This is a genomic window from Agarivorans sp. QJM3NY_33, assembly GCF_050870865.2.
Taxonomy (GTDB): Bacteria; Pseudomonadota; Gammaproteobacteria; order Enterobacterales; family Celerinatantimonadaceae; genus Agarivorans.
On sequence record NZ_CP194039.2, the window covers coordinates 1,414,179 to 1,471,849 of the forward strand.

Annotated in this window: 48 protein-coding genes (2 of these 48 cut by a window edge); 25 read left to right on the top strand and 23 right to left on the bottom strand. The window is 44.3% G+C overall.

Going from position 1 to position 57,671, the window contains the following annotated elements; translation table 11 throughout:
• The 6 genes from ACRRSY_RS06405 to ACRRSY_RS06430 all read left to right on the top strand — a co-directional run.
• On the top strand, nucleotides 1–1,825 hold the 3' portion of the coding sequence (locus tag ACRRSY_RS06405; protein ID WP_432464609.1) for an alpha-amylase family glycosyl hydrolase. 1,523 nt of this gene lie to the left of the window's left edge; only the last 1,825 of its 3,348 coding nucleotides appear in the window; its start codon lies off the left edge, out of view; it ends in the stop codon at nucleotides 1,823–1,825.
• A gap of 540 nt (nucleotides 1,826–2,365) precedes the next feature.
• Entirely contained in the window at nucleotides 2,366–3,028 is a 663-nt protein-coding gene (locus ACRRSY_RS06410) for a hypothetical protein (RefSeq protein WP_432464610.1), read from the top strand.
• The gene (locus tag ACRRSY_RS06415) at nucleotides 3,000–3,737 is read left to right on the top strand and encodes a DUF3307 domain-containing protein (RefSeq protein ID WP_432464611.1); all 738 of its coding nucleotides are present in this window, start codon (nucleotides 3,000–3,002) and stop codon (nucleotides 3,735–3,737) included. The genes ACRRSY_RS06410 and ACRRSY_RS06415 overlap by 29 nt, the downstream gene beginning before the upstream one ends.
• Nucleotides 3,738–3,899: 162 nt before the next feature.
• Nucleotides 3,900–4,766, top strand: coding sequence for a polysaccharide lyase family 7 protein (locus tag ACRRSY_RS06420; protein WP_432464612.1), 867 nt, complete (start codon nucleotides 3,900–3,902; stop codon nucleotides 4,764–4,766).
• An 84-nt stretch (nucleotides 4,767–4,850) separates the two neighbouring features.
• On the top strand, nucleotides 4,851–6,800 hold the full coding sequence (locus tag ACRRSY_RS06425) for a RecQ family ATP-dependent DNA helicase (protein ID WP_432464613.1): 1,950 nt from the start codon (nucleotides 4,851–4,853) through the stop codon (nucleotides 6,798–6,800).
• A gap of 116 nt (nucleotides 6,801–6,916) precedes the next feature.
• Nucleotides 6,917–7,297 carry an STAS/SEC14 domain-containing protein gene (locus tag ACRRSY_RS06430; protein ID WP_432454006.1) on the top strand — a complete coding sequence of 127 codons (381 nt, stop codon included), beginning with the start codon at nucleotides 6,917–6,919 and terminating at the stop codon, nucleotides 7,295–7,297.
• A gap of 77 nt (nucleotides 7,298–7,374) precedes the next feature.
• Here ACRRSY_RS06430 and ACRRSY_RS06435 read toward each other — a convergent pair whose 3' ends face one another.
• The 4 genes from ACRRSY_RS06435 to ACRRSY_RS06450 form a co-directional block, all read right to left on the bottom strand.
• Nucleotides 7,375–9,372, bottom strand: coding sequence for a BCCT family transporter (locus ACRRSY_RS06435; RefSeq protein ID WP_432454005.1), 1,998 nt, complete (start codon nucleotides 9,370–9,372; stop codon nucleotides 7,375–7,377).
• 219 nt (nucleotides 9,373–9,591) lie between these two features.
• Complete coding sequence (locus tag ACRRSY_RS06440; protein ID WP_432454004.1) at nucleotides 9,592–9,894, bottom strand: AzlD domain-containing protein; 303 nt, start codon at nucleotides 9,892–9,894, stop codon at nucleotides 9,592–9,594.
• Nucleotides 9,891–10,619, bottom strand: coding sequence for an AzlC family ABC transporter permease (locus tag ACRRSY_RS06445; protein ID WP_432461099.1), 729 nt, complete (start codon nucleotides 10,617–10,619; stop codon nucleotides 9,891–9,893). The genes ACRRSY_RS06440 and ACRRSY_RS06445 overlap by 4 nt, the downstream gene beginning before the upstream one ends.
• A gap of 6 nt (nucleotides 10,620–10,625) precedes the next feature.
• The gene (locus tag ACRRSY_RS06450; protein ID WP_432464614.1) at nucleotides 10,626–11,450 is read right to left on the bottom strand and encodes an AraC family transcriptional regulator; all 825 of its coding nucleotides are present in this window, start codon (nucleotides 11,448–11,450) and stop codon (nucleotides 10,626–10,628) included.
• Nucleotides 11,451–11,914: 464 nt separating this feature from the next.
• On the opposite strand from ACRRSY_RS06450, the gene ACRRSY_RS06455 reads away from it, so the two are divergent.
• The 5 genes from ACRRSY_RS06455 (at nucleotide 11,915) to ACRRSY_RS06475 (ending at nucleotide 16,458) form a co-directional block, all read left to right on the top strand.
• On the top strand, nucleotides 11,915–12,298 hold the full coding sequence (locus ACRRSY_RS06455; protein WP_432464615.1) for a VOC family protein: 384 nt from the start codon (nucleotides 11,915–11,917) through the stop codon (nucleotides 12,296–12,298).
• Between the two features lie 70 nt (nucleotides 12,299–12,368).
• Complete coding sequence (locus tag ACRRSY_RS06460) at nucleotides 12,369–13,049, top strand: helix-turn-helix transcriptional regulator (protein ID WP_432464616.1); 681 nt, start codon at nucleotides 12,369–12,371, stop codon at nucleotides 13,047–13,049.
• Between the two features lie 89 nt (nucleotides 13,050–13,138).
• The gene (locus ACRRSY_RS06465) at nucleotides 13,139–13,906 is read left to right on the top strand and encodes a hydratase (RefSeq protein ID WP_432454000.1); all 768 of its coding nucleotides are present in this window, start codon (nucleotides 13,139–13,141) and stop codon (nucleotides 13,904–13,906) included.
• Between the two features lie 239 nt (nucleotides 13,907–14,145).
• Nucleotides 14,146–15,318 (top strand): glycerophosphodiester phosphodiesterase family protein, encoded by a 1,173-nt coding sequence (locus ACRRSY_RS06470; protein WP_432464618.1) that lies wholly within the window; start codon nucleotides 14,146–14,148, stop codon nucleotides 15,316–15,318.
• 174 nt (nucleotides 15,319–15,492) lie between these two features.
• The gene (locus ACRRSY_RS06475; protein ID WP_432464619.1) at nucleotides 15,493–16,458 is read left to right on the top strand and encodes a sensor domain-containing diguanylate cyclase; all 966 of its coding nucleotides are present in this window, start codon (nucleotides 15,493–15,495) and stop codon (nucleotides 16,456–16,458) included.
• Between the two features lie 119 nt (nucleotides 16,459–16,577).
• On the opposite strand, the gene cowN is transcribed toward ACRRSY_RS06475, so the two are convergent.
• Complete coding sequence (gene cowN, locus ACRRSY_RS06480; protein WP_432453997.1) at nucleotides 16,578–16,868, bottom strand: N(2)-fixation sustaining protein CowN; 291 nt, start codon at nucleotides 16,866–16,868, stop codon at nucleotides 16,578–16,580.
• Between the two features lie 297 nt (nucleotides 16,869–17,165).
• Between cowN and ACRRSY_RS06485 the strand changes: the two genes are divergently transcribed.
• Nucleotides 17,166–17,417 (top strand): DUF2999 family protein, encoded by a 252-nt coding sequence (locus ACRRSY_RS06485; RefSeq protein ID WP_432464620.1) that lies wholly within the window; start codon nucleotides 17,166–17,168, stop codon nucleotides 17,415–17,417.
• Between the two features lie 183 nt (nucleotides 17,418–17,600).
• On the opposite strand, the gene putP is transcribed toward ACRRSY_RS06485, so the two are convergent.
• The 4 genes from putP to ACRRSY_RS06505 form a co-directional block, all read right to left on the bottom strand.
• A complete protein-coding gene (putP, locus tag ACRRSY_RS06490; RefSeq protein ID WP_432453995.1) occupies nucleotides 17,601–19,097 on the bottom strand; it encodes a sodium/proline symporter PutP in 1,497 nt (498 codons plus the stop codon).
• A 186-nt stretch (nucleotides 19,098–19,283) separates the two neighbouring features.
• On the bottom strand, nucleotides 19,284–19,991 hold the full coding sequence (locus ACRRSY_RS06495) for a hypothetical protein (protein WP_432464621.1): 708 nt from the start codon (nucleotides 19,989–19,991) through the stop codon (nucleotides 19,284–19,286).
• Nucleotides 19,992–20,026: 35 nt separating this feature from the next.
• Entirely contained in the window at nucleotides 20,027–23,158 is a 3,132-nt protein-coding gene (gene putA, locus ACRRSY_RS06500; RefSeq protein WP_432464622.1) for a bifunctional proline dehydrogenase/L-glutamate gamma-semialdehyde dehydrogenase PutA, read from the bottom strand.
• Between the two features lie 268 nt (nucleotides 23,159–23,426).
• Nucleotides 23,427–24,194, bottom strand: coding sequence for a helix-turn-helix domain-containing protein (locus ACRRSY_RS06505; RefSeq protein ID WP_432453992.1), 768 nt, complete (start codon nucleotides 24,192–24,194; stop codon nucleotides 23,427–23,429).
• A gap of 339 nt (nucleotides 24,195–24,533) precedes the next feature.
• On the opposite strand from ACRRSY_RS06505, the gene ACRRSY_RS06510 reads away from it, so the two are divergent.
• Nucleotides 24,534–25,151, top strand: coding sequence for a hypothetical protein (locus ACRRSY_RS06510; RefSeq protein WP_432464623.1), 618 nt, complete (start codon nucleotides 24,534–24,536; stop codon nucleotides 25,149–25,151).
• A 119-nt stretch (nucleotides 25,152–25,270) separates the two neighbouring features.
• On the opposite strand, the gene ACRRSY_RS06515 is transcribed toward ACRRSY_RS06510, so the two are convergent.
• Nucleotides 25,271–25,900, bottom strand: coding sequence for a LysE family translocator (locus ACRRSY_RS06515; RefSeq protein ID WP_432464624.1), 630 nt, complete (start codon nucleotides 25,898–25,900; stop codon nucleotides 25,271–25,273).
• Nucleotides 25,901–26,183: 283 nt separating this feature from the next.
• Nucleotides 26,184–27,197 (bottom strand): sugar ABC transporter substrate-binding protein, encoded by a 1,014-nt coding sequence (locus ACRRSY_RS06520; protein ID WP_432464625.1) that lies wholly within the window; start codon nucleotides 27,195–27,197, stop codon nucleotides 26,184–26,186.
• A gap of 385 nt (nucleotides 27,198–27,582) precedes the next feature.
• On the opposite strand from ACRRSY_RS06520, the gene ACRRSY_RS06525 reads away from it, so the two are divergent.
• Complete coding sequence (locus ACRRSY_RS06525) at nucleotides 27,583–29,913, top strand: methyl-accepting chemotaxis protein (protein ID WP_432453988.1); 2,331 nt, start codon at nucleotides 27,583–27,585, stop codon at nucleotides 29,911–29,913.
• 558 nt (nucleotides 29,914–30,471) lie between these two features.
• Nucleotides 30,472–31,359, top strand: coding sequence for an IS982 family transposase (locus ACRRSY_RS06530; protein WP_432464626.1), 888 nt, complete (start codon nucleotides 30,472–30,474; stop codon nucleotides 31,357–31,359).
• Nucleotides 31,360–31,521: 162 nt separating this feature from the next.
• Here the strand turns inward: ACRRSY_RS06530 and ACRRSY_RS06535 are convergent, their stop codons facing one another.
• The 3 genes from ACRRSY_RS06535 to ACRRSY_RS06545 all read right to left on the bottom strand — a co-directional run bounded on the left by ACRRSY_RS06535 (nucleotide 31,522) and on the right by ACRRSY_RS06545 (nucleotide 34,845).
• Nucleotides 31,522–32,520, bottom strand: coding sequence for a LacI family DNA-binding transcriptional regulator (locus ACRRSY_RS06535; protein ID WP_432453987.1), 999 nt, complete (start codon nucleotides 32,518–32,520; stop codon nucleotides 31,522–31,524).
• A gap of 71 nt (nucleotides 32,521–32,591) precedes the next feature.
• The gene (locus tag ACRRSY_RS06540; protein WP_432464627.1) at nucleotides 32,592–34,322 is read right to left on the bottom strand and encodes a dihydroxy-acid dehydratase domain-containing protein; all 1,731 of its coding nucleotides are present in this window, start codon (nucleotides 34,320–34,322) and stop codon (nucleotides 32,592–32,594) included.
• Nucleotides 34,315–34,845 carry a gluconokinase gene (locus ACRRSY_RS06545; protein ID WP_432464628.1) on the bottom strand — a complete coding sequence of 177 codons (531 nt, stop codon included), beginning with the start codon at nucleotides 34,843–34,845 and terminating at the stop codon, nucleotides 34,315–34,317. Before ACRRSY_RS06545 ends, ACRRSY_RS06540 begins: the two co-directional genes overlap by 8 nt.
• Before the next feature lie 106 nt (nucleotides 34,846–34,951).
• On the opposite strand from ACRRSY_RS06545, the gene ACRRSY_RS06550 reads away from it, so the two are divergent.
• From ACRRSY_RS06550 to ACRRSY_RS06575, 6 genes are all read left to right on the top strand, one after another.
• The gene (locus tag ACRRSY_RS06550) at nucleotides 34,952–35,998 is read left to right on the top strand and encodes a zinc-binding dehydrogenase (protein ID WP_432464629.1); all 1,047 of its coding nucleotides are present in this window, start codon (nucleotides 34,952–34,954) and stop codon (nucleotides 35,996–35,998) included.
• Nucleotides 35,982–36,746 carry a gluconate 5-dehydrogenase gene (gene idnO, locus ACRRSY_RS06555; protein WP_432453983.1) on the top strand — a complete coding sequence of 255 codons (765 nt, stop codon included), beginning with the start codon at nucleotides 35,982–35,984 and terminating at the stop codon, nucleotides 36,744–36,746. Before ACRRSY_RS06550 ends, idnO begins: the two co-directional genes overlap by 17 nt.
• 41 nt (nucleotides 36,747–36,787) lie before the next feature.
• Nucleotides 36,788–37,795 (top strand): TRAP transporter substrate-binding protein, encoded by a 1,008-nt coding sequence (locus ACRRSY_RS06560; protein WP_432453982.1) that lies wholly within the window; start codon nucleotides 36,788–36,790, stop codon nucleotides 37,793–37,795.
• A 66-nt stretch (nucleotides 37,796–37,861) separates the two neighbouring features.
• A complete protein-coding gene (locus tag ACRRSY_RS06565) occupies nucleotides 37,862–38,401 on the top strand; it encodes a TRAP transporter small permease subunit (protein WP_432453981.1) in 540 nt (179 codons plus the stop codon).
• The gene (locus tag ACRRSY_RS06570; protein WP_432453980.1) at nucleotides 38,394–39,713 is read left to right on the top strand and encodes a TRAP transporter large permease; all 1,320 of its coding nucleotides are present in this window, start codon (nucleotides 38,394–38,396) and stop codon (nucleotides 39,711–39,713) included. The genes ACRRSY_RS06565 and ACRRSY_RS06570 overlap by 8 nt, the downstream gene beginning before the upstream one ends.
• Nucleotides 39,714–39,720: 7 nt before the next feature.
• Complete coding sequence (locus ACRRSY_RS06575; RefSeq protein ID WP_432464630.1) at nucleotides 39,721–40,353, top strand: bifunctional 4-hydroxy-2-oxoglutarate aldolase/2-dehydro-3-deoxy-phosphogluconate aldolase; 633 nt, start codon at nucleotides 39,721–39,723, stop codon at nucleotides 40,351–40,353.
• Nucleotides 40,354–40,450: 97 nt separating this feature from the next.
• On the opposite strand, the gene ACRRSY_RS06580 is transcribed toward ACRRSY_RS06575, so the two are convergent.
• The 5 genes from ACRRSY_RS06580 to betB all read right to left on the bottom strand — a co-directional run bounded on the left by ACRRSY_RS06580 (nucleotide 40,451) and on the right by betB (nucleotide 46,506).
• Nucleotides 40,451–40,939 carry a GNAT family N-acetyltransferase gene (locus ACRRSY_RS06580; RefSeq protein ID WP_432453978.1) on the bottom strand — a complete coding sequence of 163 codons (489 nt, stop codon included), beginning with the start codon at nucleotides 40,937–40,939 and terminating at the stop codon, nucleotides 40,451–40,453.
• A 23-nt stretch (nucleotides 40,940–40,962) separates the two neighbouring features.
• Complete coding sequence (locus ACRRSY_RS06585; protein ID WP_432453977.1) at nucleotides 40,963–41,274, bottom strand: antibiotic biosynthesis monooxygenase family protein; 312 nt, start codon at nucleotides 41,272–41,274, stop codon at nucleotides 40,963–40,965.
• A 597-nt stretch (nucleotides 41,275–41,871) separates the two neighbouring features.
• A complete protein-coding gene (locus ACRRSY_RS06590) occupies nucleotides 41,872–43,089 on the bottom strand; it encodes a BCCT family transporter (protein WP_432464710.1) in 1,218 nt (405 codons plus the stop codon).
• A 255-nt stretch (nucleotides 43,090–43,344) separates the two neighbouring features.
• Entirely contained in the window at nucleotides 43,345–45,030 is a 1,686-nt protein-coding gene (gene betA / locus ACRRSY_RS06595; protein ID WP_432453976.1) for a choline dehydrogenase, read from the bottom strand.
• A 9-nt stretch (nucleotides 45,031–45,039) separates the two neighbouring features.
• Nucleotides 45,040–46,506, bottom strand: a complete 1,467-nt coding sequence (gene betB / locus ACRRSY_RS06600) for a betaine-aldehyde dehydrogenase (protein WP_432456197.1) — start codon at nucleotides 46,504–46,506, stop codon at nucleotides 45,040–45,042.
• Between the two features lie 642 nt (nucleotides 46,507–47,148).
• Here betB and ACRRSY_RS06605 point away from each other — a divergent pair.
• Both ACRRSY_RS06605 and ACRRSY_RS06610 read left to right on the top strand, forming a co-directional pair.
• A complete protein-coding gene (locus ACRRSY_RS06605) occupies nucleotides 47,149–48,927 on the top strand; it encodes a choline/carnitine O-acyltransferase (RefSeq protein ID WP_432464631.1) in 1,779 nt (592 codons plus the stop codon).
• A 547-nt stretch (nucleotides 48,928–49,474) separates the two neighbouring features.
• The gene (locus tag ACRRSY_RS06610; protein WP_432464632.1) at nucleotides 49,475–50,092 is read left to right on the top strand and encodes a hypothetical protein; all 618 of its coding nucleotides are present in this window, start codon (nucleotides 49,475–49,477) and stop codon (nucleotides 50,090–50,092) included.
• A gap of 266 nt (nucleotides 50,093–50,358) precedes the next feature.
• On the opposite strand, the gene ACRRSY_RS06615 is transcribed toward ACRRSY_RS06610, so the two are convergent.
• Both ACRRSY_RS06615 and ACRRSY_RS06620 read right to left on the bottom strand, forming a co-directional pair.
• Nucleotides 50,359–51,399 (bottom strand): IS91 family transposase, encoded by a 1,041-nt coding sequence (locus ACRRSY_RS06615; RefSeq protein ID WP_432451860.1) that lies wholly within the window; start codon nucleotides 51,397–51,399, stop codon nucleotides 50,359–50,361.
• A 2-nt stretch (nucleotides 51,400–51,401) separates the two neighbouring features.
• The gene (locus ACRRSY_RS06620) at nucleotides 51,402–52,283 is read right to left on the bottom strand and encodes a site-specific integrase (protein ID WP_432464633.1); all 882 of its coding nucleotides are present in this window, start codon (nucleotides 52,281–52,283) and stop codon (nucleotides 51,402–51,404) included.
• 203 nt (nucleotides 52,284–52,486) lie between these two features.
• Between ACRRSY_RS06620 and ACRRSY_RS06625 the strand changes: the two genes are divergently transcribed.
• Nucleotides 52,487–52,984 carry a GNAT family N-acetyltransferase gene (locus ACRRSY_RS06625; protein WP_432464634.1) on the top strand — a complete coding sequence of 166 codons (498 nt, stop codon included), beginning with the start codon at nucleotides 52,487–52,489 and terminating at the stop codon, nucleotides 52,982–52,984.
• Between the two features lie 673 nt (nucleotides 52,985–53,657).
• Nucleotides 53,658–54,515, top strand: a complete 858-nt coding sequence (locus ACRRSY_RS06630; protein ID WP_439033349.1) for an MATE family efflux transporter — start codon at nucleotides 53,658–53,660, stop codon at nucleotides 54,513–54,515.
• An 862-nt stretch (nucleotides 54,516–55,377) separates the two neighbouring features.
• Here ACRRSY_RS06630 and ACRRSY_RS06635 read toward each other — a convergent pair.
• Both ACRRSY_RS06635 and ACRRSY_RS06640 read right to left on the bottom strand, forming a co-directional pair.
• Nucleotides 55,378–55,887, bottom strand: a complete 510-nt coding sequence (locus tag ACRRSY_RS06635) for a DUF6882 domain-containing protein (protein ID WP_432458951.1) — start codon at nucleotides 55,885–55,887, stop codon at nucleotides 55,378–55,380.
• Between the two features lie 1,480 nt (nucleotides 55,888–57,367).
• A protein-coding gene (locus ACRRSY_RS06640; RefSeq protein ID WP_432464711.1) for a flotillin family protein crosses the window boundary here: on the bottom strand, nucleotides 57,368–57,671 show its 3' end. Its footprint extends 1,400 nt past the window's final position; only the last 304 of its 1,704 coding nucleotides appear in the window; the start codon falls outside the window, past its right edge; its stop codon occupies nucleotides 57,368–57,370.

Below are 57,671 nucleotides of genomic sequence, written 5' to 3' on the forward strand. Positions count from 1 at the left end.
TGAAAACGGGATCGCCTTTACCAATGGCGATAGCGTGACGCTGGGAAGTGACCTGGCCATCGATCAAAGCATACAAGTTTGCCTATATGCGGCCAATAGCGCGGGCAGTGCCAATCAGTGTTTTAGTTTAACCAAAATCGCTCAGCCCCAGGCTGCTGATTTTACCTGGGATAATGCCAGTGTTTACTTCGTCATTACCGATCGCTTTAAAGACGGTAATCCGGGAAATAATAACGCCTATGGCCGCCCAAGTACGGATGCGACCGGAAGCAACATTGGGACTTTCCATGGTGGTGATATTGCGGGCTTAAGTCAGAAATTAGATGAAGGTTACTTCACCGATTTAGGTATTAACGCGATTTGGCTGACTGCGCCATATGAACAAGCACATGGTTTTGTTGGAGGCGGTAGCGCCGGCGACTTTGCGCATTATGCTTATCATGGTTATTACGTGCAGGATTACACCAATCTTGATGCCAACATGGGAACCGCCGCTGAGTTTAAAGCCTTTGTTGATAAAGCGCATAGCCAAGGTATTCGAGTGGTGATGGATGTGGTGATGAACCACGCCGGATATAACACTTTGAAAGACATGGAAGCGTTTAATTACGGTTCTACCAGTACCAACTCAAGTTGGACTCCAGGCGCCGGTGGCAACTGGTTTGGTTACCATGATTTTATTAACTACAATGGCGATGAAAACCTTTGGTTGAATTGGTGGGGGAAAGATTGGATCCGAGTGGGTCTACCCGGCTACGATGCCTGTGGCAACGACGATTTAAGCAAATGTTTGGCTTACCTACCTGACTTCAAAACCGAGTCCACTCAGGCGGTCGGGATCCCCACCTTCCTTGCTAACAAGGCAAGCTTTGGACAGGGTTATTTAAGTGACTATCATGCCGTGGGCACCAAGCGAGTTCGTGATTGGATCACCGAATGGTTGGTGCAGTATGTGCGTGATTACGGGATTGACGGTTTCCGAGTCGATACCGCAAAACATGTCACCTACGATAATTGGGCGTACTTAAATCAACAGGCTAACCAAGCCTTAAATGAATGGCGTCAAAATAATCCGGATGCGCCAGCAGCCGACTGGACTGACGCGTTCTGGTCAACAGCTGAAGTTTGGGGGCATGGGCTTGGCCAGTCTGATATTCATACCGCGGCTAACTTTGACTCGGTGATTAACTTTAGCTTTAAAGGCTTAATTGAGGGCATGGTTAACGATACCGAGAACATGCTTAGCCAGTTTGCCAACTATGCCAGCCAGGTGAACAGCTCAAGTGACTGGAATGTGCTGAGCTATATCTCTAGTCACGATACTGGTTCGGTATTCTACAATGGTGATGACCAACGGCAAAAACGAGCCGGAACTGCCTTAATGCTGCTTCCGGGTGGAATACAAGTCTTTTATGGCGATGAATTAGGCCGGGCCAACGGCAATGGAGGCTCAGATGCCGATCAAGGTAGTCGTTCCAGTGTTGATTGGAGCAAAGCCGGCAACAGCGTTCATCAACATTGGCAAAAACTGGGGCAATTCCGTCGTGACAATCCTGCGGTAGGGGCTGGCCAGCATTTCAGTATTGTTGGGCAATCCAACGGTAAAGCCTTTGCCCGGCGTTGGACGGATCCGCAATCTGGTAGTGTTAATACGGTCGTTGTGGTGCTCGATGGCTCCGGTATCGTGAACGTCAATGTTGACAGTTACTTCGACGACGGCATCACCGTGCGAAATGCCTATGATGGCACCATTGCCACGGTGAGTCATGGCAGCGTTAGTTTCGACGCGGGAAGTGAAGGTTTAATTTTACTCGAAGCTTTATAATCCAATATCCTTAGCTAAGTCCTTTGCCGCTCAATCAATTGAGCGGCCTTTTTGTATTTGTCCGGGCGCAATGGGCTTGCCCGATATTGCTTTTAAACCGATAACTATCTGTTTCTGTATTGACTCAGCAAGGCCTTGCTTAACACACTATCGCGGACAACAACGCCTTGTTCTAGTGAAATATTGTTACTCAGCTAAAAATGACTTGAGGCGCAGCAACGGCGCAAACTTGCTTCAGCCTGCCAGCTTTGAGGTTTGTGTTAGAACTCTCAAACTACTAATATTTCTGTTAAATAGCGGTGAAAAGGGATGATAGGGAGCAAAAATGAATAGTCGACCGTTTTCCTGTTGTCATTGTGCTGAAGTGGCCAGTTTAGATTTTGATTTTTCGATGGCTTTTCAGGCCATCGTGAATGTGAATACCCAGAGCATTTAAAATCGTTTACATTGTAAAAAGTAACTAAATAAGGTTACTTTTTGCAATGTAGTCTATTTAGGTTACTATTCGTTGAGGGATGACCCTCCAACTAAAGGATGTTTATGGCCGATGTTGCAGTGTTAAGTGGAGATATTGTGGGCTCCAGCGACTTACCAGCGGACATTTTTGCTGAACTGATTGGGTGCTTAAACCAAAGTTTAAGTTTACTTTGCGAGCGTTACGATGCGCGTTATGAAATGTTCCGTGGGGATGCTTTTCAACTGGTGGTGAATCAGCCTGGTTGCGCTATCGACTGCGCTTTAACCATCCGCTTAGCCTTAAAATCGTTTGGCTCGAAACGGCAAGGTTTTGATGCTCGCATTGGCATAGGGATTGGCCAAATCGACCCTTTAGATGAATATGTGTCGCGTTCTAGTGGCCAAGCCTTTGTGTTATCGGGGCGCGGTTTAGATAGCTTAAAGCGCCAGTATTTAGCCATTTTTGCCGACAATCCGCAGTTTTTACGTGGGATTGACTTACTCACCAAGTTTGTTGATTTGCAGATCCAAGAGCTTACAGTCAAACAAGCCCACGCCTTAGCCACCTATTGGCAGCTCAGCGAGCCAAGCCATGCGGCCTTAGCCAAGTGTTTGAATAGCTCCCGAGTTAATGCCACCAAGTTATTGAATCAATCACAGTATTTGCTTCTCGACGAATACCGCCAACTATTTAGGCAACTTACGGAAGAATTTTTTAATGGAACCCTTACTATTGATGCTCACTAGTGTGGGCTGCGCTTATGTTGTATTTGAATTTTATCTCAGTCCTCGACGTTGGCCCGAGCAGATCCAACAGACGAAGTTACGCGCTGCAGCCTTGTATATACGCGCTTTATTTATCACGCTGTTATTTGCGGGCATTACCAGCTTATTTATCGGCGTTTCGATACAGTTAGCACTGGCTTGTATCACCTTGTTCTTTGCAAGCCTTATTATTCCTTTAGTTGGCGCTTACTTACCTTTGAGTGCCGCCTATTTATTCGGACAACAAATTATTCATTTGGCCGTACTAATGGTGTTATTGGTTGATTTAACCAACCATTGGGAAGGCTTTACCCAAAAGTTGCTGCAACTGGTCGATGCGGGTGGTCTGCTGGTGGTGCTGGCTTACCTGCTGGTTCTTAAACCCAGTTCATGGCTATTGGCATTGTTATTAAAACGTTGGACCCCCAGTGTTCCGTCGAGTCAACCGACCCTTGATTCGGCGGGTCAGACAATTGGTATGGTCGAGCGCAGCTTAGTGCTCACTTGCGTACTGATAAACCAGTTTGCCGCCATCGGCTTTATTGTGGCGGCGAAATCGATTTTTCGCTTCGGTGATTTAACCGGGAAAAGTGATCGCAAACTCACGGAATACGTGATGCTGGGAACTTTGTTAAGTGTTGCGATTAGCGTATTTGTTGGTTTGGCGGTAAAGGCTTTGATCGAAAAATAGCGCTGTATGACCAGTTTTTTTGTTGCGCGCAGGCCGAGGGCATCGAGTATAGTTTAAAGTGCTTTTCTTGAATTGTATGATAAATCGAGCGTTGTCAACTCATGGTCTACGCTTTTTCGTTAGACTAAGCAAAGTCTTAATTCCGGTTTGGTGAAAACTTAATTGAAAATAGTCTCCGTGTTTAATATCACTCTGTTACTTATGTTTTGGGTTTCGAATGCTCAGGCGGTTACTGATCTACAGCGTTGGATGCTAAGTATTCCGGTTGATGAGACGCACAATGGCCGAGCCGATAATATTAAAGAGCGCGAGTTGGTCGCGGGCTTTGCGTATTCACCTTATTTTGAAGTGACAGCCGACCGCTTGGTATTTCGCTCGCCCGTTCAGGGGCCAAAAACTTCATCGAATACCAGCTATACACGTTCGGAGTTACGCGAAATGCTGCGCGCGGGCGATAAGCAGATCAAAAGCCAAGGGGTGACGCGCAATAATTGGGTTTTTTCTTCAGCCCCGGAGCAAGATCAACGTTTAGCGGGCGCGGTTGACGGGGTGATGGAAGCCGAGCTTGCGGTTAATCATGTCACGACTACGGGTGATAAACGTCAGGTGGGGCGAGTGGTGATCGGGCAAATCCATGCCAACCACGATGAACCAATTCGGCTCTATTATCGTAAACTGCCACAACATCAAAAAGGTTCTATTTATTTTGCACATGACCGCATTGGTCGAAAAAATCAGTGGATTGAAATGATTGGCAGCAAGTCTAGCTCAGCCCCCGAACCGGAAAACGGGATTGCGCTGAATGAGCGTTTTACTTACCGCATTGCGGTGAGCGGCAACTTGCTGACGGTTACGCTGAAAAAAGCGGGCGATGAGGATATCGTGCAACAGCTCGACATGTCGCACAGTGGTTATGATCAAGGCGGTCAATATATGTACTTTAAGGCAGGGGTATACAATCAAAATAAGTCGGGTGAGCCAGACGACTACGTACAAGCAACGTTTTATCGTATAGATGTTTCTCATTAAAGGCTTAAGGCGCATACAGCTTAAGAGATAGTCGGTATACTAATGGTCTTTTCGTTCCCTTGTTAACCCCGCATAAGGTTTTTCATGAGCGCTTCCCTAGAGCAGCAACTTCAGGCCAGTTTTGGCTTCGATTCCTTTCGCCCTGGCCAACAACAGGCGGTTCGTCAGTTGCTGGCGGGCCAATCGACTCTGGCCATTTTTCCAACGGGCTCGGGCAAGTCTTTGTGTTATCAGTTTAGTGCCTTGCAGCTCCCGCATTTAACTTTGGTAGTTTCACCTTTATTGGCCTTAATTAAAGATCAATTAGAGTTTTTACATGCCAAGGGTATTGCGGCGGCTAGCCTTGATTCAAGCTTGAGCCCGGCGCAAAATCAGCAAGTGATGAGCGAGGTGCGCAGTGGCCAAACCAAGATCCTGATGGTTTCGGTGGAACGATTTAAAAATGAGCGCTTCCGCCAATTTATTCAAGCGGTGCCTTTATCGATGCTAGTGGTGGACGAAGCGCACTGTATCTCGGAATGGGGGCATAACTTTCGACCCGACTATTTGAAATTGCCAACTTACCGGGAACAACTGAATATTCCCTTGGTGTTGCTGTTAACAGCAACTGCCACCAAGCAAGTCAAATTAGATATGGCGCGGCGTTTTGCAATCAGTGAACAAGCCATTATACAGACTGGCTTCTATCGTAGTAATCTTGATTTAACGGTGACGGCGGTGACCTCGCAAGCAAAAGATCAGGCCTTGTTGCAGCTGATCAGTCAACAACAGGGCGCGGGTATTGTTTATGTGACGCTGCAACATACCGCCGAGCAAGTAGCCAATCACTTACGAGCCCATCAGGTCAACGCCCAAGCCTATCATGCGGGTTTTAGTAACGAGCAACGTCAGCAAACGCAAAACGATTTCATGCAAGATAAGCTGCAAGTCGTGGTGGCCACCATTGCTTTTGGCATGGGGGTTGATAAAGCCAATATCCGTTTTGTGGTGCATTATGACTTGCCCAAATCGATTGAAAATTATAGCCAGGAAATTGGTCGCGCAGGGCGCGATGGCTTGCCATCGCAGTGTGTGACACTGGCCAATCTGGACGGTTTAAGCACCGTGGAAAACTTTGTCTATGGTGATACACCGGAGCTGAACGCGATTGAATATGTTTTGGAAAACATTCGTCAAGAGGGCCAGGGTGAACAGTGGGAGTTACAGTTAAATCGTTTGTCGAGTGCTGCAAATATTCGCCAGTTACCGCTAAAGACCCTGCTGGTGCAGATGGAGATGCAGGGGCTGATCAAGCCCTTGTACGCCTACTATGCCGACTTCCGCTACAAGTTTATTCAAGACAAGGCAGCGTTGTTGGCGATGTTCAAGGGCGAGCGACAGCAATTTATTGCGGCCATTTTTGAGCATACCCAAATGAAGAAAATATGGGGTAGCTTAAACTTCGACAGCTTATATCAAAGTTATCGTGCGGAACGCTCAAGGGTGGTGGCCGCTCTAGAGTACCTACATGAGCAAGGTTTGATAGAGCTAGAAACTAAAAAGATTACCGAGGTCTATCAACTCAATTTAAGCGCGTTGGCAGAGCCGACTCTCGCCGCTAACTTGCATCATTATTTTTGTGATAAAGAAACCAAAGAAATTCAACGAATTGCCAAGTTAGTCGGTTTTTTTGAGTTAGATAGCTGTTTGAGTTACCAACTCGCGGGATACTTTGATGATCGGCAGGCACCGCAGCGTTGTGGTCACTGTAGTGTATGTCGAGGAAAGGTGGCTCGCTTGAGTCATTCACAAATTCCGATGGTGCCTAATCAAAGTCAGTTATTGAGTGACTTACAAGGCTTGCAACAACATATACACAGTAAAGCCGATGGGGCATTTAGCCAAACCTTAGCTTGTCGTTTTTTGGCGGGTATTAATGTGCCTTTATTTACTCGTTTGAAAATTAAAGCGTTGCCGGGCTTTGCGCGTTGTGAGCAACAACCCTATGCCGATATTATGACGCAAGTGCAGCGATTGTGGTCTGAGTTAATGTAGTTGAATTGTTTTAGATCAAAGGCTTGAATTAATCACCAGACAATTCACGATGAGCGCTTCAATCTCTACCATACTGTAAGGAACGCCGTAGCGGATTATTTACATGGGAGCAAGGCATGACTATTCTCAGACATGGCATTACTATCGGAATTGAACGCTTAGAAACTCGTTTATTGCTGTCGATGAAAGCTTGTGGCACCTTGACTCATCAGGACTATCAACAAGTGACTCCGTTGCTTGAGGCGGCTTTAGTTGAAGTGAAGCATGCGCCGGTTCGGGTTTTTTTTGATGCCACAGAACTTGAAGGCTGGGAGCTTAGAGCCGCTTGGGACGATTTTAGACTCGGTCTTAAATACGGCCAAGATTTTGATAAAATAGCTATTTTAAGTCAGAAGCAATGGTTGGAATGGGCATCCAAGGTGGGGCGCTGGTTTGTCAGTGGTGAAGTGCAAATTTTTGAGAATGAACAAACTGCCTTAGTGTGGTTGGAGCAATAAACGGTAGTGACAAACCATGAAAAATAAGGCCAGAGCAAAGTCTCTGGCCTTATTTTTTAGTCACTAATCATTAAGCATTAAATTTGCTCATGACTTGCTTGTTGCATCGGGCTTTCCTCTTCCTCTAATATTTCAGAGCTGGCTAAATATAAGAAATGCAAATGACGTTCGTATTGGCTGATCACATCAACAATAATTTGGTCTTCGGTATAACCAAATACATCGTATTGCTGGCCGCCTTGTAATAGAAATACTTCGGCTCGGTAATAGTCATTATGCTTTTCGTCGGCATAGCTGGGCATCACAAAGTGACGTAAGCGGATCCCATAGGCGAAGTTTTCAGCTTCTTCCTTATAAATGGTTAAGCGGATTTTCTCACTATCTTCAATTAACTTGGCGTTTAGCCCATTGGCACTGAAGTGTTCGACCAATTGCATAAATGCCGGGCGTACCACTTGGCTCACAAATCCTTGTGCTTCGGGCCTTAAGGGGTGAACTAACAGTGAGTCTAAGCGGTCTTTCCATGAAATATTTGCCTTGGAAAATTGCACCGAAGTATTATGGGTTTGTACGCTGTTTTGTAGCATGTAGTCGTGTTTTAGTGCTTTTAACAAGGCATAGCAAAAACACAGTAAGACAAACATAAACGGAAACGCCGAAGCGATGGTTAAAGTTTGCAAGGCTGCTAAGCCGCCTGCAAATAATAAGGCTGCAGCAATAAAGCCAATTAACAAGGTCCAAAAAATTCGTTGCCATAATGGGGTATTGGTTTCGCCGCCTGCAGTTAAGGTGTCAATCACCAAAGCGCCAGAGTCAGCTGAGGTGATAAAGAAAGTGGTCACTAACAATACCGCAATACCAGATAGCAGAGACGAGAAAGGAAGTTGTTCAAAAAACACAAATATTGCAGTGGCAACATCGTGATTGACTGCTAAAGCTAATTCGCTCATCGCATCGCCAGCAATCAAATGAATTGCGGTATTGCCAAACACGGTCATCCACAAGAAAGTGAATCCTGAAGGGATAAACAACACGCCAATAATAAATTCACGAATAGTTCGGCCACGAGAAACCCGTGCAATAAATATCCCAACAAAAGGTGACCAGGAAACCCACCATCCCCAATACAACATGGTCCAACCGCCAATCCAGTCTTCTTTGCGATCGTAAGCATATAAATTAAAGGTACTACTGACCAGCTCACTCATATAGGTGCCAGTGTTTTGTACGTATGATTTTAAGAGCAACTCGCTGGGACCAAGCAATAACATGGCAATGAGTAGCAACAAGGCTAAAAACATATTCAGATTGGATAAGCGCTTAATCCCGCCATCTAAGCCTAAAACCACAGACACGGTAGCCAAACCAATCACCACAACAATTAGGCCAAGCTGTACCCATTCGTTTTGTGGAACATCAAATAAGTAACTTAAACCAGCGTTGAGCTGTTGAACGCCAAATCCCAAAGAGGTGGCGACACCAAAAATTGTCCCGACCACTGCAAAGGTGTCGGTGGCATGGCCAATCGGCCCATAAATACGATCACCAATCAGTGGGTATAAAGATGAGCGGGGTAATAAAGGCAGCTTATGTCGATAGCTGAAGTAGGCTAGTGATAGCCCCACTACCGCATAAATCCCCCAGGCATGCAGTCCCCAATGGAAAAAGGTAATCCGCATCGCTTCTTTGGCGGCAGCAATGCTAGCAGGATCGCCCACTGGCGGTGACAAATAGTGCATTACTGGCTCTGCTACACCAAAAAACATCAGGCCAATGCCCATTCCGGCCGAGAATAACATCGAAAACCAAGAGATATTGCTGTAGTCGGGTTCCGAATGGTCGGGACCCAATTTAATGTCGCCTAAGCGGCTGACCATAATGAACACGACAAAAATAAGAAATATCGCAACCGATAAAACATAAATCCAGCTGACATTCGTCGCCAACCAAGATTGAATCAGGTTAAAGCTTGTCCCTGTATATTTGGGGCGTAAGGCTGAAAAAATTGCGATCGATAAGGTGATAATTAAGGATGAATAAAATACCGGAGCATTTATTTTTTTAGTTAAGCGCATTAAAAACTCTTGTTAGGCAGGTCTGCCATAAGACAGAAATATGATGACTGCTATCACACCACGAGGAAGCCAGAACGTGGGGGTAAGCTTGTGCGTAATATTGAGTTACGCGGAGTAAACAGCCGAAAAAACACGTTAATACTATTCTTCTTGGAATAATACTTCACTTACATGTGCATTATTCGGCGTATTATAACAGATGTGTCGGCCTTTTGCTGGCTAGTGAATCAAGAAGAAAATCGCCATGCTAAGGACTGCGGTAATGAGCGCATTGCGGGTAAATATTGCCAGTAAGGTGGCGAGTACCGCACAGACTAGATAGGGGTTATCGAATCCAAGGCTTAACTGTCCATCCCGAACAAAAACGATGGGGGCAAAAATAGCAGTGAGCACCGCAGGTGCAGAGTAACTTAGAAATTGTAGCGCACCTTTGCCTAAACGTAGCGGAATACGCGGTTCTAAAAATAAATAGCGACTGGCAAAAACAATCCCTGCCATAGCAATAATGCTTAACCAAATCATAGGGTCTCCTCACGCCACCGCGCGTAAGCGGTGGCCAAACTCATCGCTAAAATGGCTGAGATTAATAATCCACCCGGTATCGCAAATAATTCACAAGTGACGGAGCTCACCAAGGCAATCAAAACACACAGTAAGCCCGAGGCTTGTTTGATACTGGGCACGACTATCGCGATAAAGGTGGCGGCGATGGCAAAATCGAGTCCCCAGCTGTCGAGATTTGCGATGTTGCTGCCAGCAATAATGCCCACTGCCGAGGCGATATTCCAAGCTAAATAGAAGCTTAGGCCGCCACCGAGGGCAAACCAAGGATCAAAGGGTTTATCGACGCCTTTATTGGCAATCGCAAATAACTCATCGGTGAGTAAATAACCTAAAACAAAGCGCCACTTGAGCGGTAGTTGGCTTACCTGAGGGCGCATCGCCATGCTATAGAGCAAATGGCGCGAGGTGATGAGTAGCGTGGTGAGCAGCATACTGAGCAGGCTGGCTCCAAGTTTAAACATGCCTGTGGCCACTAGTTGTGCCGAACCGGCAAATAAAATGGCTGACATGGCTTGGCTTTGTAGGGGACTTAAACCTGATTCTAAGGCATACGAGCCTGCTAGAATTCCCCAAGGGATCACCGCAATCGTCAGTGGTAATACCGCCAAAGTACCCTTTAAAAATGCGCTGATTTTATTTGACCAGCGGGAATGTTGAATGTAGCCGATAGTTGTCACAGGGATCCTATATTAAAGCTGAACTTCTTTAGCATAGCGGCCAGGACTGACGCCTAGCGCACGCTTAAAATGGCGGTGAAAGTGGCTTTGATCATGGAACCCACAATCTAAGGCTACTTTAAGCAAGGGTTGACCTTGGCGCAGTAATTGTTTCGCTTGCCTGAGCCGAGCTTGGATCTGATAAGCGTGGGGTGGCATACCATAACGTTTCACAAATTGCTTCGCCAAGTGGCAGGGACTGAGATGTACCAGTCTGGCTAGTTCACTTAAAGATACATTTGCGGCAGGCTGCTCGTCTAAGCACTGCTTTACCAGTATTAGTGCCTTGCTGGCCGGTTTGAGTGAACATTGTGGTGGCACACTTTTGCCATGGCTCGCCATTAGTTGACTTAGGCAAGCGTAGACTAAGCTCTCACGTAATAGTCGATTGCTTGAGTAGTTTAAACTGTGGATGGTATTTCGCAGTAATTGCGCTAGTGCTGCATCTTGTACCACGGCTTGGGTAAAGTAGGGAGCAAAGTTATCACTTAGACCCTGAGCTTGGTTGACTTCGGCAAACTGTTCGGGGGTTGGATATATGGCTTGATAAGACCAGCCCCCTTCGCTTGCGGAACAGCCGTTATGGATCTCATCGGCGTTGACTAAAATGATACTATTGCTGGGCGCGATATGATCCCCGCCAGTGCGATAAAAGCGCTGTGCGCCAGTCTCTATAATGCCAACCGTAAAACCTTCATGGCTATGCCGAGAAAAGTTTTGTTTCTCATAGCGTGCCTGCAGAATTTCGATGCCACCAAGTTCATCGGCAAACTGATAATGTGCTTGTTCTTTTGACATTTCACTCACCTCCTTGTTAGCAATTTAAGATCGTCATCATAGCCTAATTGACCCCCCAAGTTTTGTACAGAATTGTTCATTTACAAAAATCCGCTAAGTATTATTGGGGGGGAGGGCGATTTTGTTTGTAATAAACCAGCTTCCAACGAGACGAAGTCGTTTCGTGAAACAAATCTGTACCGTTCAATCTTGGTTTCACCGAGCGGAAGTTAATGATTTCTAGTTAATACCTTGACACTGTATTTGAGGTTTATTTATTTGGCATTCTACGATGCCTTGTGTTGTAGGGGGAGTTTTGAGCTGCGCTTGCTGCCAATATCACACCTTAAGATAAATGGTTTCTTGCAAAGTCTAAAGCCTACTGACAGGAGGCTGTCAGTAGGGAGGGCTTATGGTTGCTTTGTCAATCACAAGGTAGAGAGGGCTCTATCTTATTGGCATTCAATTATGTTAAGGAGAATCACATGTTAGCAGTAGCACCTTTAGTTTGGGGCGAAATCGCAGTCACCGATATGGAGCGCGCCGTCGCATTTTACCAGCAACATTTAAACTTGAGTTTTCATCGTGAAGTGATGGATATGATGGAAATGGCTATTATCGAAACCGAAGTATTGGATGGTGCAAATGTGGCCCTATGTAAACATCCATTAATGATACCAAGTCTTGATGGCGCAACTGTGTACCTCCATGTCACGGATAAACTGAATCCTTTATTGGAAACCATGAGTCGCGCTGGAGTACAAATATTGTTACCACTGACACCAATTAAAGACGGGGAAAAGGGCTATATTAGCTTGTTTGTGGATAGCGAGGGGAATAAAGTCGGCCTATGGGCTAAACAGCAGTAGTCGCGGTACCTTGACAGCTCGTTTGGTTTTCTGGACGAGTTGTCATTTCGGAGGATGAGAAGGGAGGGATATGAGACGGGCAGACAGACTCTTTCAGTTGGTGCAGATTTTACGTTTACGTCGTTTGACCACTGCGCAGCAGTTAGCCGAACGTTTGGAGGTTTCTACCCGCACCATTTATCGAGATGTGCAAGATTTGTGTCTCAGTGGTATTCCCATAGAAGGTGAGGCGGGAGTCGGCTATATATTGCGGCAAGAGGTTAATGTGCCGCCATTAATGTTTAATGAACAAGAATTGGAAGCCATACAGATTGGGATGCGGATGGCGCAGACTTGGGCGGGGAAAGAGCTAGCTGCGGCGGCGAAACAAGTGATGATTAAGGTTGAGGCTGTATTGCCAGAGCGTTTACAAGCCTATCAATCATTAATGTTTGCGCCAGATTTTCACATCGATCAACAAGAATTTAGATTTTTGGATCCGCTGCGTGCTGCGACCCGTGAACGAGAGTATCTACAACTGCTCTATCAAGACGCAAAGCAGCAGCTGAGTGAACGAGAAGTGCGCCCATTAGCGATTTATTTTTGGCGAGGAAGTTGGACGCTGCTCGCTTGGTGTGAGTTTCGACAGGACTTTCGCAATTTTCGAGTCGACCGAATTACTCATCTGAATCATTGCCAACGTAGTTTTGCTTATAGTCCGGGTAAGGAGTTGAATGACTTTATTGCCTCTTTAGCACCACAAAATTGTTAGCTTTTGTTCTGTTTTTGTTAATTCACGCATGGCGGTGAGGCACATATCTGAGTATTATCCGCTTTTATGTTTTTTAATAGTGGTATTGTATGATTATTGAATTGGATGTCGTTGAAGCCGCGCAAACTTTGCTCAACAACCGGAATACATCGATCAAGGCGAAACGTTTGGCGCCGACACTTCGCCCGCAATCTATTGACGATGCGCTAGCCATTCAAGCGCAAATGACCGAATTACGTGAAGATGGCATTGGCGGCTGGAAATGTTTGTTGCCCCTCGCTGAAGATAAGTTAGTTGTTGCACCTATCTTTGCCGATCTCGTACAACGGGGGGAGTCTTGTTCACTTTACGCCGATGGCGGAGTGGCAAGAGTTGAGCCTGAAATTGCCTTTGTATTAAGCCAAGATTTACCCGCTCGTGATAAAGATTATAGTGAGGCGGAAATTGATCAGGCTATTGGTCGTTGTCATATGGCTCTCGAACTGATCCAAGGGCGTTTTGCTGATACCGAGAATGCTGCCTTCTTTGAAGTATTAGCCGATGGTTTAGTCAACCAAGGTTTATTCCTTGGTCCCGAAATTGACAAAGCGGCGGCTTTTTCTGCCAGTAATATTGAGATCAGTTTTACTCAAGGTGAACAAACTCAACAATTGGCAGGAGAGCATCCGAATCAAAATCCGGTGAGTCCTATCTATTGGTTAATTAATTACATGAGTAAACGTGGCGTAAGCTTTAATGCCGGACAAGCGATCATTACCGGCTCTTATGCGGGTATTGTTGAGCTTAATTTTGCATGTGAGACCGAAGTTGAATATCAAGATTTAGGCGCTTATAAGCTGAAATTTTTAGCGCGTTGAGCGATTGCACTGTAATAAATTTTTAGTCTAAAGGTGCTTAATTTGTATTAAGCACCTTGGTGTTTGCCTGAGCTGTCCCTTCTGAGGCTTGTTTCGTTGTTCTCTGCCGCACTCTGGTGAGCTGTAACCCTGCATAACCTTGTGAATACACAAATACAACATCAATTGTTCATCTCCTTGTCATCGGGTTAAGCTCAACTAAACGTCCTCTATTCATTTTGTTTAAAAGGACTTTCTTAATGAAATTAACTCAGTTGGCTCTTGTATTGTGTCCGGTGTTATTGCTTAGTGCTTGTAATGATGATGATATTGTTCAAGCAAAATCGGCTTCCGGCCCTACCAGTAAGGTACAGTTAGGTCCTCGTCCCGGCTATTTGGTGAATCAACTTGCAGCAGGGACCTTAAAGGATACCCTGAGCGCTTGCCTCGAGAGCAAAAGCAGTTATCAATCGAGTTACTTGTCAATTGGGCATCGCGGTGCACCGTTAATGTTTCCAGAGCATACCCGCGAAGGCTATATCGCTGCTGCGAGCATGGGAGCTGGAGTGATTGAATGTGATGTTGCGCTAACCAAGGATGGGGAGTTGGTTTGCCGTCATTCCCATGCCGATTTACATACCACCACCAATGTATTAGCCGTCCCCGAGCTGGCTGCCAAGTGTTCTCAGCCCTTTACCCCAGCGGATCCGGTCAATGGTCTTAAAGCGAATGCCGAGTGTCGTACCTCAGATTTTACCTTAGCGGAATACAAATCCTTACAAGGTAAAATGGACTCGAGTAATGCCAATGCAACATCGGTGCAAGAGTACATGCAAGCGACGCCTAATTGGCGTACCGATTTGTACGCTAATACAGGTACTTTGATGTCGCATAAAGAAAGCATTGCTTTATTTAGGCAACTCGGTGTGAAAATGACGCCCGAACTTAAAACACCAAGTGCACAAGATCTCGCAGCAGCCGGAATGACTCAACAGCAGTTTGCGCAAAAAATGATTGATGAATATACCGAAGCAGGCGTTGAGCCGAGTGAAGTCTACCCACAGTCATTTTTGATTGATGATCTGGAATATTGGTTGGCGAATAATTCTGATTATGGGCAGCAAGGGGTATTTTTGGTGAGTAAACCTGCAGATGTACCCAGCCCCAGTGAGATCGCAGCGAAGGGGATCAAGATTGTAGCCCCGATCTATACGCTGTTAGTGGAAGAACAAAATGGTGAATTGCAGGCCACCGATTATGCAAAAGAACTTAAGGCACAAGGTTTAGATTTAATTACCTGGAGTTTAGAGCGGCGCTATACAAGCTATCCTGAATTAGCGGTATTAGATGTACTTAAGCAGCAACTTGGTGTTATTGGGGTCTTTTCTGATTGGCCTGCAACCGTCACCTTTTACGACAATTGCACCCAATAAACAGCGACGAGTTTGTGGCCGTGGTATTACGAATTTACAACGGCTATTTTGGGTTCATCAGAGCGGCTGGGGTCACGGAACCTATTGCTTACAGCCGCCTGAATTATTCTTTATATATATCTGATTTATTTGACTATAGTTATCTTATTGTAAAAGATAATCAATGGGTCTGGAATGCAAGCCCCTAAAACACCTGATAACGAAGCGAGTCGTCTGAAAGCTTTATGCCAGCTGAATGTCTTAGATACTCAGCCAGAAGAGCGTTTTGACCGGATAACTCGAATGGCTAAACGACTATTTGATGTGCCAATAGCTTTGGTGAGTTTGGTTGATGAAAATCGGCAGTGGTTTAAGTCATGCTTTGGACTGGACGTCTGCGAAACTGGGCGGGACATTTCTTTTTGTGGACACGCTATTCTCGGTGAGCGAACTTTTATCATTGGCGATGCGACCCAAGACCCTCGCTTTGCCGATAATCCACTGGTGACCGATAATCCCCATATTCGTTTTTATGCAGGACATCCTTTAAGTGCAACTTCTGGTGAAAAGCTGGGCACTTTGTGCATTATCGATAGTCGTTCAAGGCACTTTACTGACGACGATCTGCAAGCCTTGGTTGATTTAGCGGCGATGGTTGAGCAGGAGTTGGCTGCGTTGTTACTTGCCAGTACCGATGAACTCACTCAAATCTCTAATCGACGTGGTTTTATGAAGTTGGCAGAATATGCCTTTGCGATGTGTAAACGCCAGCAACTGCCGTTGGTTCTCGCTTATTTAGACCTGAATCAATTTAAGCCGATTAATGATCAATATGGTCATGTTGAGGGGGATCGCGCCTTACAGCTGGTGGCCCAGCAAATGCAACTCTCTTTACGCCAATCTGATTTATTTGGCCGACTAGGCGGCGATGAGTTTGCGGTGTTGTTTACAGACAGTACGCTAGCGCAGGCCGAAGAGGTATTACAGCGTTTTGCCGATGACTTAAAGCAAACGGCTGAACATTTGGAACTGGCTTATGCCTTGGAATTTAGCTACGGCATTACTTATGTTGATTTTTCTCAAGCGCTTAGCGTTGACAGTGCATTAAAGTTGGCCGACCAACAGATGTATCGGCAAAAGCATCCAGATAAGCTTGGTTAAGCACCGCTAGCATTGATGATTTATTAGGCCATATTGGCGGCGCTAAATGGGAGAGTATCTTGAGCGCTTAATTTTATGGCTCAAGAGCTACCTCGCTATTGCTCGAAATTGTAATAAAGTTAACAACATTCTTGTTCGATTCGATACAGTAATGCTAGCGCTTGCTGATCTTGGCATTGCTCAAAATACTCATACAAGGTATTGGTTTGATTGCCAATAAAATGCAGGTTGTCGTGACCGGCTTTGGTCTGTTGTTGAAGTTTTTGTTTAAAGTAGTCATGCCATTCTGGAGCGCCTTGTTGCTGACTTAGCTTCTTTTTTAAGATAGCGATTAGCTTATCAGCATTCAGGTCACAGCTGATCCCAACAAACGACACGTAACGGTCGCAGTTGTCTACATTATCTTTCATCTTTTTGGCTCCTTTAGACTGTCTCTGGTTGATGCTAATTTAAGTTTGAACTGCAAGCTTAATACCAGTTGATTGAGTCGCGGATCTGAAGTGCTAGATGAGCGTAGTCGTAAAGAAGAGAAAGCGATGCCTTGCATTTCTGGCATGGTCCTCGTTTCACGGAAACTTATGTTTAGCCGCCACCACTTCGCATTTTTCGTTTCATGTTTCATTTCAATATTTGCGTTGTATTTTAACTAAGCTGAGCCAAATGTTAGACTGCGTTTCTATTTCATTGAGTGTTTAAAAGGTAATGTGATGAACCCGATCCTTGGGATGTTAAAAGAGCATAATATTAGCGACCAGAAAATTAGTGAGCTTTTTCAGGCGCTCACCGAAAATCCTCTGGCGGCTATGGCCACGGTCAGTCAACTCGGTTTACCGCAAGACAAGCTCCAGTTGTTGATGGGACAGGTAATGCAGAACCCTGCTTTGATTAAAGAAGCTGTTGCAGAATTAGGGTTAGATTTGTCAAAAGTTGAAGCCGCTAAGAAAAAACTTCAACAGTAAGTCAACTTAGGCCTGAAGCTTAAAGCATCGTTGAAAATATAGAATCGAAACGCTTGAATGATTTTTCATTTTGAGGCGTGAAGAGAGCAAGGTTTTTGCCTGAGAACGGCGCCTTGTTAGACAACAGATACAGGCAAAAAAAAGCCAACCACTGAGGGTTGGCTGGTTCCTTGGCAACAATGATTAATCCATGCTGTCCAGTTGGCGTTGATATTCTAGGTGAGTTTTGAGTATTGACTCGCTGGCCCCGCCAGTGAACTTACTGACTAAGATAATCGCGGCTGAGGCTAGGATGAAGCCGGGGACAATTTCATAGAGATCGAAAATTCCGCCCTCTAGCTGTTTCCAAAGCACCACGGTTACTCCACCGATAACGACACCGGCTAAGGCACCATTACGATTCATATCTTTCCAGAATAAGCTGAGTAAAATCGCCGGACCAAAGGCTGCACCAAATCCAGCCCAGGCATAAGAGACTAAGCCTAATACCGAGCTTTCTGGGTTCATGGCCAGCATCAAGGCAATTATGGAAAGACCAACAACCGCAAGACGGCCCACTTGAACCACTTCTTTTGGACTGGCGTTCGGGCGAAGCACTTGCTTGTAGAAATCTTCGGCTAAGGCTGAAGAAGAAACCAATAGCTGAGAATCGGCGGTACTCATAATGGCGGCTAAAATTGCCGCTAATAGGATCCCCGCAACCACTGGATGGAAGATAGCGTTAACCAATAGCATAAAGATTGTTTCGCCATCTTTAATGCTTCCTCCCATATGAGCATCGACATAAACAATGCCCACCATACCAATCAGTAAGGCACCGGCCATTGAAAGGGCTGTCCAGCTCACTGCAATACGACGTGCAGTGGTAATATCTTTATTACTGCGGGTGGCCTTAAATCGAGCCAGAATATGTGGCTGACCAAAGTAACCTAAGCCCCATGCAATTAATGAGATGATTGCAACAGCCGATAAAGGTTGACCCTTCGCATCATTCCATAAACTGAGTAGTTCTGGGTTTTTGGCATGTAAGGCCATATTTAAATCGCCAAACGAGCCTTCAAAAGCGGCGATAGGTACAATCACCAGGGCAGCAGACATCAACAAACCCTGCACTAAGTCCGTCCAGGAGACCGCTAAAAAGCCACCAAATAAGGTGTAAGATACCACACAGATGGTGCCGACGATCACAGCAGTGGTGTAATTTAAGCCAAATACGGTTTCAAATAGTTTTCCGCCTGCGACTAAGCCTGAGCTGGTGTAGAACAAGAAAAACAATAAGATGAATAAGGCTGAAATAGTTTGCAGTAGTTTCGATTTATCTTCGAAGCGTTGGGCAAAAAACTCAGGAATGGTCAGGGCGTTATTCACAACGATGGAGTAAGTGCGCAATCTTTTGGCGCACAACAGCCAATTGAGCCAGGTTCCCACTAAGAGACCTCCGGCTAGCCAAAACGATTCGATGCCAGCTGCATAAGCGTAACCAGGCAAACCGAGCAATAACCAGCCGCTCATGTCGGAGGCTCCAGCTGACAAGGCTGCTGGCCAGGGACCCAATGAGCGACCACCTAAAAAGTAATCCTCGGAGTTAGACGTTCGTTTGTATGCATAAATGCCAATTGATAGCATAACAATGAGATAGGCTATAAATGTGGCACTGATAGCAAAGCTATTTTCAATCATTCTATTTCCTTTTTGTGTACAAAAATGTTGTGTTTTCCCTATATCAAACCGATCAACTCAACTGCTCAATTTAGACAGCGGGCGGTGAATCAGAGCAAGCGATTGATGAGCTATATTTGCACATCAGTCGTGATGCCCCGATTCAGCGACACCCGCTGAACCAATTGATAAGGAGAGGCTTGACTATTATTCGCCGCTACCTAATTCCAGCAGCTTGGCGTTACCGCCGATGGCGGTAATATTGATGGTTCGGGTACGCTCGGTAATAAAGCGTAATAAGTAATGCGGCTCGCTCAATTGCTTCAATTCAAACATGTCGGTTTCGCATATGATTTGAGCCAGTTGTCCTTCGCGTTGAGCCAGCAACTGGGCGTAGTGCTTACAGTTCTGTTCGGTACCGCTGATGACGACAGCGGCAATCGCAGGCTGTTCTGCCATGGCCTGGTTTTGTTCCGGCGGTAACGAAATGGCCACTCGGTTTGGACAACCAGCTTTGAGCAGGTCTGAGAGTAGCAGATCTAAGTCACATTCAGCCTGAGGGTTGATACTGCATATCACAGTATTGCCGGCAACCAGAGCGGCGCTGATTTGACCAACCATGGCGACTTCGTTGGCGGTTTCGTCGCCCAGTACCAGCATGCTACCGCGACCAACACAATATAAATGATTACTCTCACCTGTGGGGCCCTGGAGCTCCTGTTCTTCGGCAATTAGTCCTAATGCCTGTTGGCATTGAAAACGAATCATCGCGGCGCTCTTATTGTGAGCGTCAGAACGTCGGCTTAATAGCTGAGCCCAGAGCTCTAATAGTGCGGCACGCTCCGCCACGCTTTGTTGCTGCCAAGCTTCGAATACCGCCTGGCTTTGCTTTAATATTTTGTTTACATCACTCATTATTATTCTCCACGCGCTAATTTCAATATTCAGTCTTAGTTACTTACCACTGCTTTTGAAAAGCGGTAAAGATAATGAGGGCCACCTGCTTTGGGGCCGGTACCAGAGAGTCCTTGTCCGCCAAAGGGTTGAACGCCCACCACCGCACCAACCTGGTCACGGTTAATGTAGCAATTACCTACCCGCGCCCGTCGCTCGATATGCTGATAGGTGGCTTCGTTACGACTATGCACCCCTAAGGTTAAACCAAAACCACTGCCATTGATTTGATCAATCACCTTATCAAGTTGATTTGCTTTGTATTTTATCACGTGAAGGATGGGGCCGAAGTGTTCTTGGCTGAGCTGTTCAATACTGTCTATCTCAAAGGCGCAGGGGGCAACAAAGCTGCCTTGTTGGCAATGCTTGTCTAGGTTTAGCTGATAAATGGGACGAGCATTTTGTTGTAACCAAGCAATATGTGCAAGTAATTTTGCCTGCGCAGCTTCGTCGATGACCGGACCCACGTCGGTTTTCAATTGTGCCGGGTTGCCCACGCAGAGTTCCGCCATTGCTCCCTGAATTAGGCCAATGACTCGCTCGGCAATGTCTTGCTGGATATACAAGACGCGCAGCGCCGAGCAACGTTGTCCTGCAGAAGCAAAAGCGGAACGAATCACGTCTCGAACCACCTGCTCTGGTAGTGCGGTGCTATCTACCAGCATTGCATTTTGCCCACCGGTTTCGGCGATGAAGGGTACAGGCATGGCATTACGTCGACTGAGCTGACGATTAATGGTTTGAGCGGTTGGAGTGGAGCCGGTAAAGGCCACGCCAGCGATCCGTGGATCGGCGCTTAAACATTCACCCAGCTCGGCACCACTACCTATGACTAACTGAATTACCCCTGAGGGGATCATCGTTTCCAGGAGTAATTCAATACAGCGAGCGGCAATCAACGAGCTCTGTTCGGCAGGTTTGGCGACGACAGTATTACCGCTCACTAAGGCGGCGCAAACCTGGCCAATGAAGATCGCCAGAGGGAAGTTCCAAGGGCTAATGCAAACAAACACGCCGCGGCCCTGATAGCGATAGTTTTGCGTCTCGCCCTTGAAGTTGTCCAGAGTAAACGGCTGGCTAAAGTTTGCGCTGGCCTGTTGTGGGTAATAGCGCAAGAAATCAACCGCTTCTCGAATTTCATCGATACTATCCAGTACCGTTTTACCAGCTTCCCGGTGACATAATGCAACTAACTCGGGCATATGTTGCTCTAATTTGTCGGCGAGGCTTAATAGGTACGCGCCGCGTTGCTCAACGGAGGTATCGCGCCATTGGGGATAAGCTTGCTCGGCAAATTCAATGGCTTCGGCGGCCTGTTGTGGCTTGGCCCATGCGACAGAACCCACCTGTTGTTGCCGTTCGTAGGGCGCCTCAATGGGGCGCGCAGTCCCACTCAGTGCCTGACCATTTATAATGCTGGATTTATGCCATTGGTATGGTTCCATGAACTGATGAACCTGTTGCTCAAAAGGTTGCCATTCACTGGCAATATCGCAGGCGACTCCTAATGAGTTGTTGCGCGCTTCACCGAATAGTTGTGGCGGCTTAACGATGCGTGGGTTGGCTAATGTTGGACGTGAACGTAACACTTGAGCCGGATGAACGGTGAGATCGGTGACCGGACAGTTGGCATCGACGAGGCGGTGAACAAAAGAACTATTGGCACCATTTTCCAGTAGTCTGCGCACCAAATAAGGGAGTAAATCTTTATGACTGCCAACCGGCGCATAAATTCTTACATCGCTATTGATGAGCTCTCGAGCGTGATGATATAGAGCATCGCCCATACCGTGTAAACGTTGAAATTCGTAATCTTTATGCTGAGCCATTGCCGCAACCGCGGCCACGGTATGCGCATTGTGGCTGGCGAATTGCGGGTAAATTAATCCGCGGAAATGTTCGCTGAGCAGTAGTCGGGCGCAGGCCAGATAACTCACATCAGAAGACTCTTTGCGAGTAAACACCGAATAACCATGATGACCATGCTGCTGGGCCAACTTAATTTCTGCGTCCCAATAAGCACCTTTCACCAGGCGCATTGGAATCAAATCACCCTGTTGTTTAGCTAAAGCGCCTAGCCAGGCAATCACGGGTAGGGCACGTTTTGAGTATGCCTGGATCACTAAGCCAAACTTTCCCCAACCTCGAACCGCAGGATCCTGATAGAGTTTAGCAAACAGCTCTAAAGATATTTCTAAACGGTCGGCTTCTTCGGCGTCGATGGTAATAGCAACATCGTGTTGTCGTGCATGGATCAATAGCTTGAGGATACTGGCAAACATTTCATCTAAAACGCGTTCACGATTAACCGCTTCGTAACGAGGATGGATCGCCGATAGCTTGATCGACATCGAAGGAGTGGCGCCTAAAGCCTGAGCACTATTGCTATTATTAGCGAGTTGGGTGACGGCTTGGTGGTAATCTTGCAGGTATCGGTTGGCATCCTGCATGGTAAGGGCGGACTCGCCCAACATATCAAACGAGTAGCCATAGCCTTGGATGCGGCTTTTTTCGGCATTTTTTAGCGCTTCATGAATACTCTGACCTAATACAAATTGATAGCCCATTATTTTCATTGCCTGGTTCATCGCTTGGCGGATCACTGGCTCAGAGAATTTATTCACTAATTTGTTGATGACTTTATTTGGTTGAGCTGACTCTGCATTGTCGAGATTGACCACCTTTCCGGTGAGCATTAAACCCCAAGTCGATGCGTTGACAAACAGAGAGTCTGAGTTTTTCAGGTGAGATTTCCAATCGGCAGCACCCATTTTATCGCGGATCAGCGCATCGGCAGTCGCGGCGTCAGGAACCCGCATCAAGGCTTCGGCTAAACACATTAATAAGATCCCTTCACGGGTATCCAGGCTGTACTCCAGCAGTAGGGCATCGATCATTTGTACCGCTTTTTTATCGGCTCTGACCCTTTCGATAAGCTGGGTGGCAAATACGGTGCTTGCCGTGAGCTCTTGGTCTGAGGGCTGAGCGAGCGGTAATAGTTGCTCTAACAATTGATCTTCGTCAACACAGTACAGTGGCGAAATGGTGGGCCATATTTGTTCAGGTGCCTGCTCAATATAGGCTGGATTAACGATTGCCTGAGCATCAAAATTTAAGTGTTTCAGCATGCGACTTCCTTGATTGCGATTCTTGCTGAGGGGTCAAGAATGTTATTGCTTTGTTATTGCTCAATCGATTGTAAGGGGCTTTTTTCGCCCTGTATTAAGAAATGCTACGCTGTTTTTTAGAAATACTCTGGTAACTAACACGAATTTAAGGATTTGCTAACATTTGTTTCATCATTTTATTTTGTGTTACAAATGTTTCACTGGCTTGAGCTGATGTCGTTTTAACGGATTTGCATTGAAGAAAAAGTGGCTAAAGCTAATTGCTGGTTCAGCGAAATTGACGTTGGTAGCGGGCCGGAGATACGCCAAAATAATTGGAAAATGCACTGGTAAAACTGCTTTGGCTAGCGAAACCACAGCTATCGGAAATCTGAGATAGTGTCAGTGTAGCATCGTCTAACAATTGTTTGGCTAACTCAAAACGTTTGCGTAGCAGATACTGGTGAGGGGTGATGCCATTTTGCTGGCGAAATAATAGATGAAATTGGCTTTCAGCTAAATAGACACAACCAGCCAACTGCGCAACCGTGATCTTCTGATGTAGATGTAATTGAATGTAGCTGTCAATCACATCCATCTGTAAGCGGACGAGCGGGCGTTGCCGAAGCTGGGTTTGGGCTAATTGGTTTTGTAAAACACAGACCAGGGTATGGGCGCAAGCTTGCCCGAGCAACTGATCTTGTGGCTGGCTAAGTATTTCGTGGCATAACGCTCCGATAAGCACCTGCGCTTGGTTACCTAGCTGAAAATAAGCTTGGCGCTCGAATAGCTGCTCAACTTTGTCTTGCATCTCATGGGTTTGTTCTAGCGGTAGGTTGACGACTAAAATTTGGTTACGCCCCAAGCCAGTAAATGCATGTTTGTTGTCGGCGGATACCAAGCAGCCTTGACCCGGCCCAACCAAGTTACCCACGCCTTCAATATCAAACTCGGTCTGTCCTTGTAACCCTATTACCACTTGATAAAAGTTGTGGCTGTGATGATGGGCTTGGCTAGGCAGTGTTAATACTTGAGATAAGCTGTTGGTTTTAACCATATATGTTTACTTTGCAAATTAAGAACTGTCATAAACCACATCATTTACATTGGTGTGAGTCGTTTGCTTGGGCGTTTAATAAACGATAGTGGATTAATTTGTAATATGTGTCAATTGACTTGCCGATTGAGCGACGCGTCAACAAGTGTAATCTTTAATTGAAGACATCGTCATGTGCTGCGCATTGTCAATTATGCTTTTTTTGACATTACGAATAGTCTCGCATAGTCAAATCAACCATTGGTAAATAATATATTGGTCATTTGTGTTGGTGTTAGGGGGGCTATATGGCAGAATGTTCATTTATTTGTTGATCTTATTTTAGTTGAAGGACTCATCATGAAATTTCGTTTCGCACTAGGTGTCGCTGTATTGGCCTCGCTGCCAGCTTTGCCAGTTCAGGCTGACTTGCTTGGTCTTACTTTTGCCAGCCATATTTCCCAAACCGATAGCGAGCCTAAAGCCTCGTCGGCTTGGCAGGGTGATATGGAGTTAAGGTTGAAGCATTTTGTTCCGTTGATTCCTAATGTCGCGATTGGTATGAATAAAAGAAAGCAAGGTGATGCTGCGGATGGTTCAAGCTATCAAGCGGAGTTATATTACAATCTTTTAGACACGGCAGGTTTTTACATCGACTTAGGTGCTGGATATGAGCGTTGGGATAGTGCAAACAGCTTATTATCGGGAACTGACAATGGTAAGCAGATGTATGGTGTCGGCCGCGTTGCCTGGCATTTTGTGGGAACCGGTTTTGGCCTTGAAAGCGATCTAAAATTGTCGCTTGTAGACGATGATTACCAAGCGAATCGTTTTAGAGCGGGTGTAAGCTATGAATTATTAGATTTGGCGGTGAGCACTATCGACCTGTCTGCGGGTTACCTATATGAAGATATTTCGACTCGTCGTTACAGCACCAAGAATAATGGTGCCTACCTAGGGCTTGCAGTTAAGTTTTAAGCGGAACTCAATGGATAAGGGTTATAGACACGAATGTTCATGTGATAACCCTAACGGCTGATTTACTTAGGCATGGTTTACTTTTGCCGTCAATTAAACTGCTCTCCTTGACGTTTTGATTATTTGCTGCTGATTAAACGAGCAGCTAAACCCAAGAAAATGAATCCCAAAAGGCCATCGGCATGCCGGCCAAATTTTAAACCATTGGCGAATAATTTTCCTAATTTACTGAATGACAGAGAAAAAACGATGTTGATTAGTAACACGACGCTGCTAAGTAAGACGCCTAGTAGCAGGATTTGTGTGGTCAAATTTTGTTGTGGATGGGTAAATTGAGGTAAGAACATGCTAAAGAAAAGCAATGCCTTTGGATTCATTAAATTATTGAATAAACCTCTTGATAGCAGTTGCTTATTATTTAAGCGCAGTATTTTGGGAGAGCTGGAATGATTGTGATCTTGTAACCAGCCTCGCAATAATTTAATACCGAGCCATGATAAATAGATCGCACCTACAACCTTAATTGCAATAACCAGCGGTGGTAGAGCCTGCATTAATTGGCCTAAACCGAATGCTACTAATCCAGTTTGAATTAAACCTGCAAAAAAAATACCGAGTGATATCATTAGCCCTGCCTTGAAGCCTGTGATTGATGAATAAGTGGAGATAAGCAGCATATCTGGGCCTGGAGATATAGCTAAAAATCCGATGCTCACTAAAAATAGTGGCAGTATAGAAACATCAATCATGGTCATCCTTACCGATTTTTTCGCAGATTATACAGAGTCCAAGGCGCGAGTGCATATGGGTTATCGGCTGCCATCGTCAGCGATGGAATTAACGCTGAATAATGGTTTTTTGGGAGGGCGTGTTGCTTCTGTTCACGGTAGATGCTTTTCCTTGGTTCAATTTACTCGTATCAGCAGAAACGTAATCCCCAAGGCGCGATTGGTTTAGTCGAGGTGTTTCGAATAAAGATATAGGCTGCAGTCGTTGAAGACCCACAGCCTGGAAGTAACAAAACGAGTTAACTTACCAACATAAAGTTAAACCTTCGGCTGATGATTTAGAAGGAATGCCATCAACTGGTTTATCGGTGATCAACTCAACGCCTGTGTTTACGAAGTCCAACCCAGCGGTATTTTGTGGCTTTTTACCACTTTGCATAAACTCAAAGACCGCTTCAACTCCCATCGATGCCATTCTGAGTGGAAATTGCATCGAAGTCGCCCCAATGACCCCAGCTTTAACATTCTCAACTCCAGCGCAACCGCCATCGACTGAAACGATCAGCGTATCTTGTTTGCCGAATGCTGAAAGCGCTTCATATGCACCAGCAGCAGCCGGTTCATTAATGGTGTACACCAGATTAATGCCAGTATCTTTGGGAAGTAGATTTTCGATGGCGGTTCGCCCACCATCTTGAGAGCCTTGCGTCACTTCGTTACCAACAATGCGCGGATCATCTTCATCCCCCATATTTTGGGGATCTTTCAAATCAATTCCAAAGCCATTGAGGAAGCCTTGATTTCGAGCGACATCAACACTGATTTTATTTTCGTTGAGATCAAGTAAAGCAATTTTGGCAGATGAGGCGCCGTCACCCATTTGCTTCTTCGCCCACTGTCCAATCAAATCTCCTGCGGTAAAATTATCGGTAGCAAAAGTGGCGTCTGCCGCACTCGCAGGATTCAATGGTGTATCTAACGCGATTACTAATACGCCAGCTGAGCGGGCCATTTCTAAAACCGGCACAATAGCGACCGGATCACTCGGGGTAATTAGGATCCCTTTTGCGCCCGAAACCACTAGATTTTCCACCGCTTGTATTTGAGTTTGATTATCACCATCAAAATTACCAGAAAATATTATGAGTTCTAAACCTAATTCATCGGCTTTGCTCTTTGCGCCTTCTTGCATTTTTACAAAAAATGGATTGGTATCGGTTTTGGTGATGAGCCCAACGATGGGCTTGTCCGCAGCAGAGACGATACCGTTAATCATCAGGCACGAAGTTACTCCGAGTAATGTAATAAACTTGTTCATATCTTTCTCCGGTCTTGTTGTTAAGCAGCAGACGCTACACCTTAGATGGACGCACTGACTTGAAATAAGAAATCATTCGAATATGAACGACTCAAGTTTGCTCAGTGATTAAATTTATTCATTTATTACTTCGCAAATAAGTATGGTTGATATCGATATGAAGACAAGTCGGGTTGATATATTTTTGAGAAGTTTAAAAATAGTAGAGAATGACCTGTTCAAAATTATAGGTTTGGACACAATTTTGACTATGGTTATCGGGGATACTTATGGTTGTCCGTTGGTATAACTAGGTTCATGTGATGGAAAGAACCTTGAATACTTAGGTTGACTCCTAAGGTATTCGGTACCGCTTTATTTATATGAACAGAGAGTACAGTCAACGATGAAAATCAGTTCAAAATTTATTCTCAGTATTGTTACTATCGCCGCTTTAGCGGTGGTGAGTACGGCGGCTGTGATCGCTTCGTTTTCGTCCTATAAAACAGAAGAAATACTGCTGGAAGCGCGTCGAGACCAAATGATTTCCTTACGCAATGTCGCATCCGAAATAGTGAAACAGTATTTTGGGTCATTGGAAAGTCAGTTGCTGAATGTTTCGCAACAACAAGCGCTGATTGATGCAACGCGTAATTTATCATCGTCTTATAAGCCGTTCTCGTTTTTTGTTGGGCGAAATGATCGTCAGGGGCAAAAAGATCAACTTGCGAGTTATTATCAGGCCAATATTGCTGGGCAATATAAAAGTCTTCATGCAGGGAAGGCGCTTGATGTAACCACCTTGATTAACCAGATGAGCGAACCGGCGATCGCCTTGCAAGCGCAATATATTGTGAACAACCCGAGTGATATTGACAATAAAGATGAAATGCTTGCTTCATCAGACAAAACTTCTTATACGACAAATCACCAGCGTTATCACCCTTATTTCAGGGCCTTTTTAAAACGTTTTGGCCTGCAAGATATTTTGCTGTTAGACACGAATGGCAGTGTAATTTATTCGGTGAAAAAGCATATTGATTTCGGAATGTCGGTGACTAATCCCATGCTCGCTCAATCTGGATTAGCTGAGGCGTTTAGCCAAGCCTCGAAACTTAAAGGGGATGGACAGAGTTATGCGTTTATTGACTATGCTGCTTACCCTGGAAGTTTAGGTTTACCTACTGGATTTATAGCTGCACCAGTGTATAACAAAACGGAAGCGGTTGGGGTCGTAGTGTTTGCACTTCCTTCCGAAAAATTAACGGCATTGATGACCTATGGTTATAGTTGGCAAGCCTCTGGCTTGGGGAAAACTGGGGAAACTTATTTGGTTGGGCTTGATAACAAACCCAGAAGTGCCAGCCGTTTATTGTTAGAAGAACCGCAAAGCTTTAACTCTTTGATGACCCAGTTAGGCGTGAATCAAACAGAATTGGACGAGATAGTCGCTGCCAAAACCAATGTTGGTTTTCAAACCGTTCAATCGGAAGCTATCCGTCGTGCTTTAAGTGGAGATTCCGGCTCGCTGGTTAATCAAAATTACCGAGGAGAAAAAGCTTTATCGGCTTACGCTCCCATCGAAGTTATGGGTAAGCGTTGGGCGATCCTTAATGAAATCGACATGAATGAAGTGACCTCGAAGCTTTCTGAAATACAGCGATTGATTTTGCTTTATGCAAGCTTGACTGCGCTGTTAGTGATTGTGTTAGGCGGTGTTGCCGGTTACATCATTACCAGGACCATTGTCCGGCCGATCCGAGAAACCAGCCATTCCTTGCTGGATATTGCCGAGGGTGACGGTGATTTAACCCAACGTTTGAACGAACAACGTAAAGATGAGCTCGGCGAGCTTGCCAGTGGCTTTAACCAATTTGTGGCTAAGATCCAGCGAGTGGTTCAAGGCATTCGAGGTTCGGTGGGCACCTTGGCTACAACCGTTGGCGATATGAATAGGATTGTGGAAGAGGGCAGTCAAGCGGCAAACGCACAACAACGCGAAATGGAAATGGTGGTGACCGCTATCAACCAAATGGCGGCTTCGGCACAGGAGGTTGCAGGTAATGCCTTAAACGCGGCAGGGGTTGCACAATCGGCAGATGTTGAGGGGCAGCATGTGCAAACGGTTGTTCAAGAAGCGATTACTTCGATTGAGAATCTTTCTGCAGAAATTGACCAATCTTCAGAAGTCATTAGTGAATTGGAGGGGAATGTTGGCAGCATTGTGACCATTCTGGACGTGATCCGTGGAATAGCAGAGCAAACCAATCTCTTGGCACTCAATGCTGCAATTGAATCAGCCCGAGCAGGAGAGCATGGGCGAGGCTTCGCGGTCGTTGCAGATGAAGTTCGTACTTTGGCTAAGAAAACTCAAGACAGTACCGAAGAAATCCAAGCCATGATCGAACGTTTACAAAAAGATACGGTTCGAGCTGTTGATGCAATGGCGTCTAGTAAAGCTAATGGTGGTAAGAGTGCTGATATTGCGCGTAATGTAGGAACATCGTTAATTAAAATTGCGGAAGCGATATCCACCATTAGTGATATGAACGCACAAATTGCTAATGCTTCAGATGAACAGAAAGTTGCGATTGAAGAAATCAACCGCGGTATCGTGACAATTTCTGATTATGGGGAGAAGACTTTAGATGGTGTTAAAGAAATTAGTAAAAGTAGTGCCGGTTTAAGTGTGCTTTCTGAGGACTTAGACGGGCAGGTGAAACAGTTCCGCGTATAGCGCTGTTGTAAGGTGTGATTACGTGGATTAGTGTGACTTAGCTGTATCGTTCATATGCGATCAGCACATCTCAATACAGCTCGCAATCTAAGCTGACAGTTGAGAGTGTGCGTATCTAACGCACTTTGCCCCGTTCTGTGTTAGCAACGGGGTAAAAGCTTTCGCCTACGGCGAAGTCATTAAGCTTCAACGAGCAAAGCTTAGCGAAGCAAAAAGAAAGCTCGCCCTGCATCTTCTTAAACCCTGCGTTGCTCATTCTCAAGGGCGTCGAAGTAAACACTACGCTCAAACAGACTTCAACTTTGCTCCTTTGTTCATTTGCGCTACTCGGCGAAGATGATGGGATTTAAAAGCGTAATCTTGGCTATCGAGAGTATGAAAGGTTTTTGTTTTTAGGACAAAATAAACTAGACCCCCATTCTAAAAACAATGTTAACACCAAGCGACTTTGTCGTAATCGCTAATTAACCTGAACTCGGGATAAAAAGAAGGGAACTAAAAGCTGGTTCTGCGATCAGATCTTTCGACCAAGAGAGAACCATCGCAAAGGAACCAGCTATGCATAAATTAGTGGACTTATTTTGTCATGTCGATGACTTTTGTAAGGCTTTTCTACCTCAGTGGCAAAAACTTCAGCTTGAAAGCGGCGAACGTAAGCGCAACCGCAAAGGTCGAATGTCCGAAAGCGAAATCATGACAATAATTATCGCTTTCCATATGTCTCATCAGCGTGATTTCAAAAACTTTTACCTTGGAATCGTACGCCGTCACTACAAGAGTGATTTTCCCACACTACTCAGTTACACACGGTTTCTTGAAGTAATGTCTTCTGTGCTCGTGCCATTGAGCTCCTTTTTTACTCATGTTAAAGGAGAGCCGACAGGCATTGAGTTTATTGACTCTACGAGTATTAAGGTCTGCCACAATTTACGCATTCCAAGGCATAAGGTTTTCAAAGGAACTGCGGCAAGAGGTAAAGGTACAATGGGCTGGTTCTATGGATTTAAGCTTCACATCATTACCAACCATCTCGGCGATATCGTTGCAGCCAAACTTACACCTGCAAATACCGATGATAGAAAGCCTGTTCGGGAACTATCCAAAGGCCTTTTCGACAAACTGTATGCTGACAAAGGCTATATCAGTAAAGCACTTACCGAAGATTTAAAAGAGGACGGAATCACCCTGATTACGACCCACCGTAAGAACATGAAACCGAAAGTACTTGCCGCTTGGGATAGAGCGATGCTGTCAAAAAGGTTCATTATCGAAACCATTAATGACCAACTGAAAAACATCTCTCAGATAGAGCATTCCCGCCATCGGAGCCTGCATGGATTTATGTTGAACTTACTTGGAGGACTAATCGCATACAGTCTGAAACCAGAAAAACCATCGCTAAACATCACGAGCACTGAAAAAACAGGGTTGATGGCGATGGTTTAAACCGATCTGAGGTTAATTACCAAGGGACTCTGCTGTTGTCGAAAGCATTTTTGAGGCACCCTACACCATCGCTTTATCGCTGGCTTGTTTCACATCATCGCGCCATTTAGAAGCGAGCACCATTAGCCCCAAAAGTCCTCGCTTTGGCTAATGGTGCTATTGTTATGCGCTTTCTCTAATCATCAGTTCATAAGGGAGTGTTTGATGCAAATTGGCTACACCTTTCTGCTCTATCAATGAAATAATCGTGGTGACAGCTAGTTCGGCCATTTCGACTCTAGGGATGCGGATGGTGGTGAGCCTAGGGTTAATTACTTCGGCGAAATCGAGGTCATTAAACCCTACAATATCAATATCTTTGCCAACTTTTATATCGTAGCGCTGACATTGCATGATGGCTCCGGCAGCCATATCGTCATTGACAAAAAATATTGCATCGGTTTCTGGCCATTGATTCAAAATTTCCGAAATGGCATTTGCGCCATTATGAAAAGAGGTTCGTTCTTTGGTATTAATGAATCGATGATAATCTAAGCCATGTTTTTCCATGACCAGTTCCCATGCTGTTTTTCTCAACATTGCCCGTCTATCTAGCCATGTTGAGCAAAACGCAATATTTTTTCGTTCTTTAGAGATCAAGTATTCGGTTAGCTCTGTGGCAGCATCTGACTGGTTGACACCAAAGTTAGCATCGAAGGTTGGCTTATCAAGGATATCCATAATTTCAACGGCTGGAATATTGCTATTCTTGATCATGGTTTGGGTGGCGAGAGAGTGCTCCGTTTCAGTAAAAATAAAACCATCAACATTTCTTGAAAGAAAATTTTCTACGACTTTTTCTTCCCCAAGTGTTGTATAAGATGAATCACCAATGAGTAAGTTATAGCCAAGGCTTTCACAACTAATCTTTGCCGCGCTAATAATCTCGGCAAAAACCGAGTTTGTGAAACTTGGAATGATTAAAACAATTGATTTGCTGGAAGATAACGCAAGCGTTTTTGCCGCTACATTTGGAATATAATTGAGAACTTTACATGCCTCAATCACCTTCGAGTGAACGTCGGCAGATACCCGATTCGGGTTATTTAATGCTCTAGAAATTGTCGACTTGTTTACGCCTAAATATTCAGCAACATCTGCGATGGTGGTTCTTTTATTCATTTATTATTATCCAAGTGTTGAACACACCCATTTATCGGATGCATTCAAATCGCATTTAATATCGTTGTAACTTAGCTCATCGCGCCATTATTAGGATGACCTAAAGCCAGCCGGAGTCCATCGAATAGATCCTTGCTGGCCCAGCCTTGAGGCTCGTATGCTATCTCATTAGTGTAAGTAAGTTCAATATCATTTAATATTCCATGGATCCCGTCCACCTCTATGATTTGGCCATCTTTAATTAAATCTATGCTGCCTCCTTTTTTGGCTTCGGGAGTGATATGAACGACGGCGGGCACCTTTCCTGAAGCGCCAGATAAACGTCCGTCAGTCACTAATGCAACTTGATAGCCTTTATCATAAATAATCCCCAGTAAAGGAATTAGCTTGTGAAGTTCAGGCATACCGTTTGCGGTTGGGCCCTGGTTTTTAACCACGACGACCACATCTTGCCATAGCTCATCGTTTTGGAACGCTTGGTGAACTGCCAGTTGGCTTTCGAACACTCGCGCAGGTGCTTTTACGATCCGTTTCGCTTCGCTAACCGCAGAAACTTTCATGATCCCTTGTCCCAAGTTACCTTGGAGTAATTTTATACCACCGCTTGGGCTGAAGGGATGCTCAAGGTCTGCAATGATAGCTCGATCGCTCACTTTTCGTTCTGCTGTGAGGATTTGTTTTGAAATGGGCTGATTGTTAAAACACAGTGCATCGGGGTGTAATAGTCCAGCGCTTAATAATTCGGCCATGATTGCCGAGACCCCACCAGCATCATGAAATTGATTGACGTCTGCTGGTCCATTTGGGTAGATTTTAGCAAGCAAGGGTACAATATCAGAGAGTTGATCAATGTCTTCCCAGCGTAAGTCTATACCCGCCGCTCTCGCAATCGCGACCAGGTGCAAAGTATGGTTGGTGGACCCTCCGGTCGCTAACCAGACAACACAAGCATTGATTAACGATTTTTCTGTAATCACTTGGTACAAGGGGAGTGCAGTATTATCCAGCAGCCCAGAAACCACTTCGTTAATCACCGAGGATTTATCCATACAAGCTTTGGATAAACCACTATCGATGGGTTGTAAACCAAGTGCTTCCAACATGACTTGATTGGTATTTGCGGTTCCGTAAAAAGTGCAGGTCCCTTCACTGTGATAACATTTACACTCCGTGTCGGTGAGTTGTTCCAAATCGATTTCCCCACGATGAAAATCTTGTCTCGCTTTCGATTTTTCAGCATTGCTGATTCCAGTGGACATAGGGCCTGCGGGTAAAAAAGCACTTGGGATATGACCCCTTGATAGGGCGCCAATTAGCATGCCAGGAACAATTTTATCGCAAGTGCCAAGTAAAACAGCTCGGTCTGCAGTGGCACAAGATAAAGGTATCGCGGTTGCCATGGCGATGACGTCTCGGCTCATCAAGGATAGTTCCATTCCTTGATAACCTTGTACTACGCCATCACATATTGCAGGTACGCCCCCAACAAATATCGCACTGTGTCCAAGCTTGGCACTGATTGATTTTATTTTTTCGGGGTAATGACGGTAGGGCGCATGTGCCGAAACCACTTCGTTATATGAGCTGATGATCCCTAAGGTATAACTTGATTTTTGACGAATAATTGTTCGTCGTTGCTTATCAAGTGCGGCAAACACATGTGCTGCATTGCTGGGTTCGATGGAGTGGGTTGACAGTTGGTTTTCTTTAAGATTTTTTAAGCGGCTAAGGTATTGAGTTCGGGAAGAAATACTGCGCTGTTCGAGATTCTCGGTGATCTTTGCTAATAGCTTATTACACATAATTAAGTTCTCTTAAATTTTTTACAGTGAGTTCTACGACTGCATTTATGTCATTTTCTAGGATTGAAACCTCAATATAATCGATGGGTTCATTGGTACTCGGTTCAATCAAGGTATCAAATTGGCTTCTGAGCATAGAGTCACCATTGAAATAGTGCTCGCCACGTTTTTTCATCCTTTCGCTAATCACTTCGAATGAACCTTTTAGGTAGACAAATAAACAACTTTCTTGGATCCCAGCCTGAAGTATTTTTCGATACTCAGGCTTTAAACATGAGCAAGCGATCACTAGGTTTTCATTTGAATCAATGCATACGGTTGCCATTGTGTTCAAGGCATCTAACCAAGGTTGCCTATCCACATCATTAAGTGGGATGTTATGTTTCATTTTTGCGATATTAGCTTCAGGATGATAATCGTCTGCATCAATATAACTATATGATAATAAACTGGATATTGACTCTGCCACGGTGCTTTTACCAGATCCGGAAACACCCATTATAAAGAGTATTTTCTTTTTCATCAATTTGTCTCACCTCACACTTTTTAAAAGTAACCCTTCCAATATAGCTGATCGATATCTAACATGGCAAGCGGTTGCCTTGTTTTGTTTTGAGATGAGGAAGCAAATGTCAATAGGTAATAATATGAAAGTTAAATCGATAAAAGTTTTTGGTAAAGGAGAGGTTGGCCTTGAAGAAACCTCATTTGCGGTTACCGCGGATGAAACGCTTGTACGAGTGACTCGAGGCGGAATATGTGGTTCCGATATTCATTACTATCAACATGGCGGGATAGGCGATTTTAGTTTGTGCCACCCGATGACTCTTGGACATGAAGTCATCGGTCGTATTCATCAAAGCGGACAGACGGTTGCTGTCAATCCAAGTAAAGCATGTGGTAAGTGTTTTTATTGTGAAAGCGGTAATTCTAACCAATGTGTGAATATGGAGTTCTTTGGTAGTGCGATGCGTAACCCCCATGTGGATGGCGGATTCTCGGAATATTTGAGCGTTAGCAAACAACAGCTTGTTCCCTATGACGACACCATTAGTGACGATGTGATGGCTTTTTCCGAGCCACTTTCGGTTGCGATCCATGCCATCAATCAGGCCGGTGGTGTGTTGGGGAAAAGGGTTTTGGTGACCGGATGTGGCCCCATTGGTTGTCTCATTATTGCAGCCTGCCAAGCTGCAGGCGCAAGTGAAATCATTGGTACTGATTTGAGCGAGCGCTGTAGAGATATTGCTCTTGAGATGGGGGCCGACAAAGTTTACTCCCCATTAGAAAGCTTGCCGACGGAATACACAGCCGATAAAGGCTATTTTGATGTGTCTTTCGAAGCTTCTGCTGCTGTGCAGGCTTTTCATGGCTGCATTGATATGACTCGCGCGAAGGGAGCATTAGTTCTGGTTGGGATGCGACCCGGCATGGTGGATTTCCCATTAACAAAATGTCTGGCTAAAGAAATCAACATTCGCGGGACTTTTCGATTTGTAAGCGAATTTGAAACTGCAGTGAGATGGCTTGAGAAAGGGAAAGTCAATCCACTTCCACTGCTTACACGAGTATTTCCATTTACCCAAATAATTGACGCCTTAAAGCTGGCTGAAGATAAAACTTCGGCAATGAAAGTTCAATTATCATTTGAGAGACGAGATGAAAAATTTATTTGATTTGAGCGGAAAAATAGCACTGATTACGGGTGCTGCACAGGGCATTGGTAATCTTTTAGCCAAAGGCTTGGCTGAACACGGTGCCACCATTGTGATTAACGATATTACTCAAGAAAGAGCAGAAAATGCAGCCAAGGAATTGGTTGATTTGGGGTTTCTTGCATATGGCATTGCATTTGATGTTACGAATAAGCAAGAAATTGTTGATTCTATTAAAAGAATCGAAATGGAAATTGGTGAAATTGGTATTTTAATCAATAACGCCGGTATTCAACGAAGACATCCTTTTCTTGAGTTTCCTGAACAGGACTGGGATGACGTGATTCAAGTTAACCAAAAGGCCGTCTTTTTGATGATGCAAGAAGTTGGCAAATATATGGTTGAGCGACAGTGTGGAAAAATAATAAATATCGGTTCCATGCAAAGTGAATTAGGCCGAGATACCATTACTCCTTATGCCGCATCTAAAGGTGCAGTGAAAATGCTGACCCGTGGTGGGTGCGTTGAATTAGCAAGACATAATATTCAAGTGAATGGTATTGCTCCAGGATATTTTATTACAGAGCTAACCAAACCCTTAGTTGAAAATAAAGAGTTTACGGATTGGCTTTGTAAAAGAACTCCGGCAGACCGTTGGGGTAAACCTGAAGAACTAATTGGTGCTGCTGTATATTTGTCGTCGGCAGCTTCTGATTTTGTTAATGGGCATCTATTGTTTGTTGATGGTGGGATGCTCGCCGCTGTGTAGTGATTAAAATAATAACCAAATTAAAACGTGAAGGTAATAAAATGAAAATAAAACAATTTGCTTTAACTATATCGTCAATTCTATTGGCGGGTTCAGCTTTGGCTGCTGATATTAGCTTGAACTTTCAAAGTTCTAATTTTACAGGAGAACAGGTGTATACGGTTCAAAAGAAATGGACGGATACTGTAGAGAAATCATCTAACGGTCGTATTCATATTGATTTGCTACCCTTAGATTCAGTATTAAAATCATCAGATATGTTAACTGGTGTTCGCAATGGCATTATTGATGGCGCAATTGCAACCGCTGCAATGTATTCTGGAGAGGACCCAGGATTTGGCTTAATTGGCGATACTATTTCAGCTTGGAATAGTGATGAAGATATTCTCAAGTTCTACTACTACGGCGGAGGTCTGGAGGTGGTAGATAAGATTTTTCAAGCTTATGGTGCGAAGTTAATTGGTGTTTCTGTGACTGGCTCTGAATCCTTGCCTTCAAAAGTTAAGTTGGAAAAGGTTGAAGACTTTAAAGGGGTTAAAATGCGAGCGCCTTCAGGACCGATCCAAAAACTCTTTGCTAGGATGGGGGCCGCTCCAGTTGGTTTACCGGGTTCTGAGATATATACCGCACTTGAAAAAGGGATCATCGATGCCGCCGATTTCTCTACCTTTGCAAACAACCAAAAGCAAGGGGTTCACGATATAGCGAAGTACCCAATCTACCCCGGTATACATTCTTCACCCACTGTACACGTTATTATGAATCTGAAAAAGTGGAATGCTTTACCAGAAGATGATCAAAGCTTCCTCGTCGAGCATTTTAAAGGTATGGCCCTCGAATCACTATTACAGGCTCACTATGAAGACCGGATTGCTTATGGTGAAGCAATTAAAGAAGGGGTGACGCCGATAGCTTGGGAACAAAAAGAAATTGATAAGGTTAGAGCTTACGCAAAAGCGATTTGGAAAGAAACTGCAGATAACTCAGAAATAGGGAAGATGTATTACGATGTTCTTATTAAATATCTTGATTCTCAAGGTATGCTATAAAACATAATATTGTAAGTTATTAATGGCAGGTGAGTCCTGCCATTAATTTTAAAATGGAAGGTTTATATGAAAAGGTCTTTTTCTGAAAAAATAGATCATCTTTGTGTTAGTGCTGGGGAATGGGTTTCAATCCTGTTTATTGTTGTTGTGGTAATTGGTTTTTTTGAAGTTGTTATGCGTTACGTATTTAACAGTCCAACGAATTGGGTTCATGAAACGACTACATTTTTAGTGAGTATCTCACTTATTTATGGAGGTGTATCTTGTTATGCAAGTAATAAACATATCTGTATGGACTTTATTCGTCAAAGATTTAGAAGAAAAACACAGTGGTGGATGGAATTACTTGTTGAACTATTAACCTTTGTTTTTATGTTGATGCTAACTTACGGATCTTTTTGTGCAACTAAAGATGCGTTCTTTTCTCCTTTCGGTAAATTTAAAATGCAGACTTCTGGGAGTGTTATCGATACTCCATTTCCTGCATTAAACAAAGGATTCTTTTTCCTTTCATGTCTGGTGATGCTACTGCTTTGTGTCACTCATATTTACCGCCATATTGTTAAACGAAATGATCGATTAAATTTGGGGAATCACAATGCTTAGTGTGGTTGGTATTGGAATGGGGACAGCGATTATTTTCGCTGCAATGATTTTTCTTTTATTCATAGGGATGCCTCTCGGATTTCTTACGGGGCTTGTTGCTCTTTCCTTTTCATATCTTTGGTTTGATACGACGGTCATTATGCAAATGGTATCGTCTCGGGTCACCGACTTTACTTCATCGTATACTTTTGTAGCTGTGCCGATGTTTGTGTTAATGGCAACCATGCTCGATAAAACTGGCATTGCCAGAGATCTATACAATGCGATGCGAGTTTTGGCGGGCAGAATAAAAGGTGGAGTGGCCCTACAGAGCATGATGGTGGCGGTATTGCTGGCATCGATGTCCGGTATTATTGGCGGAGAAACGGTGCTCTTAGGGATGCTTGCTTTACCGCAAATGTTACGTTTGGGCTATAACCAGAACTTGGCGATTGGTACTGTCGTTGCTGGCGGTGCTTTAGGCACGATGGTTCCGCCAAGTATTGTACTGATTATTTATGGCATGACCGCCAATGTGTCTATTGGTGATCTATTTTTAGCCTCAGTCCCCGCAGCGGTATTACTTTCTAGCCTTTACATGTTGTATATCTTGATCCTATGTCATATTAACCCAAGCTATGGTCCGGCGATGGATGCAAGCGAATTAGAAGGTTTAAGTCGAGAAGATAAAAAGAAAATTGCGAAGGATATTGCGATACCAGTTGCGATTGCCGGATGGATATTAGGCAGCATTTACGGGGGAATTGCGTCGGTTACTGAATCAGCCTGTGTTGGGGTCGTCGGGGTTGCGATTGCGGCTTGGTACCGTAATGAGCTTAACTTGAATATCATTTTTGACGCCTTAAAACATACTCTAAAAACTGTCGGGATGATTATCTGGGTTGGTATTGGTGCCACGATGATCATTGGGGTATATAACCTGATGGGGGGAGATAAATACATTGCAGATCTATTTATTGGTTTAGATGCGCCGCCTATTTTTACCATTCTAATCATGATGGGCGTTTTGTTGGTACTGGGTATGTTCCTCGATTGGATTGGCGTTGCTATGCTAACCATGCCCATATTTGTTCCCATCATTATCGCATTAGGTTATGACCCGGTCTGGTTTGGGGTTCTATTCTGCGTCAACATGCAAGTCTCATTCTTAAGCCCACCATTTGGTCCAGCGGCATTTTACCTCAAGAGCGTAGCCCCGGCTGGTATCGAACTCACTGATATATTCAAATCCGTCTGGCCGTTTATTTGTATGCAGATAGCCGTATTAGCGTTGCTGCTCACTTTCCCTGAAATTGTGACTGTTTTATTGTGAGGTAAGTATGTCTGATTTATTGAACAAGCTTTCGAAGCTTAAAGTTGTCCCAGTGATTGTTGTTGAGCATGCTCAGGATATATTGCCCTTAGGCAAAATACTTGTTGATAACCATTTACCCGTAGCAGAAATAACCTACCGCTCATTCGCCGCTGAGGATGCAATTAAGGCATTGCGCGAGTCACAGCCTAAGATCTTGATTGGTGCAGGCACAGTGTTGAATGAAGCGCAGGTGATATCGGCCAAAAATGCGGGAGCAGATTTTATTGTTTCACCAGGCATTAATCCTAAAACCATTGAGGCATGTATCCATCATAACATTCCGATTATTCCAGGCATTAGTCGCCCTTCAGATGTGGAATTGGCCTTGAATTATGGCATTCATCTCGTGAAGTATTTCCCGGCGGAGGCCTCTGGCGGGATCCCCATGCTTAAAGCCTTACTTGGTCCTTATTCTATGTTGAATATTATGCCGACAGGCGGGATTTCTGAAGGTAACATTAATGATTATCTTGCTATTGATGCGGTTGTTGCCTGTGGTGGCTCATGGATGGTTGATAAGCAACTCATTCAACAATCTGACTGGGATAGCGTGACTGAATTGGTGAAACGCACTGTTGCGCTGGTTAAGCAAGCGTGATGCCTAAGCCAAGCCATCATCGCTGCTGATCCGCACCATATACCTTGTGAATCTAAATTGATTCACAAGGTATATATTAATTATTAGTTGTTTGTCATCAGCGCTTAGACGGCCCTTCCAGAATTTTAGACATATTGAAGCCTGAAATACTAAAGCCTAGTGCTTGGTAGAGTTTGAGCGCACGTTTATTCTGGTAAGCAACTCTAAGCTTGATTTGTTTTATACTCTGCTGCTGAAGCTGAGCTTCTAGAAGCGCAATCGCTTGCTTAGCATAACCTCGACCTCGATAGGTTTCGTTAACATAAAAGTCATAGATGAATGTCGCCTGGTCCTCTGTATTAATGGCATGCCATAAATAGCCCACCACATTTGATTGATTGTCTATGCTGATTTCAAGACATAATAAGGCGTGTTGTTTGGTATCTAGACCATTTGGAAAGCTAAGCTGTAATGCTTTTTGTGCCATCTCGATTGCAAGGTCTAGCGGGTGGCCATAATTTTCTGCAATTTCACGGCTGTAATCATCAATGAAATACTCACAATATGCGGGATACTCGTTTTGTTTCATTGGCCTAAGAGTAAGCATCTTCTTCCTTTTTCCTTTTAGAGCTAATAGTCGCGTTCAACCTTAGCGATTCTAGTTTTAAATGATGAATACCAATGCTCTCGACCCATTTTTTGAGCTTGCTGATGTTCTATATTGGCTTTCCAATGTTTGATTGAGTCAAGATCGGACCAGTATGAAACCGTAATCCCTAGTTCTTCTCTGGCAGACTCAATGCCAATAAAGCCAGCTTGCTTGGAAGCGAGTGTAAACATTTTTTCGGCCATTTCAGCATAGCCCTGATCACCTTCCGTGCGAAGAGAGGTAAAAATAACGGCGTAATAAGGTGGTGCTGGTGTCTCGGCCATTAACGACATATGCGCTCCTGATGTTATTTAAGGCTGTTTGTCACTGTTCAATATAACTCTCTCTAATAATCGTAGCGATGTTTGCTCCACTTGGTTTGACGGCATTGCATCATGGTATTTGATTGTTAGATGCTTACAGAGCTGATGTTTTCGAGTTTAATTGATTTAACATCTTGGCAATGACTTAAGCCTGGGAGGAGGATAGCAAGAACTCATTGGCGGCTAAAGCCTTATACTCATCTAACTCATTGTCGGTTCATTCTCGCAGCTATAAATCAGCGCTAACTGCATTATTTTTCTTGTAATTAGAGCCACTCGTTAGCGCACTTTATCTCTGGTTATTGGCAGATTTATTCTGTGCAATAAGTTGATCTGATGACTCATCCGCTTGGTATTAAGGGGCTTTAACAAACGTGGTGCAATATAAAATGCTAGATAAGCTGAAAGCTGAGTGGGCGTATTTAGAGATTTGCACGCTTTAGGTTTTGTTGTGTAGTCGCTAAATCAAGCAGAGTCAGCTGGGACGCTATTCTGCTTGATTTAGCTATCGAAGTTTAGCAGCGTGGCTTTCGCTATTGCGCAAACCACGCTCTGAATTGACCTTATCTAATTAGATAGTTCAATCTTGTTATAGTCGATGGTATTCCCTTTTGGAGAACATTTTATTTTGACGACTTGGCGATAGTGGGTCAGTAAAATATAGCCAAAGCAGCCTAAGATGAGTCCTATCGCTAATGCGCCAACCCACTGGATTTGTAGAAAATCTAGTTTGAATAATAGTGTGAGCCCACTGAGTACGGCAATATTACCGATAATATAGCTTGTTTTGCCAAAGCGCTGTACGGTTAAATTTAGGTTATCGGTATACAAGCGCACCAATGAATCAAGCGAATTGATCACAAATGTTACCCCAACAAATACCATTGCTAGATTGTAAAATCCCGCTACAGGAATTGCATTGACACTATAGTAATATAGTACTGTGAACCAAATGGCGATAGGGATCGATGGGAATACCATCATCGCAATTAATACTTGATAAGTTCTAAATCCGCCGACAAAACGTGCGGTAAACTGACCAATCATAATGCTCCAAGCAAACCACCAAAATAAGTAAAATTCATGGTAGTCGTTAATCGGTAAGACAAAGTGATGTAGATTGGCAAAATAATCCCCAATTAGCGCGAAGGTTGAGAAGAATTCACCAAGACCCGAACCATCGGCAAGGAATGCGCCAGCCCACATTAAGCCGATTAAAGCTAAAAACAACCAGCTGCTCGCCAAGCTTAAAACTCTTACGTAGCGAATGTTGGTACTCGAATATACCGCCGTGGCAATCACCAATAATACGATTAGATAAAAACTGCCTACGATGGTCTCACCATCACCCAACTCGGGTAAATACCAGGGTAGATTCACCAGTAATAAGTAAGCCGTAAAGGCGCAGGTACCAATGATAACAATGTTGTTGATGAGTTTAATCAACGGGATTTCGAAAAACTTAACTCTGGGCTCTATCACACAAAAGTAGAAGCAGGTTAAGAAATAGAATGCCCAAATAAAGAAACCCCAAAAACCAAATTCTATCGCTAATGGATTACTAAAGGCGTATTCAGGGCTGGTCACTAAATCCGCGTATCCAGAAAACTCGGTGAGTGGGAACATGATAAGCCCGACATCTAATCCCGAGGTAAATAGGATGGCGATAAAGGTAAACTTACGCACCGGAGTGACCCCAATACACTGGATGTTTCCCCAACGGTAAATGATAAATGCAATGGCAACGAAGGTAAATAAAATGCCGATAGATAGCCAAGTCGTCATCATTTGGCCTCCGAAGGTATATAACTAGCAAACATAATTAATTCCTTATTTTATGTTTTAACTGCCAGGTCTCAATTTTTAATAAAGGCTTTTGCCATCAGACCTTAAGTATCGTGCGGACGATAGTTAAAACCTGATAAATTGAACTTAGCTAAGGGACCATTTGCGAAATCGCGTCGGTTGGTCCGTTACCGCATATTTGTGATAAGCGAGGCGAACCCCCACTTATTACAATAAAATGATAGCGATGGCTGATTAGCTGGCCGGCCGTTTTGCAGCCCGTAAGCGCTGATTATTTTGCCAGTCTTCTGCAACCACGACTTCAGCAGTGCTAGGCGCCAGAGTTGCTACACCTAAAACCATATCTGCGGCGCGCTCGGCCAGCATAATGGTGGGTGAATTCAAGTTGCCATTCGGGATGGTTGGAAAAATTGAAGAATCAATCACCCTAAGGCCCTCAATCCCATGAACCTTTGTTTCTGAGTTCACCACTGACATCTCATCTTCACCCATTTTGCAGGAACAAGACGGATGATAAGCACTCTCTACCGAATTTCTGACAAAACGATCAATTTCCTCATCGCTTTGTACGGTTAATCCAGGCTGAATTTCTTCACCGCGATATTCGTCTAAGCCTGGTTGATTAATGATTTCTCGGGTTAAACGAACACAGGCTCGAAAACCTTCGATGTCGTCTTGATGAGATAAATAATTAAATTGAATTTTCGGTGCCGTATGTGGGTCGCTAGAAACCACTTTCACAAAACCTCTACTCTTGGGTTTGTTATGACCGATATGCACCTGAAAACCGTGGCCGGCAAAGGCTTCTTTTCCATCGTAGCGCATCGCTGCCGGTAGAAAGTGATATTGTAGATCGGGCCACTCTAAGTTTGCTTTGGAACGAATAAAGCCACATGACTCAAAATGGTTGGTTGCACCTAAACCCGACTTATTCAGGATCCAACGGGTTCCAATTAACATTTTGTTCCAAGGGTCCAGCTTTCCATTAAGAGATATTGGTTTTAAACACTTAAATTGAAAATAGAACTCGAGGTGATCTTGCAGGTTTTCGCCCACACCGGGTAGCTGGTGAATTTGTTCTATGCCAGCTTTGGCTAAAGTACTCGCTTCACCAATGCCCGAAAGCTGTAATATATGTGGAGATCCGATGGAACCAGCAGATAACAAGACTTCTTTATCACTAAATACATCAATGACTTGTCCCTTACGCTCGTAGCGCACGCCGACCGCGGTTTTACCTTCAAATAATACTTTGTGCACCAAGGCATGGGTAATCACTGTTAGGTTATCACGCTGTATAGCGGGTCGGAGGTAGGCATTTGCGGTAGACCAACGAACACCATTTTTTACCGTCATATGCATCGGGCCAAAACCTTCTTGTTGCCCGCCATTATAGTCTGCAGTCGCCAAATAGCCGGCGTCTACCCCTGCATTTACAAATGCTTGATACAAGGGGTTCTTCATTTGATTGCCGTTATTGACCGCAAGTGGCCCCGTATCTCCTCGGTATTGATTGCCGCCAAATGACCAAGTTTCGGCTTTCTTGAAATAGGGCAAACAATGCGCATAATCCCAATTCTTTGCCCCATGTTGCTGCCATTCGTCAAAATCGCGCGCATGACCTCGCACATAGACCATGCCATTTATCGATGACGAGCCGCCCAGTACTTTTCCTCGAGGACAATGCATACGGCGCTTGTCTAAAAATGGTTCTGCTTCGGTTTCAAACTGCCAGGCATATTTTTTAGTATTCATCGGAATGGATAATGCGGTTGGCATTTGAATAAAAATGCTTTTGTCACTGCCACCGGTTTCTAACAGCAATACCCGATTGCTCGGATCTGCTGATAAACGATTGGCCAGCACACAGCCAGCACTACCCGCGCCTACAATGATGTAATCTTGTTGAGCGTTGCTCATATTTATTCCTTAAAATGGGCTTTCAAGTGGCTGCATGCCCACATAGACCGCTTTAGTTTGGGTATACGCTTTTAATGTTTCGCTGCCATTTTCTCGGCCAATACCAGACATTTTATAGCCACCCACTGGCATTTCAGCTGGTGAAGCACCATAGGCATTGATCCAGCAAATTCCAGCTTGCAACTGATGTATCACTCGATGTGCACGGTTAATATCTTGAGTAAATACGCCAGCGGCTAAACCTAGTTGGGTATGATTTGCCCGTTCAATCACTTCGTCTTCTTCGCTAAACGTTAGTATCGACATCACCGGGCCAAATATTTCTTCTTTTGACAAAGTCATATCGTCGGTGCAATCCGTGAAAATTGTTGGCGCAACAAAGAAACCATCGGGTGCATTTTCTGGTTGTAAGGCGCAACCACCAGTGAGTAGTGTCGCCCCTTCAGCTTTGCCAATTTCGATGTAATCGAGGACTTTCTGTTGATGTGCTTTTGATATCAGCGCACCAAAATTGGTGTTTGGATCCATCGGATCGCCGCAAACAATGTTTTGTTCGGTGCGCGCGATTAAACGTTCGATAAAACGAGGGTAAATATCTTGTTGCACAAACACTCGTGTGCCATTGGTACAGATTTCACCCTGAGTATAAAAATTACCTAACATGGCCGCAGAAACAGCATTGTCTAGGTCTGCATCATTAAAGATGATCAGCGGTGATTTACCGCCTAACTCCATGGTGACTTGTTTTAATGAGCTAGCAGAAGCTTGCATCACTTTTTTGCCAGTGCCTACTTCACCAGTAAAAGACACTTTGGCAATATCTTGGTGCCCTGTTAACCAAGCGCCAACTTGAGCATCGCCTTGAACCACATTAAACACACCATCGGGAAGACCTGCCTGAGTCAAAATTTCAGCTAAGCGCATTGCGCCGCGCGGGGTTTCCTCTGAGGGTTTAAAAATCATGGCATTGCCACAGGCCAGCGCAGGGGCCGCTTTCCAGCAAGCAATTTGCAGAGGATAGTTCCAAGCGCCAATTCCCGCACAAATTCCAAGAGGCTCACGGCGGGTATAATAAAAATCATCGCCAATCGGTTGCTGACTTCCTTCAATGCTTGGCGCTAAGCCTGCAAAAAACTCAATTGAATCTGCACCCGTCACGACATCAACCACCGATGCTTCTTGCCATGGTTTGCCGGTATCCAGAACTTCAAGCGCAGCGAGTTCATCATTGTATTCACGCAATAAAGCCACGGCTTTTAACAAAATACGGCTGCGTTCAATGGGGAGCATTTTTGACCATGTGCTAAACCCAGATTGAGCACTCTTTATGGCCGCTTCTTGAATCGCTTGATTGGCCGTTTCAACCAGGTAGCTGACGCGACCAGTTGCCGGGTTAATGACTTCAAATGTTTCACCCGTACCATTAGATATATATTGACCATGAACATAGTTTTGATAAACGACTAACGATGGCATCAAGGTTTCTCCATACTGGCCAATTACTGCTTTAGTTCTCGTTTTCATACCGCTGCAGAGTTGCCTGTATTTTTAAGTTGTTGTATCAGCGCGACATCAAAAGTGCGGCTGTAATTAGATATGTTATACCGAGTGATTGGGCATAGATAAGTCTAAGCTTCGTTTAAAAAACAATCAGCTGGGTGTTTATTTGATTACGATCCTAATGATTAGAGCTCTAATTATCAAGTGGTGAATAAGTATTTACTGAATTGTAAATTTATACTCAATTAGATAACACATTGTTTTAAATGTACTAATTAATATAACGCTAGTCATGTTCAGATCAATAAAAGATATAATTACAGCTAAAACAATTTGAATTGTAATCATTTTATAGCTGTACTGATGAACGCACAGCCCTGACGGGCGTGGTTCTCATCAAATGGTCGCAGAGTGCAAATAACGCTCACCTTTTAAAATAAACTCTACTGACATTCGTTCCGATGTTACAGGTCGTTGGCTGGGTAAATGATGATAAAAGGGGATGCTTCAAACTCGATAAAGGGTTTATCTCTTAGGACTAAATTACGCTAGTTTTTTGGATGTTCGTTGGTGACTGATGAGAAGGAAACACTTGTTTGTTTGAGGAGTGAAAGGTCCATGGATAACACATTTAGTTGTCAAAAAGAGCTACCTATTATGCCGGTGCCAGAGCTAAATGAAACCTGCGGTAAATTCATGGAATGGGCTGCGCCATTATTGACGGAACAAGAGCGAGGTCAAACTCGAGCGCTTATTACGCGGTTTCTTCAGCCCGGGGGGGAGGGAGAAAGGCTACAGCATGATCTGATTGAATGGGCTCAAGCTCCCGCAATTTCTAACTGGTTCGCCCCTGTTTGGCGTGACTTTTACTTAGCATGTCCCAAATCGCTGGTGATCCACAGTAACGTATTTTACTACCTGAAAAGTAAGCTTGATGAAAAAACAAACTCACAGGCAACTATTGCTGCTGCGCTGATTGTGAGTGTTTACCAGTTTATCGCTTTGATTGATAACAAAACCTTGAAGGTTGACATGCAAAAAGATCTGCCACTTTGCATGGAACAGTATCAAAATATTTTTTCTGCAACCAGAATACCGCAGCAAGGCACTGATGATCTGAAAGTCGGGTCGTCTAGAAAGCATATTGTAATCATGCATCATCAGCGGATCTATCAGCTCAATGTCTTGGATGAATACGGTAATATTTACGCCCTATCTGCACTTAAAGCTGCGTTTGATGAAATTCTTTCTGGTTCAGAGAAAGGACAAAACTTTGGTTTACTCAGTACTTTGCCACGCGATAACTGGGCAAAAAGTAGAGCCGATTTACTTGACATATCGGCGAGAAATGGCGAGCGAATGCGCATTATCGAAGATGCTGCTTTTGTCGTGAGCCTTGATGAAGATTGCCCGGAAGCACTCACCGAGATCTCAAAACAGTTACTTCACGGTTCTGGACAGGATCGCTTCTTTGACAAATCACTGCAGTTTATTGTTTTCAAGAATGGTAAAACGGGGATCAATTTTGAGCACTCAGGCGTGGATGGTTCGGTCATGCTTCGTTTAATCGCTCATATTTATGACACGATTGATCAGTGTTGTTTGCCTCAAGCGAAAGTTTCTGCGAAGAGAAATCAAGCGGCTGTTCCTCTCGTTGAAGAAATTGAGTTTGATTTAAACGATGATTTGAAACAAACGCTTTGCTCTGCGGAGGATTGGTTCGCTCTGCATGTTGCCAATACTCAAACCAGAGTTTTGAATTTTACTCAGTTTGGTAAAAATCAAATTAAACAATTTGGCGTCAGCCCTGATGCGTTCGTGCAGCTTGCGCTGCAGTTGGCTGAATATAAACTCTATGGCAAGTGCTTCAGCGCCTACGAAGCTGTGATGACTCGAACCTTTCTCGGTGGGCGTATCGATGTTTTGTATACGGTTTCTCCTGAATCGATGCTGTTTATCGAAAGTATAGGTGCGGCCAATTGTTCTACAGAGGCCAAAAAATCGGCGCTGATTCAAGCGACTCGCAAGCACGTGGCACGAGCCAAGGAGTGTCGTTTTGGTCAAGGCGTTCATGCGCATTTACTGGCCTTAAAATATCGTTATACCAGCGTGGGGGATACGCTTGGTATTGAGAATCTTCCGCAAATATTTAGCGACGTGGGTTATCAAGCACTGACACACAGCATTGTGTGTACCAGTACCACATCAGAATACGGCGTTGAGTTGGCAGGTTATGGACCGATTGTCGATGACGGCTTTGGGATCCGTTATTTTAAGCAACATGATTCCATTTGTTTCAATATGACCAGTAGAACGGCAATGCAGGACAAACTTGAGCAGATGCAAGCTTATATAGAGCAATCACTGCTTGAAATGGCGGAGTTAATGCGAAGCTAGTATTGTTTGGGCTTCAGGTGCTAGGCGTAAATTCACTTCTATTCGAAGTGACAGTGAATTAAGTGAGTTGGTGCTTACTCCTGCCAAGGGGTTGCTAATCGGATCGATGATGTCGCCGCCTGGTTCCGTAAGGCTTAATCATCGCTTACTTCGCACTCATTTTTGTCGTCTTTATGTTGACATCATTCAATAAAATCACACTTATCATTGACCGTGGGCCAGCAGAAGGTCATCGCGGGTTTCCTCGAACATGATGTCGCCCTTGCAGTCATACTTGGCGAAGAGAGGCTAGGGTATATGCTGTATTTGCACAGTACCTCTGGTTTCGTTTGCGTCATTTGTCAAAGTAATCAATGAAAAAAATGGATCGACGATTGATTGATGCCGAGTAAAAAACTAAGGTAGACAATGGGTTAATATCAAATCATTAATTGATGAGCGAACGTGATGAAGGTCATATTTTTTGTGATAGGCTGCGCGTTCATTGAATGGGATAGGCCGCACGTGCGGCCTACTTAGCGTTAGCAAGCAACTAGGAGTCGAGCATTTGAATGATGGAATTATCTGGTTTTGCTGTTTTGCATTACTAGTAATCGGTATGATTTTGGGGATTAGCCTTGATAGTAACTCTGAGACATTAGATGCTTTATATAAAGTGTTTGGGATTGTTGCTGGTATTGGAACTTTATTAACAGTAATTATTGCTATCTCTGCTTTGCAAACTTGGAAACATCAATTTAGCCATGCCGAACGATTTAAAACTTTTAAGGAACTTGACCGTGTTGCTTTAGAGTGTATTAGCAATGTCGAACAATATTGGGGGGTATTCAAAGATGAATATTTTCCTCCCACTACACCTTATTATTATGAAGATCATTCAAAGGCTAAGAGTGAAATATTAGGCTTGTTTTGGAAATCTAAAGATTGTTATCGTATAGATGTAGATTTTGCTCAGTCTTTGCTCTCTGCAGAAGAGCAGAAAGAATTCAAGTATTCGTATGGGCACTTTGATACAAAAATACATGAAATTCTTAACGGAATAACTCAATCATATAATAACCTTGAAGGTGAGGAAAGACATCAAGGTTTAATTAAAGTAGAAAGTGATATTTTAAACCTTAAAGTAGATCTCAAAGATAATTTACGAAAATTCAGAGGGCGATAAAGCTTGCTAACAAATAAGAATAGGTGTCGCGTAGCCGCCACCTTATTCGGGTGTTGAACAAGCCCGATGCTCCCTTCTATAGTAAATAACGGTATTGATGTTGGCGGGGCCAAGGCCTTGTTACTTTTTACAAGGCGAGTTTGGCTAAGACTGGGTGAATGGCGTTAAGCCTTTACCTGTCATACATGGTGCTAAGCTGTTATTTTTTTTATGTATTCATCCTCATGTTAAGCCCTGCCATTCTCCTTATCCTGTTCGCCTTTCGGCTAGCTCGTTCGACTCACGCCTGTGCAGTGCATGGGGTGCTGGCAGCAAGGGCATGGCCGGGTCGCGCTGTGCTTGTCGGTTTGGAGCGCGGCGAGGTTCACGCGTTGCGGCACTCGCAGGAGTAACTGAATGCGCCGCAATATGTGTTTGGCGTTGCCCCGTAAAAAACCATAATCTCTCACCCGCTGTAATCCCTTGGGCAATACATGCGCCAAGATAAGCCTTAAGAACCTTAAGGTAGGCAAGGTGCGGATTTTGGTGGTGTGGCTTTGGCTATCTAGATACCTAAAACTCACTTGGTCGTTATTGGTACTGATGATGTCGTTATCGGATAAGATCCCGCGATACAAGTAGCGAGATAAGTACTGTAGCGCGGGCAGCCCAAAACCTACGTTGCGACAATCGACCACCCATTTGGTGGGGATATGCGGGGGCAACTTGATGTTTGGGTGTTGATTGAGCGCATCTAGCATTCTCCCTCGCCATACCTTGGCCAGCGCAAAGGCGTTAAACAAGTACTTCTTGTTGCAGTGATGCCACTGCTGCTTCGCACGGTGATAGCGCCCACCGGCCACCAATACATGTAAGTGGGGATGCAGGTTACGCTGGCGGCTATGGGTATGCAGTACGGCGGTAAACCCTAATTCCCCCTGGTTCTGGCGTTTGGCAAAGTCCTTTAACAGGCTTGATACCACCTTGAACATGATTTGGTATAAGGCTTTAGGCTGCACGCGGGCTAAAGCCCTTAGCTCATGAGGCAGGGTGAAGGTCACCATAAAGTAAGTCGTGGGTAGCAGCTTGTGTTGTTGGCGAGTTAACCAGCCAGTGGTGCAATGGTGTTGGCACTGCGGGCAATGCCTATGGCCGCAAGACAGCGTCAATTGGTCTTGATGCGGGCAATGTTCACACTGCCAAAGGCTGTGACCTTGTTGCTCAGTTTTACAACGCAGCATGGCATACATTGCCCGTTTAGCATCCGCCCTTAAAAGCGGTGCAAGCTCGGCCTCATGTTGGTGAAGTAAATCAATAAAGGTGCTCATGGTTACGGCCACATGAGTGTGAGAGAGTCAGTGAGTTTATTCACTGCCTTTACGGCATCTAATTGCTTCACTTGGGTCAACTGGGTATAACGTGCAGTGGTATTTAAACTGGCGTGTCCCAGCAAGTGTTGCAAGGAGCGTAAATCCAAGCCTTGTTCAAGCAGATGGGTGGCATAACAATGGCGCAGCGAATGCGGGCTAATAGGTTTATGAATACCGCAATCGCGCAATACCCGCTTCAAGGCTTTTTGTACGCCGCCTTTATCCATAGGCACATCCACCTGTTTACCTTGGCGTGGAAACAGCAGACGAGCATGGCGATGGCTTTGCCAATGGTGACGTAAAACCTGAAGGGTGCGACGCGGCATGGGCACGAAGCGGTCTTTACCGCCTTTAGCATCCCGCACATGGATTTGCATGGCCTGACTATCAATATCATGAATGCTTAAGTGTAAGCCCTCGCTCAAGCGCAGCCCCATGGAATACAACACCAAGAAGAAGACTTGATAGCGGGGTTGCGACGTCATGCTAATCACGAAGCCGACTTGCGCAGGGCTTAAGATATCGGGTAAGCGCTTCACTTGAGGAGGCTTCACAATGTTTAACCACTGCCATTGTTTCTCGAGGGTGTAGCGATAAAAAAATTGCAAGCCATTGCGGTCTAGCTTCACGGTGCTCCAAGAATGGCTGCTAATGAGTTGAGCAAAATAGGCCTTTAAATCAGCGGTGCTTAAGGTATCGGGGGAGCGGTCAAAGTGGGCAGAAATCCGACGTACCGCACGCGAGTACGCATCAATGGTGGCTGGTCGTTTCCCTTGTAAGGTTAAATTGGTAAGGTGTTGTTTATATATAACATGATAACGATGTTGTTGGGTAGGGTTCATGCTGCATACTCCGGTTCATCACGACCGATTGGCCGTGTCACATTGAGTATGAGATATCAGGTGCTATGCACTCTGCCGCAGAGCGGCTTCGTTCAACAAGAGCTTTAAACGGACTAAAACAGTGGGTTATGTTTCGCTTTGCTTCACATTATAACCCTCTATTTTAGTCCGCTTAAGCAGGCGTTAGCTGTATATGAGGCTCCATGAACATCGAAGTAAGACGGATTAATCCTACAGATGCAGAAAATTTGAGAAATTGCAGGTTAGCAGCACTTAAAGACTCTCCTCATGCATTTGGAGCAAAGTTGTCTGATGAACAAAATAAACCTCTGTCAGAATTTGAATCCGACTCTCAGAGATTATCTAGTTCTGATAGTACCAGTATGTATTTAGCCCTAAGTGAAGAAAGCGTTTATGGACAAATTGGTGCCTTTATTTCTTCAGGAAAAGCATATATTTGTGCCATGTGGGTTTCTCCACAAGTTAGGGGCCGAAGGGTTGCTACTCGTTTATTAACAATGGCTTTCGACTGGCTAGTCGAAAGTGGGCATACTGAAGTTTACGCATGGGTTGTAGATACTAATAATGTAGCAATCTCTTTTTATAATAGTGTTGGTTTTAAAGCTACGACTTCAAAACAGGTTCTGCCTAGTAATGAGTCCCTGACAGAAACATTATATAAATTAAGTAAATACAGCTAACACATATGAGCCTCTGGGTAGTCAATAGGCGAGCCTAACTTATTTGACTGCTCTTGCAGTCAAATTAAAATCAATCAACAAATGCATCTACTTCGTCTGTCAGTTAGCTGTCAAATCATCGTTTACAGCAAACACATATAGAGGCTCTCTTAGTGCGATCTTATCGCTGCCTGAGGCTATCCGGTCCTTCGGAATGTCAGGGGCACTAGACATTTATCGGTTAACCCTAAAATGGCACTATTCAAGTCACAGGTTGTGATCACCAAGCACACATATTTGAAAAACATTTTTTGCTAAATCGATGCCAACAACTTTAATATTCATGATGGACGCTCCTTTGTTAACTAAGGTTTTGTACCTTTAGTTTGGCGCATTTGACGCCGTAAGAGGGGCGTCCATCACATCACCCATTCTAAAAACAGAACCAAAAATAACATGTTTTCTCGGCACTTAACCTAGGCTAAAGCCAAAAAAACAAAGCAATTTAGCGAGATAAGTTTAATTGCATGGATTAACTTAGCCCTAAATGAAAACAAGACAGCCATTAAACATTTCAATAGCCGGTGGGGATGGCTATGTGATTTTGTCCAACGATTTAGAGTGGGTGTCTCAATAATTCTTTGATGTATTGCTGTTTACTTATTTTGTATCAACGGGCAACAGTAAGCTGCCAATGAAAATTAAAATAGCTAGTTTAGGGCTAAACGTTGCGTTCAATTACATATTTATCTTTGGCAAATTTGGAGTGCCCGCATTGGGCATTCAAGGGGCAGCATTAGGGACTATTGTTGCTACAACATTTAATGTTTTTCTCTATCTCGTTGTTATAAAAATATCTTCTGCGCACTCAATACAAGCAAAGAGTGCTTTCAAGCAAGTGAAAGGCATACTTAAGCTTGGGGTTCCATCTGTTGTGGAAAATTTCACATTCCAGATAAGTTGGCTGATTATTATAGTTCTCATAAACAGCTATGCGATCTCAGTCGCGGCGGGTTTTCAAATTGGTTATCGAGTTGAGAGCATTGCTTTTTTGCCAGGGCTTGGTACAGCGGCCGCGGCTGCCACTCTAGTCAGTCGATTTGTGGGAGCAAACAGACCAAAAGATGTTGATAAGGTTGTATCAGTTACTGCGAAATTGACATGTCTGTTTATGGGAGGTATAGGCTTACTGATGGCTATCAATCCTGAGTCATTCGCCCGTATATTTTCCGATGAACTAGGTGTGATCCATGAGGCTTCGCTATATATACGTATTATCGGCTTGGCTCAAATACCATTAGGTCTACAGTTCGTTTATACCGCCGCCTTAAGGGGACTTGGAGATGTATCGAAAACGGCAATAATTAAGATCGTATTACTGTGGCTTAATATCATTATTCCTAGCCTGATTATTGTTCATCTCGGATTGGGGGTCGTTTGGCTGTTTACTGTAGTGGCACTAGCAAATGTCATTGACGCAAAGGTATTTATATCTAGGTATAAACACTTGCGAACACAATCGCGAATTACAACCATAAATAGTGCTTATTAGCACTATTGTTTGTTTGGGTAGCGCTTGTTATAAGAAACGCGCTACCCATTAGTTTTCCTATGGTTTATTGTGTTAATGGAACATACTATTTCAATGAAGGATAAATCACTTTGGGGCAAAATATTGTTAGCCTATTGATTGGTGTAACACGCCTCTGGACAAAAATGAGTTACGCTGATTGTTTGTTCAAAGGTATGCTGGATTAGATTAAGTATGGCTGAGACGGAGATAACGCCGAAAACAGCGGCGCGCGTTAGCGCATCCAGCCCGTAGGGCGATGCTGCCTATGTTTGTGTACGGCCAGCATGGGCATGAACTAATGAGGTAAAAGTCCTCTGTAGGAAGCCGGACGCCTTTTTATCTAAAGAGAGGGCGAGCTGATGAACAAGAACATCATATGAGGCGTAGGCTGGAGGCGAGTTGGCACAAGACAACGAAGCCATGTGATCTAACGGCCACCGTAAATGATGCAGCAGTGCAGAGAAAAGAGAAAGTGCATGTTCTACTTCTTATAAACAAAAGTGGGGAGCTCTGCTTAACAAGCGATCGTTTAACTCACGCTATGGCGATTTAAGCAGACGGCTTTTTTTTAGATAAAAAGTCCCAATGCCGTTCTATTGTGTAATGGTTGGGACATGGTGAAGGCCTGAACCTGAAAATCAATGAGGAGCCTGTGCAGCTCATTGTCTCCGTATCCGACCGGACTGAGGAGTCATGGCGCAAAAACAGAAGCCATCATTGGAATGCAAAGGCGCTAATCGGCCGTTGTATTTTAACCGTTTTCAGGAAACGCCCTGTGCGGAGCCGCATGCAGGGTGTTGTGGGGGCTGGAGGTTAGATTCCTCCGGCTACCCGATTATACCTATTTTACCCAATGAATATCAGTAATTACCATGTAAGTAAAACCTGTATTATCAGTAGTTCTGTATGCGCCCTTAGCATTTAAGATGTAACTTGTAATTGAAGTCATTTCCCAGCCATCCACCTCATCAGCAGACCATTTTTCATTGATTAGCGCCTCATAGTTTTTAGATACCCCAAATTCTTTCACTTTATACATTTGGTCTTTTACATTATCTAAAATTGTCTGATTTGCCCAAGACCAAAGCCAAGTGTCGGACTTAGTAGAAACTGAGCCTACAAATTGAACTTTCGCTATAACCACGGGTTTATCATCGTTAGAAAATACTAATGTTCCATTTTCTTGATCCCAATCGAACCTCTCATGTTCTCCGATTTTATACTCAGCCATAATCGCATCTTGCTTTTCTGACAGAGAATTATGAGCAATAGTGACAAAATCAATCCAATCATCAGAAGCGTTGGCGCTTGATGCAAATAAACTAATTACTGATGCTATGAGCTTCTTCATACTTTCCTAATAGGTATATTAATATGCAAATTCCCATCTTTCACGCATGCGAAGTTACCACCTATCACGCAGCACAGAAATTCACACAGCCTTTAATATTCAATTTTATCAACAGCATATCAGTGAATCACCATTTTGACCATGCGTGAAAGATGGTAATGCATTTGCAGAAAGATGGGAACCCACTTAACTGTGTATAATTACAGTGAAAAGATCGACATATGAGCCCAGCATATCTCGCGTTTATCGAGGTAAAAATGCGCTTAACACGCTTTAGAGAAACAACAATTCGAAGGGATTTAGCATGGATATAGCGCTTTATTTTATTCAACAAGAAACTAGACACCAATTTAAAAAAAACCTTTCACACTCTTGATAGCCAAGATTACGCTTTTAAATCCCATCATCTTCGCCGAGTAGCGCAAATGAACAAGGGAGCAAAGTTGAAGTCTGTTTGAGCGTAGCGAGTTACTTCAACGCCCTTGAGAATGAGCAACACAGGGTTTAAGAAGATGCAGGGCGAGCTTTCTTTTTGCTTCGTTTTTCTTTGCTCGCCAAAGAAAAATGACGTCGACGTAGGCGAAAGCTTTTACCCCGTTGCTGACACAGAATGACAGAATGACAGAATGACAGAATGGGGAAAAACTGAGTTAGAAAGGATTTTGTATGAGCTATTTTTGATCGTAAAAAATGACGCTCAAAAAAATAAACTAGACCCCCATTCTAAAAACAAAAATCTTTCACACTCTCGATAGCCAAGATTACGCTTTTAAATCCCATCATCTTCGCCGAGTAGCACAAATGAACAAGGGAGCAAAGTTGAAGTCTGTTTGAGCGTAGCGAGTTACTTCAACGCCCTTGAGAATGAGCAACGCAAGGTTTAAGAAGATGCAGGGCGAGCTTTCTTTTTGCTTAGCTAAGCTTTGCTCGTTGAAGCTTAATGACGTCGCCGTAGGCGAAAGCTTTTACCCCGTTGCTAACGCAGAACGGGGCTGCTATGAGATAGCTCATTATAAGAAAAGCGATGTCTTGACAATCTGGTGAATTGAGCTAACTCACTTTGAAGCAAAAAACTTTCACACTCTCGATAGCCAAGATTATGCTTTTAAATCCCATCATCTTCGCCGAGTCGCGCAAATGAACAAGGGAGCAAAGTTGAAGTCTGTTTGAGCGTAGCGAGTTACTTCAACGCCCTTGTGAGTGAGCAACGGAGGATCTAAGAAGATGCAGGGCGAGTTTTCTTTTTGCTTAGCTAAGCTTTGCTCGTTGAAGCTTAATGACGTCGCCGTAGGCGAAAGCTTTTCCCCCCGTTGCTAACACAGAACGGGGCAAGAGCGCGTTAGATACGCACACTCTCAACTGTCAGCTTAGATTGTGTATTAAGATGTGTCTGGTCCCATATGAACGATACCGCTAAGTCAAATTAAAGGGGCTGCTTTAAGCCCCTTTCTAAGATTTTCTAGTTGGTTGGTTCAACTTGTTATGAGTTAGCTGCCGATTCAGCTTGCTTGGTAACTGCTAAAGCATCTTCAATGAGACTTGACTGGCCGGTGAGCAAATCTTCCAAACAGCCATTGTTTTTATCCACCAAGCCAACCTCTTTTAACATGGCATCAACTAAGGGGGCATTTGCGCGATATCCTAAGGCCGCTTCTGTGACTTGTTCGGCAAGACCACCTGGATGACTGTTGGATTCTCCATTTAGCGAGCTGCCATGACCCGCGCCATAGCCTTGGAGAATTTTGATGCCTTCAATGTTCTCTAAAGGCTTCACGGCGCTGGCA

Excerpts from the sequence above, each read along its gene's own strand:
- ACRRSY_RS06635 (WP_432458951.1), bottom strand. The coding sequence starts at position 55,887 with ATGAAGAAGCTCATAGCATCAGTAATTAGTTTATTTGCATCAAGCGCC.
- putP (WP_432453995.1), bottom strand. The coding sequence starts at position 19,097 with ATGATTGAAAATAGCTTTGCTATCAGTGCCACATTTATAGCCTATCTC.
- ACRRSY_RS06415 (WP_432464611.1), top strand. The coding sequence starts at position 3,000 with ATGGAACCCTTACTATTGATGCTCACTAGTGTGGGCTGCGCTTATGTT.
- ACRRSY_RS06615 (WP_432451860.1), bottom strand. The coding sequence starts at position 51,399 with ATGAGCACCTTTATTGATTTACTTCACCAACATGAGGCCGAGCTTGCA.
- idnO (WP_432453983.1), top strand. The coding sequence starts at position 35,982 with ATGAAAAATTTATTTGATTTGAGCGGAAAAATAGCACTGATTACGGGT.
- cowN (WP_432453997.1), bottom strand. The coding sequence starts at position 16,868 with ATGAAAGATAATGTAGACAACTGCGACCGTTACGTGTCGTTTGTTGGG.
- ACRRSY_RS06565 (WP_432453981.1), top strand. The coding sequence starts at position 37,862 with ATGAAAAGGTCTTTTTCTGAAAAAATAGATCATCTTTGTGTTAGTGCT.
- ACRRSY_RS06465 (WP_432454000.1), top strand. The coding sequence starts at position 13,139 with ATGATTATTGAATTGGATGTCGTTGAAGCCGCGCAAACTTTGCTCAAC.
- ACRRSY_RS06410 (WP_432464610.1), top strand. The coding sequence starts at position 2,366 with ATGGCCGATGTTGCAGTGTTAAGTGGAGATATTGTGGGCTCCAGCGAC.
- ACRRSY_RS06475 (WP_432464619.1), top strand. The coding sequence starts at position 15,493 with ATGCAAGCCCCTAAAACACCTGATAACGAAGCGAGTCGTCTGAAAGCT.
- betA (WP_432453976.1), bottom strand. The coding sequence starts at position 45,030 with ATGAGCAACGCTCAACAAGATTACATCATTGTAGGCGCGGGTAGTGCT.
- ACRRSY_RS06515 (WP_432464624.1), bottom strand. The coding sequence starts at position 25,900 with ATGATTGATGTTTCTATACTGCCACTATTTTTAGTGAGCATCGGATTT.
- ACRRSY_RS06455 (WP_432464615.1), top strand. The coding sequence starts at position 11,915 with ATGTTAGCAGTAGCACCTTTAGTTTGGGGCGAAATCGCAGTCACCGAT.
- ACRRSY_RS06575 (WP_432464630.1), top strand. The coding sequence starts at position 39,721 with ATGTCTGATTTATTGAACAAGCTTTCGAAGCTTAAAGTTGTCCCAGTG.
- ACRRSY_RS06460 (WP_432464616.1), top strand. The coding sequence starts at position 12,369 with ATGAGACGGGCAGACAGACTCTTTCAGTTGGTGCAGATTTTACGTTTA.
- ACRRSY_RS06550 (WP_432464629.1), top strand. The coding sequence starts at position 34,952 with ATGTCAATAGGTAATAATATGAAAGTTAAATCGATAAAAGTTTTTGGT.
- ACRRSY_RS06495 (WP_432464621.1), bottom strand. The coding sequence starts at position 19,991 with ATGAGTGATGTAAACAAAATATTAAAGCAAAGCCAGGCGGTATTCGAA.
- ACRRSY_RS06570 (WP_432453980.1), top strand. The coding sequence starts at position 38,394 with ATGCTTAGTGTGGTTGGTATTGGAATGGGGACAGCGATTATTTTCGCT.
- ACRRSY_RS06545 (WP_432464628.1), bottom strand. The coding sequence starts at position 34,845 with ATGAAAAAGAAAATACTCTTTATAATGGGTGTTTCCGGATCTGGTAAA.
- ACRRSY_RS06510 (WP_432464623.1), top strand. The coding sequence starts at position 24,534 with ATGAAATTTCGTTTCGCACTAGGTGTCGCTGTATTGGCCTCGCTGCCA.
- ACRRSY_RS06450 (WP_432464614.1), bottom strand. The coding sequence starts at position 11,450 with ATGTCAAAAGAACAAGCACATTATCAGTTTGCCGATGAACTTGGTGGC.
- betB (WP_432456197.1), bottom strand. The coding sequence starts at position 46,506 with ATGCCATCGTTAGTCGTTTATCAAAACTATGTTCATGGTCAATATATA.
- ACRRSY_RS06470 (WP_432464618.1), top strand. The coding sequence starts at position 14,146 with ATGAAATTAACTCAGTTGGCTCTTGTATTGTGTCCGGTGTTATTGCTT.
- ACRRSY_RS06520 (WP_432464625.1), bottom strand. The coding sequence starts at position 27,197 with ATGAACAAGTTTATTACATTACTCGGAGTAACTTCGTGCCTGATGATT.
- ACRRSY_RS06540 (WP_432464627.1), bottom strand. The coding sequence starts at position 34,322 with ATGTGTAATAAGCTATTAGCAAAGATCACCGAGAATCTCGAACAGCGC.
- ACRRSY_RS06560 (WP_432453982.1), top strand. The coding sequence starts at position 36,788 with ATGAAAATAAAACAATTTGCTTTAACTATATCGTCAATTCTATTGGCG.
- ACRRSY_RS06630 (WP_439033349.1), top strand. The coding sequence starts at position 53,658 with ATGAAAATTAAAATAGCTAGTTTAGGGCTAAACGTTGCGTTCAATTAC.
- ACRRSY_RS06485 (WP_432464620.1), top strand. The coding sequence starts at position 17,166 with ATGAACCCGATCCTTGGGATGTTAAAAGAGCATAATATTAGCGACCAG.
- ACRRSY_RS06440 (WP_432454004.1), bottom strand. The coding sequence starts at position 9,894 with ATGATTTGGTTAAGCATTATTGCTATGGCAGGGATTGTTTTTGCCAGT.
- ACRRSY_RS06435 (WP_432454005.1), bottom strand. The coding sequence starts at position 9,372 with ATGCGCTTAACTAAAAAAATAAATGCTCCGGTATTTTATTCATCCTTA.
- ACRRSY_RS06590 (WP_432464710.1), bottom strand. The coding sequence starts at position 43,089 with ATGACGACTTGGCTATCTATCGGCATTTTATTTACCTTCGTTGCCATT.
- ACRRSY_RS06605 (WP_432464631.1), top strand. The coding sequence starts at position 47,149 with ATGGATAACACATTTAGTTGTCAAAAAGAGCTACCTATTATGCCGGTG.
- ACRRSY_RS06525 (WP_432453988.1), top strand. The coding sequence starts at position 27,583 with ATGAAAATCAGTTCAAAATTTATTCTCAGTATTGTTACTATCGCCGCT.
- ACRRSY_RS06620 (WP_432464633.1), bottom strand. The coding sequence starts at position 52,283 with ATGAACCCTACCCAACAACATCGTTATCATGTTATATATAAACAACAC.
- ACRRSY_RS06625 (WP_432464634.1), top strand. The coding sequence starts at position 52,487 with ATGAACATCGAAGTAAGACGGATTAATCCTACAGATGCAGAAAATTTG.
- ACRRSY_RS06430 (WP_432454006.1), top strand. The coding sequence starts at position 6,917 with ATGACTATTCTCAGACATGGCATTACTATCGGAATTGAACGCTTAGAA.
- ACRRSY_RS06585 (WP_432453977.1), bottom strand. The coding sequence starts at position 41,274 with ATGTCGTTAATGGCCGAGACACCAGCACCACCTTATTACGCCGTTATT.
- ACRRSY_RS06530 (WP_432464626.1), top strand. The coding sequence starts at position 30,472 with ATGCATAAATTAGTGGACTTATTTTGTCATGTCGATGACTTTTGTAAG.
- ACRRSY_RS06580 (WP_432453978.1), bottom strand. The coding sequence starts at position 40,939 with ATGCTTACTCTTAGGCCAATGAAACAAAACGAGTATCCCGCATATTGT.
- ACRRSY_RS06535 (WP_432453987.1), bottom strand. The coding sequence starts at position 32,520 with ATGAATAAAAGAACCACCATCGCAGATGTTGCTGAATATTTAGGCGTA.
- ACRRSY_RS06505 (WP_432453992.1), bottom strand. The coding sequence starts at position 24,194 with ATGGTTAAAACCAACAGCTTATCTCAAGTATTAACACTGCCTAGCCAA.
- putA (WP_432464622.1), bottom strand. The coding sequence starts at position 23,158 with ATGCTGAAACACTTAAATTTTGATGCTCAGGCAATCGTTAATCCAGCC.
- ACRRSY_RS06425 (WP_432464613.1), top strand. The coding sequence starts at position 4,851 with ATGAGCGCTTCCCTAGAGCAGCAACTTCAGGCCAGTTTTGGCTTCGAT.